A 57,671-nucleotide genomic window follows, 5' to 3' on the forward strand; every position below is an offset into this window, starting at 1 on the left:
GTCAATGACGGTGGCGGTAACTTCCGGGTTGGTCATTTTGGTGCCGACAGCCCGGCGTCCATTTTTAATGATTGTGGTCATTTCCCGGGTGTCACCGTTAAATACGGTGACTTCGAGGTCTGAGAATTTTTTTACATCATCAACAAAAACTTTGTCTGAGAGGGACGTTCCAAGGGAAATAGTACCGATTATCTCGCCATTGTCTCTGATGGGGGCTGTTGCACGTAAGGAAAAGGGGATTTCCTTGCCCTTGATGATTCCAGATGTGGCTGTCCCGCGCAATGCTTTGCTTACAGTTCCCTGTCCCTGGACATTGTCACCAAGGCTGCTGGCGTGCGCCCGTCCGAGGACCATGCCGCTTGCATCGGTCAAGGTCAGGAATTCGGATTCAGTTTCCACCATCAGGTCGCGGAGCCGCTGGTGCAATGTATCTGAATTACCCTGCCTGATGGAATTGATGAGGTCTATGTCCCGGGCCATTAATTCCGCTTTTTCGCGAAATCCTTTGGATAAGCTGTCGATATGGCGATCGACAACTTTTTTCATTGTGGAAATGTTGCGGATTGATTCTTCGGAGAATCCTTCCGCAACGTAGTGGTTAACTGTCAGGAAAATTGATGTGGCGGTCAGTAAAGCAATCACCACTGCCATCAACACGATTTTGTTTCGAATTGAAAAAGTCATGACACCCTTTTGATTATAAATTGCTCTTCCCATCAGCCGAAAGCATTCCCTCCCCAGAGATGCTTTGGGCCTTTCTCCAATTTCGAATTATGCACAATAGTGACATAATTATTTCAAATATAAATAATTGTAGTAAATTTGATAATAGATGCAATTATAAAATGTAGGCGTACTTTGGCACATGATACGGATGTAACAGGTCATCCTGAATCAGGAAGAAAAGTGTTGAGTTGAGTCTTTCGGGGCTTGTTGTCTTTTATTATGAGTATAGTCTCGTGTTATCTTTGCGACTCTTATCCTGTATGAATTAAATAATTTGTTCTTACCTGATGCTTGAGCTTCGCGATGTTCAAGCAGGTTTCTCCATTTTTCAATTGCAAGTTCATCCTCCCAGAATGAAAGGCTCAATATTTTGCCCTCATCCGTAAGGCTTTGAAATCTATCGATAGAAATAAAGCCTTCGCGGCGTTTAAGGAAAGATTTCACTTTTGCCGCAATTTCAAGATACTCGGCTTTTCCCTCATCCGTTGGGTAAACTTCAAATATTACCGCATACATATGTTCACTCCTTAACAAAGCTGTTCGTTTATGGTTCAAAATTGGGCTTTCTAGTACGGTTCCGGATTTTCAGACAAGCGTTTTTCGGAATTCGTATCAAAAATAATTATGCATTTGAAATTATAAAAGAAAAAATCAATGGGTTATCTTTCAAATACTGATAAGTCTTGAAAAAAAGACCCTATTTTAGAAAGGGTTTACATCGTTAAATTAAATGTTTTCAGCTCGTTGACTTGCTGTGTCCTAAATTTCAGACTCTTGTTTTTCAGATATTGTGCAAAAAAGCACAAAATGGTTCGAATTTGAACAGAAAAGAAATTATAATATTTTTTTCACAAGATTTTTAAGGCTTAGTTAAGTTTAAATATTCCAGAATGTTGAGCGCTTAAAATAATTATCCAGACATGGATTTATAAATTCGTGGTATAGTACTTGCTTACTCCAGTGAGCTGAACGAATACTCAATTGTCTCCGGCACTTGCCGAGCAAATGCTGATGGTTTCAGACAATTGTTTTTTGGCTCTGGTCTTTGGTTAAGAGGGTATTCCATACTTGACCGAAACGGTATTTTTTGGAAAGGGTTACTCCGAAATCAATACTGAATGATTGACCAATCACTAACCGTCTTTGCGGTTCTTCTTTCACTTCGTGCTTTTCCCAAAAGGTTACGGAAAGAAGAACCGCAGGGATGGACGAATCTTTCTTAAAGGCTGTGGGGTGAGGGTTCCATACACTTTTTAAAGATTTACCGGAGGATGAAACTGCAAATTGATGCATAGGGTTTGCTTCTAATCGGTAGTTTCCGGCCTTAGTGCCTTAATCTTGAATCTTTCTAAATTAAGGATTGATCCGTTGAAGAACAGATATATCCCAATAACTTTAATTGTTGCTGTCTTGTCCGTTGCGGCAATTGCCGGGTTTCTTTTTCCGCCGGCAGTGCAGGAAAACCCGGCCCGTGTTGTGATGGACAACAGTGGCGGCAGGGTGATTTTTACTCATTTCGTTCATGCGGATGAGTATGGCTACGAATGTTCCGACTGTCACCACGATGATATCGGTCAGGAAAGACCGATTTCTTGCGGAAGCTGTCATCCGGTTGCTTTCGATGCCAAATTCAGGGCTGAACATCAGAAGAATTTTCCCAGTGAAGAAGCGTGTCTGCGCTGTCACGATGATGTTCCCACCAGTCCCCTCGCTGAAGAGGACAAGCCCGATACCGAGAGCATCCCCCTGCGCGCTGAAGCTTTTCACGCCCAGTGTATGGACTGTCACGAGAGTGACGGAGGCCCCTACGGTGAAGACTCCTGTTACGATTGCCATGCGAGGTAGGTCTCATGCTTAGAATACATTACTCCCTTGAATCTGATGTCCAGAAGACAATTTCCGACATCACTGCGCCTGCGGAACTCAACATTTCCATGCGCAACAAGATTCTGAAGATCAAGAAAGGCAAGAAGCTCGCTGCTGGTGAACTGCTCGCCGAGCGTCCTTCCAAGTATGGTGCTGCCTGTAGTGCGGCTCTTTCCGGTAAGGCAACCAAAGTTAACTACCACCACCTGACCATCAAGGCTGACGGTGGTGAAGAAAGTGTTGAGCCTATTGATGTTAAGTCCATGGGACCGGGCAAAGAGCTGCTGCGTACCCTGCAGGAACTCGGCCTGAATATTGCCGCTCTTTCTTCCCATGCAGATAAGCTGGTCATCAACGGTCTTAATCCCGAACCGGGTATCTCTGTTGCAGAGCAGCTGCTTAAAGATGAAAGGAAGACCATTGAAGCTGGTCTGCGCCTTGCAGAAGCCCTGATCACCCCGGTGCATACCTATCTGGCTGTTGCCGCAGGTGCTTCTTATGAGCTTGCCGGAACAGAGCGTGTCTTTGTTAAGCCCAAGTACCCCAACTCTCTCGACGCCCTTGTGGTCAAGAAAGTCACTGGAAAAGAATTTCCTGATGACACCAAAGTGATCAGCGTCATGGATCTCTACAACCTCGGCCGGGTCTACGAAACCGGTATGCCCATTACCGATACCATCATGACCATCGGTGAGAAAAATTACCGGGTGCTTTTCGGAACTCCCGTAAGTCATATCTGCAATGAGCTGGGTATTGATGTGAAGTCCGGCGACAAGGTTGTTCTCGACGGTCCTTTCCGCGGCGAAGCTGTCTACAGCCTTGATGAAGGTGTGAAGAAGGGCGATTACGGCCTGTTCGTAATTCCTTCCGGGACTTTCCCTTCAATTGAAGACGCAACCTGCATCAACTGCGGCGAATGTGTGCTCAGCTGTCCGGCCAGAATCCAGCCGAACATGCTCAGTCGTTACGCTGAGTACGAGATGTTTGAAATGGCTGAAAAGCATAACCTGCACAGTTGTTTCGAGTGCGGTCTCTGCTCCTTCAACTGTACGGTCAGACGTCCTATCCTGCAGTACATCCGCTTTGCCAAGGATCAGCTTCTGGTAAGCGGTCAGGCAGAAAAGACTTCGTAGTTGTGGTTGTTGCGCTTCGCGCTAAAATGATTTGATTTCGCCTCCGGTAGTACAATGAATCACGGGATCATCAGATTCTGAATATTGATTGAATAATCATACAAGGTTCAGCCGGATTGCGGTTAAACATACAAGTTTCAAGGGTTAAAATATGACTCCTCCAGTAATTAAAGCAATGTCCGACATTGCGGTCAGACTTACGGTTTCGCCTGCTCCCCACTGGCGCAGCAAGCGTACCGTGGAGAAGATGATGCAGTATCATCTTCTGGCTCTGGTTCCCGCAATACTCATGGCTTTCAATATGTTCGGCCTGCCCGCTCTCGCGACTGTGGGTATCGCCGGAACCGCTGCCGTTCTCACTGAGGCTTTTATGCTCAAGGTGCAGGAACGGGATATAAATGTAGATAACTACACCGCACTTTATGAAGGTCTCCTTTTTGCCTTCCTGTTGCCTGCGGGCGCTCCGTGGTGGATGGTAGCCTGCGGCGGTGCACTGACTATTGTGCTGGGCCGTACCGTTTTCGGCGGATTCGGTTCCAACCCCATCTGTGCGCCCCTCGTGGCTTGGGCTTTCTGTCGTCTTTCCTGGCCTGCTGCCATGGATATTGACGCAAACCTCGCCCATTTCATGATCAACGCTCCTCTGGACCAGCTCAAGTTCTTCGGCCTCGATACTCTCGAGCAGTTCAACTACACCGATCTCTTCCTCGGCAAGCAGCTCGGCGGACTCGGTGCTTCCCAGATCATCGCAGTGCTGGCTGGAGGTATCTTCCTTATCGCTACCGGCTGGGTGCGCGTGTTCATTCCTGCGGCTTTCCTCGTGGGTGTGACTGTTACCGCTTCCATCTTCTGGATGATTGATCCTGAAGTTTACGCCAACCCGCTGTTCCACCTGCTGACCGGGTCAGTGATATTCGGAGCCTTCTTCCTCGCTCCTGATGTTGCTTCCAGCCCCGTGGGTGTCATTCCGCAGGTTCTTTTCGGACTCATTGCCGGTACCATGGTCATCATTATCCGTGTGTACGGCATCTACCCCGACGGCGTGCCCTTTGCCATTATGGTGGCAAACCTGCTTACCCCCCTGCTGGACCGCGTGCGTCCCAAACCTTTCGGAGGCAAGTAAGTCATGCGCGAAATACTTCATATGCTCGTGGTCCTCTCCATCATCTGTGCCACTTCCGGTGCGGTGCTGGTCAACCTGAAGCAGGCCACCAAATCCCAGATCGAGCAGCAGGTTCTGACTTATGTTCAGGGTCCCGCATTGCTCTCCGTACTTGAGAATCGTGACAACGATCCTATTAAGGAACGTGTGAAAATAAAAGACGTGACTGTCTTCCCGGCCATGAAGGACGGCAAGCTGGTCGGTATCGCCCTTGAAGCCTTTGCTCCCGGTTATTCCGGCGACATCGGCGTTATGGTCGGATTTGATGTTGCCAATGACGAACTGCTCGGCATCGGCATCACCACCCAGACTGAAACTCCCGGCCTCGGTGACAAGATCATGAAACCGTCCTTTACTGATAAGTTTAAAGGCCACGGCCTCGATTCCATGCAGGTTTCTGCCAAGGGCGGCGATATCGATTCAATCGCCGGTGCGACTTACTCCTCTGTGGGTACTGTAGACGCAGTCCGTAAGGCCATTGAGGTTTATCAGTCCATCAAGCCTGAGATCACCAACATCTGGAAGAACTCTTAAGGAGACACCATGAGCCGTTTAGTAAAAGAATTCGTAAAAGGACTCTGGGACGAGCTTCCTCCGTTCAGGGTTCTGTTGGGACTTTGTCCCGTACTGGCTGTTACCTCCTCTGCAGAGAACGGCCTCGGCATGGGAATGGCGGTCATCTTCGTATTGACCATGTCCAACCTGATCATTTCCAGCATCAGGAAGATCATCCCTTCTAAAGTACGTATCGCCTGCTTTATCGTTATTACCGCATCACTTGTTGTTACGGTTGAGCTGCTCATGCAGGCTTATGCATATCCGCTTTACCAGAAGCTGGGCATCTTTGTTCCGCTTATTGTTGTTAACTGCCTGATTCTCGGTCGAGCTGAAGCATTTGCTTCCAAGAACGGGATCGTGCTCTCCATCGCTGATGCTCTGGGTATGGGAATCGGTTTTGCTGCCTCCCTGACCTTCCTCGGCGCTGTCCGTGAAGTAATCGGTGCGGGAACCGTTTTCGGCGTCCCGGTCATGTGGGAAAGCTTCAAGCCTGCTGAATTTATGATCATGGCTCCCGGTGCTTTTGTCGGCCTCGGTGTAATCCTCGCCGGCATGAACGCCTTCAACAGGTACCAGAGCCGCAAGAAGGGCGAGACTGTACCTGATGTAATGAACTCCGGTTGCGCGCACTGCGGTGCCTGCGGCGGTATTCAAGATCTTAAGGATAAATAGGGGAGAGCGTTAAAATGGAATACTTTCTGCTTTTTATCTCCGCCATTTTCATCAACAACATCGTACTGGTTCAGTACCTTGGCGCATGCCCCTTTATGGGCACCTCCAAGTCCTCCGATGTTGCCCTCGGAATGGGTGGAGCGGTAATATTTGTTACTCTGATGGCAACTGCCATCACCTGGCCCCTGCACCAGTATGTACTTATTCCTAACGGACTTGAGTATCTGCAGACCATCGTCTTCATTCTGGTCATCGCATCACTGGTACAGTTTGTTGAGATGTTCCTCAAAAAGGTCATCCCGCCCCTGTACAAGTCTCTAGGCCTCTTCCTGCCCCTGATCACCACCAACTGCGCAGTGCTCGGTGTGGCGATCATGGTTCAGCGTAACGGGTACTCTTTTATCAAGTCCATGGCCTACGGTCTGGCTTCCGGTATCGGTTTCCTCATCGCGCTGGTTATCATTTCATCCATTCGTGAGCGTCTTGACGTTGCTCCGGTTCCCCATGTTTTCAGAGGCGTACCTATCGCCCTGATCACCGCCGGAATCATGTCCATGATCTTTTTCGCCTTTAAGGGCATGGTTGCCTAACAGGTTAAGTAAGGAGAATATTTAGTTATGGTTACTTCTTCTATACTGGTCCTATTCCTGCTCGGACTTACTGCAGCAGCTGTTCTAGCTGCCGCATCCAAGGTCCTGCATGTTGAGGAAGATCCCCGCATTGCCGAAGTTGAAGGATGCTTTCCCGGCGCGAACTGCGGTGGCTGCGGATACCCCGGTTGTTCAGCTGCTGCTGCGGCAATCGTTAAAGGTGAAGCCGCTCCCGAAATCTGCGTTGCCGGCGGTCCTGAGATTGCCGAGAACATCGCGGGTATCATGGGCCTCGAAGCTACTTTCAAGGAACCCAAGGTCGCCAACAACATCTGCACCGGTGGTTCCCGTGCGAACCTGCTCTTCGATTACGAAGGCGTTGAAGACTGCCGCGCTGAAGCACTGCTTTACGGTGGTGAAAAATCCTGCGGTCTGGGCTGTCTCGGTCTCGGGTCCTGCGTAAAGGTTTGTGACTTCGATGCTATCCGCCTCAACGAAGAGGGCGTGCCTGTTGTAGACATGAACGCCTGCGTTTCCTGTGGTAAATGCGCAGAAGTCTGCCCCACCGGAGCTATCCGCGTGTCTGGTATGACCATGGACCTGCTCCATCTCAACAAAATCGACGATTGTCTGGCTCCCTGCATGCAGAAATGCCCAGCCCAGATAGACGTTCGTACTTATATCAACCAGATGAAAAACGGCGACATGCGCGGCGCTCTGCTGACCATGAAGGAACGCAACCCGCTGCCGCTGGCTGTGGGCCGTCTCTGCCCCGCACCTTGCGAAACCATCTGCCGTCGTAACATTGCTGATGACGGTGTGGCCATCCACACCCTGCACCGTTTCGTGGCTGATTGGGAAATGAATTCCGGTGCCCGTGTAAACCTGAACTGCAACCCCCCGTCCGGTCACAAGATTGCGATCATCGGTGCCGGTCCCGCAGGTCTTTCCGCAGCCTACTTCCTGCGCCGCATCGGTCACGAGCCTGTGATCTTTGAAAAGCGCGAGCAGACCGGTGGTATGATGAAGGGTGTTATCCCCGAATACCGTCTGCCTTCCAAGGTTGTAGATTGGGAAGTTCAGACCATCCTTGACCTTGGCGTGGAAGTTCAGAATGGCGTTGAGTTCGGTAAGGACATCACTTTCGAAACCCTCGAGCGTGACGGTTTTGAGGCAGTGTTCATTGCAACCGGTGCCTGGAAAGTTCCTGCTCTTGAGCTTGAGAACGCAAAGACTGAAGGTGTTATGGATGCAGTCACTTTCCTCGAGGAAGTTGGCAAGTCCATCACTGACCTTAAAGGCAAGAAGGTTGTGGTTATCGGTGACACCAACACCGCTATGGACGTTGTGCGCAGTGCTGCACGCCTCGACTGCAATGTTACCTCTCTGGTCGGTTGCATCCAGCGTAAGATGTCCGCCAACAAGAACGAAGTTAAACGCGCTACTGAGCTGGGAAGCGAACTGCTGTTCCTGACCAAGCCTACCCGTTTCCTCGCTGAAAACGGTAAGATCAGCGGTGTTGAATATATTGAAGTTCAGTACAAGGACCCCAAGAAGGCCCTTGGCGAACCTCTGCCTGTTGAAGGCACTGAGCAGACCATTGATGCCGATCTGGTTATTGTCGCTACCGACCGTGTTCCTGACATGACCCCGTTCATGGATGCTGAAGGTAACATTCCCTTCAAGATCAATAAGAAGACCGGCGGTATCGATTGCGACAAGACCTCCATGCAGACCTCCATGCCCAACGTATTCGTGGGTGGTGAACTGCATACCGGTCGCTCCATCATCATTCAGGCTGTTGCTGACGGGCGTATGGCTGCCCGTGGAATCCACCACTTCGTTACCGAAGGTGTTATTCCCGAGCCTAAAAACCCGCAGCTGCGCGTTATCCCTGAATCCATCCTCAAGAATATGGACGTTACCTACACCATCCCGAGAATTAACGTTCCCGAGATTACTGTTGAAGAACGCAAGTCCACATTCAAGGAAGAAGTTAAAGGCTCCATCGTGTATGAAGCAGCCCGCAAGGAAGGCAGCCGTTGCCTGCGTTGCGGCCTGACCTGCTACGATGCCGAAGCCGGTGCTGAATACGCACAGGATTCCGACGTGCAGAAGTTCAGCGAGCTGGGCAAGGAGTAGGGGACACAAGTCATGGAAAATGCGGTAAGGCGTTCATTCGCCAAATCATTTGGTGCCATCGGTTCCAAGGCTGCCCTCATTGCCCATCCTCTTGGTGCGGCAATGAAGCTGGCGGATACCCTGCGAATCGGTGACAGACGGCACAAGTACACTGCGACCCGCTCCCTCATGGGAACGCAGGTCAGCATTGTCGCCCTGCACCTTTCCAAGGATGCGGCCGAGCATGCTGCGGAGCTGGCATTTCTTGAGATCGAACGTCTCACCGCAATCTTTGACCGCCACCAGCCCGGTACCCCGGTTTCCCAGCTTAATGAAACCGGAAAACTGAGTGATGTGGCTCCCGAGCTCTTTGAGGTAATGGGGAAAGCACAGGTTTACTATCACCGTTCCAATGGAACTTTTGATTCAACAGTGCTCCCGGTTCTGGAAATGTTGCAGAAGAATAGAGATTCCAAGGGCAGGCTGTTGCTTAGCCAGAGTGACCTTGATGATGCTTTGGGCCTTGTGGGTTCGAACTTCATTAATGTTTGCAAGAATGGAATCAGTTTCAGTAAAAGTTCCATGGCCGTGACCCTCGACGGTATCGGCAGGGGCTATATTGTAGACCGGGCCTCGGAAATTCTGGCAGCGAACGGAGTGGAGAATCATCTGATCATCGCCGGCGGGGATATCCGCGCCTGTGGTGAACGTTCTCCGGGACAGCCGTGGCTTGTCGCCATTGAGGACCCTTCCGGCAAGGGAGGCTATTCGGCGGTAGTCAGGCTCAAGGATGCTGCAGTAGCTACTTCCGGTGGTTGTGAGTTTTACTTTGATGCTGAACGTTCCCATTACCACGTACCAAATCCCCAGACTGCCATTTCACCGAGGCAGGGTGTCAGCCTTTCGGTTGTAGCCCCCACAGTGATGGAAGCGGATGCGCTATCAACCTCGGCATTCGTTATGAATCCCAAGGATGCGGCTTGCTTTATCAATGCGCAGAAACAATGTGAATGCCTGATCTCCGGTTCATCCGGAGCTAAAATGAGTTCCCGTAACTGGGAAACTCTGGTCAGGATTTAAAACGATATAAAGTCTATTCCGGATGCCGGGAACTGAAAACCTCCTAAATGAAGGTCCCCGGCACACTGTAGGGACGGTAACTCTCACACCGTTCAGGGCAACAACTCAGTAATCCGGAATACGACGTCCTCATACATGGGATCCACCTCGTCCCCATGAAAGCCAAACGGGCCGGAAGCTCACTCTTCCGGCCCGTTTATTCATAGGTCTTATAAAGCACCATCTACTGCGTTCCTGCAAAAAAGACAGAAACTAGCGTATTTAGATACGCGTCGTTCCTGCCTTTTTCTTGCGCCTTGTATCTGGCACTTTCTAAGCCCTATGTGCTAAAGCCAACGCCTTACCTTTAAACAATACTCCTCGTATTCCTCCCCGAAAACAGCCAGCATACGTCCTTCCTCGAAGGGAATGTACACAGTGGCCACGATCATGATGAACAGGATCAGGAAGGATATTCCAATGTATGTTGCGGCTACAAGAGTTGCGCCAAGCATGGCGGCAACCATGCCCACATACATGGGATTGCGGCTGATTTTGAAAGGTCCGCTGATTACCAGCTTGTCCGGATCGTCAAAGGTGCTGATGTTTGTCTTCAGTCTATTGAACAGAATTGATCCGGAATAGCAGAATGCAGTCCCAGCTACGATCAGGAACCATCCTGTCCATTTAATATAATCCGGCCTGTTGATGGGTGTCAGGTCTGCGAGGGAAGCCGCAATTATGACGAAGATGCTGAAAAAAAAGAGTATTGGGGGGAGTGGATAAAATTTCATTTTTTGCTCCTGTGGTTTGTGTTGAATTTAAAATAAGTTCGCTTTGAAGTTTTGTCAACTATGTTGTCAAAATGACATTTATATTGTCATAAAATTGTATCTGTGTAATGTGTGGAGCATGAAATACGCAGACGGTGAAATGCTTCATGAATTTTTCAAGGCAATTTATGGTGCTTGGAAATCGGTAGAGGAAGTGGAGGAATCAATCCACATGGAAAGCGGTATGAGCAGGGCTCAGAAAATCAACCTTGCGCATTTGATTTCTGCTGGTCCGATGACAGTGTCTGACCTGGCATTTAAGCGCGGGGTTTCCCGGCAGTCAGTTCAAGTGGGGGTCGGCTCCATGGTGGAGCAGGGCTATGTACAGCTCATTGAGAATCCCCGGCACAAGAAAGCAAAGCTGGTGCAGGTGACCTCTCATGGCCGGGAATTGTACGAGTTGTCGGAAAAAGCAGAGAATGAAATCATAGAAAAGGCTTTTCCAAAATTTGCTGCTGAGGATGTGTCGAATGCAACCAGTCTGTTAAACATGGTGCGGGAAAAATTGGAAAAGTTAGAACCGAAAGTTTTGAAGATGCGACAGGAGGACTAGCAGATAGTTATAGGTATTGGATAGTGTTTGTTTGCATTGGTTCTTGCATTTTATTTTAAAAAAGTTTTTAATTTAAAATAGTAATGTTGTTTTGTGCGGGGGCTGATTTATTGCCGTGAAGTAGGTTCTTTTCATTATACCAAAGGTGCTTGATGAATTATTTGTCCATATTGCTGGTGCTGCTGACGGTCACCATTCTACTTCCTTTTAACTTATGTGCTGAGGATTTTAATCCGGTACTCGTTTATCAGGGAAAGATTGCGGACAATTCATTTAGTGTCTCGATCCATAAGGGCGTTGAAAGATTCAAAGCCAAGACCGGTGAGGAGTGCACGGAAGTTGAGATCGGTATGACTCTCAAAGAGTACGTGGATACGATCACAAAATATGCTGACGAGGGCTATTCCCCGATATTTCTTATGTACGGCAACCATTTTCCGGATATGGTGCCCTTTGTGCGCAAGTATCCGGCGACCCGCTTTATTGTCCTGGATACTGTCCGTGATGAACCAAATGTTTATTCCTTTGTTCTAGCTGATCACGAAGGATCTTTTCTGGCAGGGGCTTTGGCGGCAATGGCTTCCAAAAGTGGGAAAATAGGTTTTGTCTCGGTGGTGGATACCCCGTTTCAAAGACGTTTTCAGTGTGGATATACTCAGGGAGCCAAGTATATTAATCCTGATATTGAAGTGCTCAAGGGCTATACCGGAAACTACGACGGTGCATGGTTTGATGGCAAGGCTACTTCCCGGCTGGCCAACCGGATGATGGATGAAGGGGCGGATGTAATTTATCAGGCTGCCGGCGGAGCAGGGCCTGCCGTGCTTGCAGCCTGCGCAGCACGTGGGAAGATTGGTATCGGTGTGGATATCAACCAGAACGGACTTTATCCCGGCAGTGTGCTTACTTCCATGGTCAAGCATACGGATAAGGCTGTCTTTGCCGCACTTATGCTGGCAAAGCGGGGCATCTGGCGGGATAATTATAAACGTCTAGGTTTGGCGCAGGAGGCCGTAGGAATCGTTTTTGACGAACATAATAAAGATCTAGTGACCAAGGAAATGCACATCCGGATCGAAAATATCCGCAAGAAGATTATCCTCGGGGAAATTGTGGTTGACGAGTATACAGAAGATCCAACCTGTTCGAGCCATGCCAAGTAGCTATATTACAAAGTTACACAGCATATCGCTGTTTTTGGTGAAGGTCATGCTTGTGGGATTGATTGTCCCGCTGGCAGCAGGTCTGGTCATTTCTTTTGAGTTGGAAAAGAAACAGATGATGACCCGCTTGGCTGATTTTCACCAGCGTTCTCTGGATACCCTGATTGATACTGCTGAAGATGCAATGCTTTCGTTTTCCCCGGAGAGTGCCCGCAATATTGTGGGCATTTTGCTGCAGGATGATCGTATTGTCAGGATAGAAATTTTTTCATCTATATATGATCTTTACCTTTTGCGCGTATCCAAAGAAACGCCTGAACATGAGTACAACACTATGGAGCTGGTGCAGAATGTAGTCAAAAACGGTGAAGACCTTGGCTATGTGCTGGTAGCTGTAGATAAGGATTGGGTAACTCCGCGTATAGCGGAAAGCCGTAATCAGATTATAGTCATGTTTGTGACGATGTTCGTAGGCGGGTTGCTGCTGATCATCCCGGCCATTTATTTTAAGGTTCTCAGTCCGTTGAACCGTTTGATGCGGCAGGTGGAGGTCCTCTCTAAAGGTGAGCTGGGAGTACCATACCGGTGGCAGGGCCGTGATGAATTTTCTATGCTGGGTAAAACCCTTGATGATATGCGCATCAAGCTGGATAAGACCTTCAGCCTGATGCGTGAAATGGCCATTACTGATGAGCTCACCAAGCTGCCCAATAGGCGTGGGTTCTACGGTGAAGTTGAAAAACTGCTCTGGTTGGGCGGACGCTACAGGCATCCGCTTATACTCGCTCTTTTCGATATTGATCACTTCAAATCTATAAATGATAATTTTGGTCATCCTGTGGGGGATGAAGTCTTAAAAAGTTTCGCGGGAGTCATATCAAATCGTATCCGTAAGACCGATCTTTTCGCACGTATCGGTGGAGAGGAGTTTGTCTTGGTTATGCCTGAAACCTCCCGCGATGATGCCTATAAACTCCTTGATCGGCTTAGGTTGGCTGTGTCGGAGCATGAATTTTCCCATGGAGAAAGAGTAACTGTAAGTGTCGGATATACGGATTTCTCCGGTTCAGAGAAGCTTGAAGGTCTAATGGACATTGCAGATAAGGCCCTTTATAAAGCGAAGCAGGACGGCCGCAATAGAATTGTGCTCGGGCCGGTAGAATCATCTTCTTAAACTTGGGTTATTCATTAAAATTAAGGTCGTAAATGCAGTATTGGATTATATTAGCCTGCGCCATTATGTTGGAAGTTTGCGGCACTATTGCCATGAAATTCTCTGAAGGCTTTACCAGAATGGCCCCTTCAGTCTTAATGTTTGTCTTTTATGGGGCTTCTTTTACCGCTTTGGCTTTCGCTTTAAAGAAAATTGATGTCAGTGTTGCTTACGCCATATGGTCCGGTCTCGGGACTGCCATTATCTTTACCATCGGGATTTTCTTTTTCAAGGAGTCCGTTTCAGCTCTTAAGGTAATCAGTTTATTGCTGATCATCACCGGGGTTGTGGGGCTTAAGCTTAGCGGTGCCAGTCATTAAAATTACAGTTCTGTAATGGTCGGCGAAAAATATTGCCGCAAAAATTATGCTGTATTATGAATAGGGTATGAAAAACTGTGAACTTCTTACCCGGACCGCGCTATTACCGTTCAGACCGGGGTTGCTTCCGCAAACCCTTAATTTATTCGTGACCGCGCGTTGCAATGCAACTTGCGAGTTTTGCCTTTACAAACATTCAGTAGATAACCCCACAGCCCGCAGCGCAGAACTTTCGGTCATTGAATATGAGAAGCTGGCCGAAAATTATGGCCCCCTTCATTTTCTTTCCATTTCCGGCGGCGAGCCTTTCATCCGTGAAGACCTTGCTGAAATCTGTCAGGTTTTTATTGATCGCTGTGATGTGCAGGCTGTCGATATCCCTTCCAATTTCTCTTACACTTCGCGTATGGTTTCCACTCTGGGAAAACTTGTTCCGGCTAATCCTGACGTGCGTTTTGAATTGCAGCTTTCTGTGGATCATCCTGATCAGCGACATGATGAAATCCGGGGGATTTCCGGTTTGCTGGATAAGGTTATACAGACTCTGGGAGCACTGGAGTTCCTGCGCAAATACGACAATTTTAAAATTAAGGGGAACGGATTATATTTGGACTCCAATGCTGATGAATTGGATGAGCTGTCTTCATGGTTTGAAGATGTTGCCCGTTGCGATCATTTTAACCTTAGTTTTCCACAACAACTGTTGGTTCCCAGTCGCGATAACCCTGAAGTGCGCAACCAGCTTGAAAAATATATTCCGGCAGTGGAAAAGATTCTGGAACGGGCCGAGTTCTCTTCGCGTATGGATCTGCTTACCGCAGCCATCTCCTCTTCCAAGAAATTGTCCCGTAAACGTTTGATGCAGGCGGCTTCAGGTGAGCGCGATACCGGATCATATTGCCGGGCCGGAAAATCCATTGTGGTCATTGATCAGGAAGGCAATGTTTTTCCTTGCGAGCCTCTTTGGGCATCGGTGGGAAATCTCCGCAATTCCGGTTATGACCTTGGAAGTATTTTGAAAGGCAAGCGTTACCGGGAGTTCTGTAACGATCGTCTGGGGAAGGGCAAGTGTAATTGTACATGGACCTGCGCTATTAACAGCTCCTCGGCAATCAATGTAAAGGATGCGGCTTTGATCGGCCTTAATGCTTTGCGCAGTATTCTTTTCGGGAGGAAGTAGTGAATACATCCAAGCCTTGTTTGAGCATTATCATTGCATGCTCCCGTCCGGCAGCTCTTACCCGCTGTCTTGAAGCCTTTGCCACACTTGATAGTGTGGTAGATTTTGAAGTGATCTGCGCTGGGGATGTGAGTGGTGTTGACTTTCAGACGGATAGATTTGAATTCAAGTTGATCCCCTGTGTTGAAACCCATGCCAACGTACGCCGCAATCTTGCTTTGGATGAATCACGTGGTGAAATAATCGCTTTCATGGATGATGATGCCTATCCCCGTGAAGGATGGCTTGAAGCTGCTGCTTCCATTGATCCGGATGGCGGGATTGTCTGTACCGGACCGGAAGTACCGCACTGTGATTCTGATGTGGCGTGGACAATCTACGCGGTTAATTCCAATGTAGCCGTTGCCGGGACAAAATCGCATGTGAATACCGAGCCGGAAAGTGTTGCGTGGTATCAGGTGCCGTTTTGTAATTGTGTCTTGCCGCGCAAGTTGATCGAAAGTGCAGGAAAGCCTGCTGAAGGCATCCCTTGGGATATGGATGATTTTGAGTTTTGCATGCGGCTGCGTGAATATGCCCGGTTCAAGAATAACCCTGCACTATCTATCGTTCATGACCGTTACCCGGACTCTGTGCTTCATCATTTGAAGTACCGTTTCAAGCTGCGGGTCCGTACCGGGGAAAAGATAATTTCCCACCCTGAAATATACGGTTCAATCCTGCCTGTTCTGGTGGCCTGTGCCAGTCCGTGGACGTTGGTGTTCATGATTTTTCTTGATCAGGGATTGGGGCAGGTTTTGCTATTTGGATTGTTAGCTCTTGTTTTGTTCGGAATAGCGGCTCAGGTTCCGGAAGGGGTGAAGAAAGTAGGGGAAAGTGGGATTTTTCGTTACCTGAGTATAATGATTGCCCAGCAGGTTTTGACTGTCGTGGGCGTGGGCATTGGCACGGTCAGCGGGCTTTGCAGGTATGGCTTCAAACCATGGTCTATCTTCCTGCGCCGCGAAGGGCGTGATAATCCATTGTTTGTTTACGGATTAGCCGGGTTGATCGGCTGTTTCTTATCGTGGGCTCTGGGACATTATCCGGTAGATTGGATGCCTTCTTCACTTTCATGGCTGGTTCATAAGGGATTCATACTTCTTCTTACCGGACTGGGGGCTGTCCTTTTCCTGCTTCCTTCATTGGGCTCATTTCGTCGTAATTTTAATGGTAAGCAGGTTCGTTTACTCAGTGCTGGAGTTTCCGTGCTGGGGTTGGTCACCGTATTTTCTCATCACCCGGACGGCCATTTTATTTTTTCGCATCTTTCCGATCTGTCCGAACTTACCGCTCATGCCACATTTTGGATTGAGCTTCCGGTGATATTAGGTGGAATAGGCTTGTTGATAGCTTCCTTCAAAGGAATGATTCGTTCTGTCTCAGCGGTCAGATGGGCGGGGGTATTGCTTTTCCCTTCGGCGCTTATCGCCCTTGCCAGTCATGCTTGATTTGTTGAGTGGGTGCTTAATCTTATTTGGATAAAAAACTAGACATTAATAGTAGTAGTTACTATTAGTTATTTGTCAAAATGACATACAATCGAAAAGCAGCCGTTGCAGAAAATAATTTTCCTTTTGAATGTGTTGATGCTATTTCTCACATGCTTAATTGAACCCATACCCAAATAAAAGGTTAGCATTCATGAATATTTCCTCTCGCCTGAAGCTTTCAGCTTTTGTTCTTGGTTTTATCCCGGTAATTATCGCTCTGGTCCTTTTTGCCTTCTGCCCGGATTTTGTTTTTGGGTCTGCATCTTCAACCGTCATCCTATGCGGTATTGCAGCCAGTTTAGCGATTACTTTTTTTATTATCTACAGCATCGGTCGCAATGTAATATCTCCAATTGAAAATCTGCGGGATTTTGCAGTTGATGTGCAGAAAGGTCGGGCAAACGGCGAATGCTCCGGTTTTTATATGTATGAGCTCGAAGAGCTCAAAGTCGCAGTTTGTGCCATGGTTGCAAGTTTGGAAGAAGCAAATAAAAGGGCTGAATCCTTGAGCGAGGAGGCGCGCAGTAAAACTGCAGAGATTGAAGCGGCATTGCAGACCAGCCGGGATAAGGAAGAACAGACCCAGAAGCTTATTGCTTCCATGCGTAAAGCGGCTGATAAAGCGGGGAACTCTTCCGAGAGAATTTTTTCTGATATCAGCGACCTTAGCGAACGCATTGAAAAAGTTGGTGAAGGCGTTGAAGTGCAGCGTGACCGCATGACTGAAACCGCAACCGCCATGGAAGAAATGAACTCCACTGTTGCCGAGGTTGCCCGCAACGCATCGCTTGCTGCCGGAAATGCTGACCAGTCAAAGGAAAATGCTTCAACCGGAGCACGTGGCGTTAACGACGCGGTGGAAGCTATTAAGAAAGTTGAGAACGAAGTTCTTTCCCTTAAGCAGACTATGAGTCAGCTTGGTGAGCGGGCTGAGAATATTGACCGGGTTATTAATGTAATTAATGACATTGCCGACCAGACCAACCTGTTAGCTCTTAATGCTGCGATTGAAGCTGCAAGGGCAGGTGAGGCCGGACGCGGGTTTGCCGTTGTTGCTGATGAGGTCCGCAAGCTCGCTGAGAAAACAATGGAAGCTACCAAAGAGGTCGGCGATGCCATTACTGATATTCAGGAGCATGCAAAGACCAACGTAGACTCTGTTGAGCGTGCTGCTGCTGACATTGTTTCCGGTACTGAGATAGCTGTGGAATCCGGGTCTTACATGCAGGAAATTGTGACTATCATCGAGTCCACATCCGAGCAGGTGGATTCCATCGCAACTGCCTCTGAAGAACAATCAGCTACAAGCGAAGAAATCAACAGGGCGGTTTCTGATGTTACTCAGGTTGCGCAGGAGACTGCTGCGGAAATGGATGAAGCCCGCCAGATTCTTATTGAAGTTTCAAGTCTCGTTCAGGAACTTGATGGCCTTATCCACGGTATGGCTGGAGGAAACCTTGAAGCCGTTTCCGGTGATGAACTGGTTACGTGGAGTGACTCTGCTTTTTCCGTGGGAATTAAGGCTATCGACGTGCAGCACAAGAAGCTGGTCGGTATGATCAACGGGTTGCATAAAGCCATGCGTGACCGCGCATCCGATACCGTCATGAAACGTTTGGTGGAAGAACTTAAGAACTACACCGTGGACCATTTCAGTACAGAAGAAAGACTTTTTGACCGCTATGGCTATCCCCAGACTCCGGCGCACAAGGAACTGCATGAAAAGTTCGTCAATCAGGTCCTTGAATTTGAAGCCGCACTGCTCAGCGGTAAGGCTAAGGTGACCATGGATGTAATGCAGTTCCTCAAGGATTGGTTGGTGCAGCACATTCAGGGTGAAGACCGCAAGTATACATCATTCCTGAACAGTCACGGAATCCGCTAACTACGAAAGAAGGGTTATGCCGCTTTCCTCAATAAATCTGAACCTCATAAGTGCGCTCAAGGCTCTGCTGGATGAAGCCAATGTTACCCGTGCGGCAAAACGGCTTAATGTTACCCAGTCGGCCATGAGCCGCAATCTGGCTCAGTTGCGTGAAATTTTTGCTGACCCGCTTCTGGTGCGGGTCGGCAATTCTTTGGTCCTGACTGAACGGGCCTTGGATTTGCGTAGCCGGGTGGACGCGGTACTTGCTGAAATTCACAGCATGGTCGAGGGGGAAAGTTTCACTCCGGCCACCTGTACAAGCTTATTTCGCATTGCCACCACCGATTATGTGGCTGAGCGGGTTATTCCCGATGCCCTTGCAAACATGCATGATGAAGCTCCGGATATCCGGGTGGAGGTCTCCACCATGGGTAGCGGGGACTTCGAAAGGCTTGCTGACCGTTCGTTGGATTTTGTCTCCTGTATTATGGAGGAATCCATGCGCGGGCTTGAGCATGCGACCATTGGGCGTGACCATTTCAAATGTTGTATGCGGGCCGACCATCCGCTCCGGAATGGTTTTGATCTTGATGAATACTGTGAAGCCATGCATGGGGCTGTTACCGGAACCGGTGATAAGATACGCCCGGTTGATAACTATTTGATGCAGCAGGGGAGGACCCGCAGAATAACCTTTTCAGCGCCGCTTTACGGGTCTGTGCTGGAGGTTGTTAAACGTTCTGATCTGCTGCTCACAATTCCTGCCCATATAGCTCATAACCTGAGTTATTGCTACGGTTTAAGCGTTGTGGAACTTCCTTTTGAACTTCCTGAGTTCGAATATTCTCTTCTCTGGCATTCCTGCCGCAATGCCGACTCCGCCCACGCCTGGTTCAGGGAACGTTTGATGAAAGAGATTTGTCTGCTTCCTGCTTCCGGTATGCCGGATATGATTTAATTTCATGTCCTGTATGATTAATTATGATTTCAAATTATGATTAGATGCGGGTAAGTACTATCGCCAAGGAGATAGTAATGATTGAAACGATTCTTACCCTGCTTACAATCTGCTTTTTGGCCCGCATGAGTCCGGGACCGGATATGCTGCTGCTTATCCATCACGCCGGATGTGGTGCTGCTAAACAAAAACGCGGGTTATTGCGCGGTTCCCCGGCGGCCTACGGCTGTGTGCTGGGAGTCTGCATGGGCTTGATTTTCCACGTCAGCCTCTCAGTACTGGGGCTGGCCCTTGTGCTTAAAAGCAACCCCTTTATATACAATATTCTGCGCTATGCCGGGGCAGTCTATCTGGTCTACATCGGCTATCGTTGCTTTACTGACCGCTCCGGGCTGGAGCTGGATGGTTCCGGCGAATGTCCCGTGGGAGCGACTTTCATGCAGGGCTTAAAGGACGGTTTGTTCTGCAACCTGCTCAACCCCAAGGTCACCCTGTTCATTCTCAGTGTATTCATGCAATTGGTAGGACCGGGTGCCGGATTGGGTGAAAAAGCGGTCTACGGTTCGGTTATTGTGCTGGAAGCCTTTTTCGGCTGGGGACTGTTCGTGGTCTTCTTGAACACAGCGGTTATGCAACGTATTTACGGTAATCATGTCGGCGTCATCAATAAGGTTACCGGAGTGATTCTTTTCCTGCTGGGCGCTTTAATCTTCGTTAGTTGAAGAGTTACGTTTTTTGGGTTTCAGCTCAACCATTATTGTTATGTACCCTTTAACATGCTAAAAATCAGGCATGAAAAAGGGCACTTATTTTTTTGGGGCAGCACTACTGGGTTATATCTCCACTATCCTGCTCATCTATTATTTCGAATCAGCATGTGAGAGTTCCAATATCAAGACTCTCTTTGATGCTTTCTGGTATTCACTGGTAACCCTGACCACTGTGGGTTACGGGGATCTTTACCCCACATCCATAATTGGAAAACTTGTTTCCATAGTCATGGTGCTGGGCAGTATTGGCATACTCGGTTATTTTATCGGCAGGTTAACAGAACATATTCAGGCTTTGGCGGAGAGACGCAAAATGGGTTTTGACGGAACTGGTTTTAACAACCATGTGGTAATTGTCGGCTGGAATGAATTTTCGGAAGATGTAGTCACTCAGCTTGTCCATGCCGGAAAAAAAGTTTGTATTGTCACTGACAATAAAGACCACATTGATTTCATTTACGAGACTTTTTCACGGCAACAGGTTTTTGTGATCTTCTCGGATATGAATTGCCGTGAATGCTTGAAAAAAGCTAATGCAGCTGAGGCCGTCTCGCTAATGCCCAACCTTGGTGACGATACAAAGAATCTTGTTTTTATCCTCAATGCCAAGAAATACCATCCACATCTTTCGTTTGTTGCGACTATTGATAATTCCGAACTCAAGGAAACATTCACCAGTGCCGGGGTTAATTTTACAATTTGCCGTAATGATATTTCTTCAAAGATTGTAGCGAGCTATATATTTGAACCCAGCGTGGCCTTGTTTAACGAGGATCTGCTTTCCTCAGCTACCGGTAATCAAGATTATGATGTGCAGCAATATTTCGTTAAAGAAGGCAGCAGATTTGACGGGCAGAATTACGGGGATATATTTGAAGAGTTGCGCAAATCATTCAATGTGCTGGCTATCGGGGTCAGTCAGGATAGTGGGCAGGGGCTTGAGCTGAACAAGTTGCCTCAGTTTTCCTTAGAGGTCCGGTCCGGAGATTATCTGATAGTATTGACTTCAGGGCGCAGTATAGAAGGGTTGAATGAAGTCTTCGGTTGTTCCGAGGGGCTTTATTACTCGGAGTAAAATTATATCTGTTTAACTTAGGGATGCTGTGAAGCTATCACTTCATAAACCTTGACTTCGTGGTCCGGGTTAATCCTGTATTTAACATCTTCAGGATACAGAACAGCGCGATACATGTTTTCACCCGCGTAAGATTTCATTTGTTCCTTTGTCTGCCAATATGTGTGCAGGGTTATCTCGGATTCGTCACCCAACGATCTGATGAAAATTTTGTGTCCGCAACATCCGTCCAAGGACTGGGTGTCTTTAACACCGGTTTCATTAAGATAATCAAGAAAAACCTCGGCTGTATCTTCTGGGCATGTGCATTTCCATTCTCTTATCCACATAACTTACCTACGCATTTTTATAGTGTTTAAAAGTGTGATCAAGCAGCGCTGCTTTCATCAATAAAACAGGCAGTGACTTGAGTTCCTGTGGCCTCTGCGGAGTGCATTGAGATTGTGGCTTTGTGGGTTTCGGCAATAAGCTTGGCGGAATATGTCCCCAGTCCGGTTCCGTCTTCTTTTCCAAGGGTTACGTATTTATCGAAAAATCTCTCTCTGATCTCTTCGGGAACCGCCAATGTATTCTTGACGGTCACAGATATGGGTGGGCCGCTGTTGATGGCAATGGTTACAGTATCGCCTTCGTTGGATGCTTCCACTGCATTCTTGATCAGGTTACGGAACATGGTCCGCAGGAGCATGCCTTCGCCGGTCAGAAATAGCTCTTCCACCCCTTCGATTTCCTTGCCGTCCAGCATAATGGAGAGTTTTACCCCGGATTGATTCAGCAGCAGGGCCATTTCTTCTTCCAGCGATGTCATCAGGTCCACAAGGTCTACATTCATGGTTTTCAGACGGTAGATACCCTGTTCCATCTTAAACATGTCCAGATGAAACTGGATCATATCCAGCATACGGTATCCTGCTGATGCTATGCGCTTGATATACTTTCTCTGATCTGTGCTCAGCGGTTCTTCGCTATTGAGCAGTAGTTCTGGATAACCGATGACAAGGTTGAGCGAGGATTTGAGGTCGTGCCGATTAATGCGTTCTACCTCATCACGAATCATTTCTGCGGTGCGTCGTTCGTGAATCTGCTGTACCAACAGTTTATTTTTCTTTTCCAGTTCCGCCTGCTTGGAACGTAATTGTTTGGTGCGCTGTGAAACGATGTTTTCCAGCATTTCACGGTGGCTGTTCAACCATGCATCCCGTTTGTCGATCTTGGCCAGCATGGAGTTAAATTCCGTGACCAGATAGCCGATCTCATCGTCACTGCGGTAGGAAACCCGGCGGGTGTAGTCCTTGCTTTCTGAAATATCACGTACCGTATCCGTCAATTGACCGATGGGTTGGGTCAGCTTTTTACGGATGAAATTGGTGGTCAGGAAACAGGTTGTCAGCACTGTGACCAGAATAAGTCCTGAGCTGGCCAAGTTTTGGAAAAACCAGTCCAATTGTTCGGCAAACTCACCGTCCAGAACAATGTGGCCCAAAAGCTCATCTCCTGAGCGGATTTCTTTTATTATGCGGTAATGATTGAAACCTTCAATTGTTTTTGAAGTATCTGCGGGAAGTTCTTTGATTTGGGTTCCGAACCCTGCGAATACTTTTCCATCAGGGGTAAAAATAGTAGCTCCAACGGAATTGCCCACAAGGGTCAGCGATTCCAGAACTTCGGTGGCAGAGTCCCGGTCATCGAAATCAAGGGCCGGGGCTACGGAAGTGCTCAGGACCTGCGTAAGCGAAGTCGCCTTTTTCAGGGTTGCCTGTCTGAAGGAGTGGAAAAATGAGGCTATATTCAGGGTCAGGGAGATCACAACCGCGGCAATGGTTGTACCCAGAATCGCTAGGCCTACTTTGCGCCCGATGCTGTTCCGGTATTTTTTCATTGTGGTGTGTCTCCGCAATAGATTTCAGACAGTTTCAGCAGCTTGGAACTGATCGTGAGTCCTGCTTTGCGTGCCGCACAGATGTTGACCTGCAGCTTGAAGCGAGAACCGGATTCCACAAGGTTGATCATGCCGCCCATGCGTAGGAAATCCGGACTCTGTCCGATGGTCAGGATTGGTTTGCCTTTGATTTTATTGAGTACAGCGGCAATTACGCGCGGATTATCCACATCTATAAATAGAACTTTAAAATTTCCGTCCGGCCAGCCCACGAGTTTGAATTTGTCCGGGTTTCTGAAAAAGCGGGACAGTTTTTTCGGGGCGATTGCAGCCACGGGTACAGGACGTTCGGCGGCGATTCTGCGTTTGTCGGGGCCAAGTACATATTTTGTGATTTTTTTGATGAACAGGGCTTGTAACTGCGGCTGAGTGACCTTGATCCTGTGCTGCTGTCCGCTTTTTGCGCGGGCATGCGCCGACAGGTCGGGTATGGAACATACCATAAAAAGGGTGGCAATTGTAATTGCCAGTATTTTATGGATTTTTAGAAGTCCCATGTCAGCCTCAGCGTGCAGGAAGGTTCGGTGGGGGCAAAGTTACCCTGATCAACATTGGTCAGCAGGTTATTACCGATGAGTTCGAGGGAAAGGTCTTCCCGGGCCTGCCAGGCCAGACGGACATCAAATCCAAATCCGGTGGACAGGTCCTTGTCATCCATGGAGTTCAGGTATGATGTGAACAGGTCCAGTTCCCAGTCTTCGGCAAGATCGATCAGGGCTTGAAGTTTTATGTTGTAAAGCGGGGAATTCACGGGCGGTGAAAAACCGGGAATCCCATGTGGAAGCTTCGCGAAATCCTGATTGGAAATGTCGATTGAGGGGCGCAGGGTCAGGAATGAATAAGGCTGCCAGTCAAGGGCAATTTCAGTCCCATATGAAACACCGCACAGTCCGCTGATCGGCGTGGCTGTGTTCGTGCTGTCATCAAAGCTGAAGGTGACCATCTGGTCGTAATTGTTCAGGTACAGTGAAAGATCCAGCTTCAGGGTTTCGCTGAAGAGTTTACGGTATCCGGCCTCAACGGTAGTCAGTTTTTCGTTGTCCAGATCATCGCTGAAATCGACATTGTATTCCTTGTCTTTGATCCTGACCCGGTAGTTTCCTTCACGAAGCCAGTAGCTCGGTTTGCGGTTGGCGTAGGAAAATGCCAGCCAGTATTCCTCATCATCTTCCATATAGAGGAGACGTGCTGTGGGCTGAGGGGCAAGTTCACTGTCCCCGGAATAGTCGAGTTTAAGGCCGAGGGTCAGGAAAAGCTTTTCGTCTATCAGGGTAATACGGTCTTTAGCGAATCCGCTGAAGTCGAGGCGGTAGATACTGTCGTTGGTTACCTGTACATTTTCTCCCTGCTTGAAAGAATTCCAAAAATATTTACCGCCCAGTCCGAAGGTCAGGAAATGGTCTTCAATCTGTTCATTGGAATAGATGAATTCAGCATCAACGGCATTTGACATGTTCTCCATGTCCGCAACAGTGATTGAGGTTCGGGTATAGGATGAACGAAACTGCATGCCGGATTTGGCTCCAGTTTTTCTGTCCCAGAGAATTTGGGCGTAGCCGCTGTAATCGCTTTTATCTTTATTGGCAGAAAACGGGTTACCCGGAGGAGAGTCTTCCGTAATTGTCGATCCTGCCAACTGGCCCTGTAGTGAGAACTGGTCGGTGTAGGCGTTCAACCAGTCAGCACGGAAACCGCCGCTTCCGGTAATCCAGTCGGTTGAACCTTTTTCAGTCCGGCCGCGGATATGGTAATTTTTACCAAATTCATATTCACCCTTGGCGTAAACCGCCATGGTTGCGTTCTCAGATATGTGCCCGCCCTTGCGGATGAACTGGCTTACGCCTTCTGTCCCGCCGGCGGTTACGCTCTGGGTCCCCTGCATTTCCGCAGCGGATTTGGTGATGATGTTGATTACGCCGTTAAATGATTCAGAACCCCAGAGACTGGTCCATGGGCCGCGGATGACTTCGATCCGCTTCACTGTCTGGATGGGCAGGTTCTGGCTGGACCAGATTACCCCGTGGAAATAGGGGGAGGTAATCGGCCTGTTGTCCACCAGAATGAGCTGTTTGCTGTTGAATGTGCCGGAAAATCCCCTGATTCCGATGGCCCATTTGTCCGTATCTGTACGGGTTACAACCACGCCGGGAACTGTACGCAGGGCTTCGGGAACCGATCTGGCTCCGCTGCGCTTGATGTCCTCTTCAGTGAGGATGGTGTATGAGCCGGCTATGTTTTCAAGGGATTGTTTACGCTCGGAAGGGGAGACCATTTCGACCTGTAGGAGGTCTTCGAGGTCGAGGTTTTCCAATTCTGCAGAGACATCCTTGTCTTCTGCAAAACATGGTGCGGTTCCGGCCACCATGGCCAGAAGAATGAGAGAGAGGGCAATAACTGCCAACCGCAACCGGATCATGCTTCGGCCTGAGTCCTCGAGGTCATCATATATCCGCGGCCACGGATGGTTTTGATTGAGACGGAGTCACCGATTTTGCGGCGCAGGTTGCTCATGTGGACGTTCAGTACATAGTCATCAAAGTCGGCGCTCCTGCCGAGGGCGATTTCCATGAGTTCGTCACGTTCAATGAGTTTGCCGCAACTGGCGGCCAGATGTTCAATTATGCTGAATTCGGCAGCAGTGAAGTGGGTTTCGATTCCTTTGACCATAATGGCGTGGGAATCGAGGTTGATGTCCAGTTCCCCTACTTTGAGCTTGCCCCGTGAACTGGGTGTGATGCTCGGGGATTGCGGGGTCATGGAGCAGCGGCGCAAGGATGCGCGCATACGTGCCAGCAGTTCCCGCAAAGGAAAGGGTTTACAGATATAGTCGTCAGCACCCATCTCAAGGCCGACAACCCTGTCTACTTCGTCTCCCTTACCTGTAAGCATGATTACCGGGACAGTTGAGTCCAGCCGGATTTTTTCCAGTACATTAAGCCCGCTGATATCAGGCAGGACAATATCCAGCAGAATGAGGTCGTATTCATCGCTGCCGAATGCTTTGAGTCCTTCCTTGGCAGTGCATTTGTGATGCAGGCTGTACCCCTCGCCGTCCAGATAGGTGGATAAAAGCTCCCCCATCTCCGGGTCGTCGTCGATAAGAAGTATCTTGTTCATAATGTTCTCCTGCATTGCATACTATGTGTTTAGAAGGGATAAGCAAATAAGTTTAGTGTAAATAAGTGTTAACAAGCTTAAGAAATGTTAAGAAACGGTTTGTTTGTCTATAGTGTCCGGAATTTGGACGGGGTGTGAAAATATTTCCTTCATAAACGTTCTTTACCTCCGCTGCGTATAAGCAAGTAAAGGCAGGTGAATCGGTCACCTGTTGATAGTGCAAGGATGTACGATAAAACACGGAGGTTTTTATGTCGTTAGTAATCAATAACAATACCGTTGCAAATGCCACCGCACGCCATCTTAATGATGCATACAGTGCGTTGAGTTCTTCCACTGAAAAGATGTCTTCCGGTCTGCGCATTAACTCCGCAGCAGATGATGCCGCAGGTCTTGCTGTTCGCGAACTCATGCGTTCGGATATCTCAACCCTGCAGCAGGGTGTTCGAAATGCCAACGACGGTATTTCCATGATCCAGACTGCAGACGGCGCGCTTGGCGTTGTGGATGAAAAGCTTATCCGCATGAAGGAGCTGGCGGAGCAGGCCGCAACCGGTACTTACACCTCGGACCAGCGAGCATTAATTGACCAGGAATATCAGGCTATGGCTTCGGAAATTACCCGAATCGCCAATGCTACTGACTTTAACGGCATCCACCTGCTCAATGGTAATGTCTCCGGCGATAATGCTGTTACCATCCACTTCGGAACCGGTAACGACAGTGCGGAAGACAAGTATGATATTGAGATCGGCACCTGCACCGCATCTGCTCTCGGTATCGGTAACCAGAGTGCTGAAAACGCCGGTTACACTGTATCTACTCAGGAAGCTGCACAGGCATCTCTTGAGGCCCTTGATAACGCGATTATCTCCAAGGATAAGATCAGGGCAAACCTCGGTGCTCTCGAAAACAGGCTTGATGCAACCATCTCTAACCTCGAGATTCAGGGTGAAAACCTGCAGGCCGCAGAATCCCAGATCTCAGATGTGGATGTTGCAACCGAGATGACCAATTACTCCAAGCAGCAGATCATCACTCAGTCAGCAGTTTCAATGCTTGCACAGGCAAACTCCCTGCCTCAGATGGCTCTGTCACTCATCGGTTAGTTCGTCAACTTTTTAAATTTAACCAAGGCCCGGTTCGCCGGGTCTTTTTTTTGCGCTTATGCCTGAGGCTGTTGTCCTGACTTGTTGGGATAACAGCCTTTTTTGCGTTCCTAGGCCGGATAAATGTTCCGGCAAAAAGTTCCTCTTAGTTTATTTGCTCCTTTCATAGTCCAAAAGAACCCCTCTTCGGCTTAAGAATCATTAATTTCAGCCATTTTTTATTAGTTCTCCTGAAGCTATTTAATAAATCCTAAATTCAATCTGTTTTATTCTGAACGTAATTACACTGTAAGTTAATATTATGAGGAATGTAAGTTGCTTCTTTCTAGGCAGTAGGAGGAATTATGAATACTTACATTGAAAAAAAATACGAATATATTTCTGAAAGAGAAGTAAGTTGTTTTTTTAATGAAAATATTAATTTTATTAAAAATGTAGTTAATAAGTTTATATTTTCTAAATATGTAGGCGCTTCCAAAAATGATGTCGATGAAGTTTGTCAGGAAGTAGCATTAAAAATTTTAAAAAATGACTACATATCAAAATACTCCTCTGAAAAAAGTTCCATAAATACTTGGCTGTATATCATAAGTCGTTCTGTTGCTGTCGACTATATGAGAAAAAACAATCGTATATATATTAATGTTGATGATCTTGAAGATATTCCTGAGCTGGAAAAAGATAAAGTTGAATTAAATCTTCCCGTAGGCCTTTTGTCAAAGCGTCAAGATGAAGTTGTAAGAATGATTTTCTGGGGAGATTTAAAGGCTGTTGAGGTAGCAGAACAGTTAGGGATTACTTCCCGTACAGTGCGCTGCATTAAGCATCAGGCAATTCAAAAACTTCGCCGCCACTTTTCAGCGGCCAGTGAGAGGAGGGTCGTATCATGACCGTTGAAGGCGTCAGCTACTACAGCAGTTTAACCGGGGCGGATTCGAGCAATTCCACAATCACTGCCAGCGACAACACCGCACTGGATCAGGTCGATTTCCTGACTTTGCTGACCACCCAGCTGGAATATCAGGACCCCACAAATCCAGTGGATAACACTGAAATGGTCAACCAGATGACCAACTATTCCATGCTCGATGAAGATGTGCAGCAGAATGAAAATCTGGAGACCATCATCAATCAACTGGACGCTCTCTCCGCCCTGAGTACCTCCGGTTATATCGGCGAAGATGTCATGGCTGACGGTGGAATCATCAATGTGGAAGACGGTACTGCCACCAACGTGACCATAGACCTGCAGGAAGATGCCTCTGTCCTCGGCCTGAATATCTACGACTCTGAGGGGACCCTTGTGGATACCGTTTATTACACCGACCTCGAAGCGGGCGAATTTGAAATTTCCGGTGAGGACATCCTGAGCAATTCCAATATTGAATCAGACGGGACCTACGTAGCCATGGCCTTCGCCAATGATACCGACGAGGCTTCTGTCCCGGTCTACATCAAGTCCGCGGGAACCATCACCGCTGTGGATCAGGACGATTCTGGAAACACGACCCTGACCCTCGCTGACGGCAGGGAAGTTTCAATAACCGACGTTACTTTCATTTAAATAAATTTAATAAACGCAGGAGCAAAAAGATGAGTGTCACCAGTTCTCTGTATACCGGAATTTCAGGCCTTAACGTTAACTCTCAGGCAACATCCGTGGTTTCCAACAACCTCGCTAACTCCTCCACAGTTGGTTTCAAGGGCTCAGATGCTGTTTTTGAGGACGTCTTCTATTCTACCATCACCACCGGAAGCGGACTTTCACAGGTCGGTAACGGGGCAGGGGTGTCCACCATTAACGTCGACTACACTCAGGGGTCTTATGAAGACTCCAGTGTCTCCACCAACGTGGCCCTTAACGGTGACGGTTACTTTATAGTGGTAGACCCGGACACCAGTACCACTTATTACACCCGCGCCGGTAATTTTGATTTTGATAAAGACGGCTATCTGGTCGACCCGTACGGCAATCAGGTTCAGGGCTGGGAAATTGAAGACGGTACTGCTTCCGGTTCCCTGACAACTATCCAATTGGACCAGTCCCAGTCACCGCCGAAAGCTACTTCCGAAATCAGCCTGACCATGAACCTCGATTCCCAGAGTGTTGATGAGGCGATTACCGCCAATCCGTACACATCTCTGTTCGAACTGTACGACGGTACTGAAAATCCTCCGTTGGATGACTCGCAGTACAGTTATTCCACCACCATGACTGTCTACGATGAAAACGGTTCCGCTCATGACATGACTTTTTACATGGACCCGGTGGATGTGGATGCCGATGGTAATATTGTTTGGGAATATGTTGCCGCGTATGATGCTGAAGACGATATGCGTACCGGTGCGGGGGGGAATGAACTTAACACCACCAGCGGTGCCGGGTTGGCTATGACCGGAACCATGACCTTCAACTCAGAAGGCCAAATGACCTCCATGACTGCCTTTACCCTTTCCAATGCTGCCACATCTGCCGATGTTAAAGATCCTGACCAGTGGGGGCTCGCCGATCTCAGCCCCGAAGGGTCTCCCGAGGTAAATCTCAACTTCACCGGCAGTGCCACCGGACAGGATGTGGCGATTAACTTCGGTATGTCCAGTGACGATGCCACTTGGGATACTTCCGGCGGTATTAACACCCTCGGCGATATAACCGCCGCCACCGACTATTCGGACCTGCCCTCATTTTCTGACTACACTCTCGCGTTGGGAGCAACCACCAGTTACAGCGACAGCTCTTCCGCTACCTACAGTATCTCGCAGGATGGTTATCCCACCGGATCACTTGTTTCCGTAGAAGTGGATGAGAACGGCATTCTTATCGGTAACTATTCCAACAGTCAGTCAATTGAACTTTACCAGCTCGGCCTTGCTGACTTCACCAACGAAGGCGGACTCACTGCAGAAGGTGGAACCCTGTTCCGGGCCACCACCGAGTCCGGTGAAGCCATCATCGGTACTGCCGGGTCCGCTGGGTTCGGTTCCGTGGTCTCCAATTCCCTTGAAGCTTCCAACGTGGACCTCGCGTCCCAGATGACCGAACTGATTATCATTCAGTCCGCATATCAGGCCAACAGTAAGGTTGTAACAACCGCCGACACCCTGTTGCAGACTGCTATTTCACTCAAAAGTTAATTAACGCACTGTCTTACAGACGTCAGCGGCGAAGCCCTATTAAACGTTTTTGGGATTCTTAAACCCTTTTTACAAAAAGGGTTTAAGCCCTCGGAGAGCCGCCGGAGGCACCATGAGTTTAACTAATGCAATGTCCATAGGTGAGAAGGCTGTTGCCAATGCGCAGGTTTCGATCAACACGACCAGCAACAACATCGCCAATGCTGAGACTGAAGGGTATCAGCGTGCTGATGCTGTTTACGACAGTTCCGGAAATATCACTGTTTACGGCACCAGTCTCGGAACCGGAGCGGACATTGTTGCGGTGCAGGCCAATTGGGACAGCTTTATTGAGAAGCAATACCTTGCGGCCTCAGCTGATCTGGCCTCCAGCGAAGCTCAGTACAAATACCTTTCCCAGATGGATTCCATCTTCAACCAGAGTGAAGGTGAAGGGCTGGCTGCAGCACAGGACGAATTCCTGAGTGCGTGGAACGGTCTTTCCACCTATCCGGATTCTCTGGCTGAACGTGAAGACCTGCTCGGCGAAGCTGATTCACTTATCTATGCGCTCAATTCAACTTCTTCGGAACTTAAGGATATGTCTGCCAGTGTGGAATCTGAGATTCTTGATCAGGTCAACACCGCCAATGAATTGATTGATTCTATTGCCTTACTCAACGAGCAGATTGCAGCCAACCCGGATAATTATGAACTGACCGCCAGCCGCGATCAGGCCATCCGTGAGCTGGATGAATTTATCGGTGTGGAAGTGCTCAGTTATGAGGACGGGTCTACCAAGATTTATACGGAGACAGGACAGCCGCTGGTTGAAGGTGAAGAAACCCATCACCTTGTAGTTGCATACGATGATGATACTTCGAAGACCGGATTGTTCTGGGAAAGCGGTTCCGGCGGTCTGGTGGATATAACCCCCATGACCGATGACAACGGCGACCCGGTCTCAGGGCGCACAGACAGCGGCTCCATTGCCGGGTTGTTCATCACCCGTGATGAATACATCCAACCAACTTTGGACAGCCTTGATGATTACACTTCCGCCCTGATCTGGGAAACAAACGTGGCCCATTCACAGGGTGCGGGGCTGGAACCGCATACTGCAGTTGAAGGCATTTACGGTGTGGATGACCAGACCGCAGTGCTCTCCAACAGCGGGTTAGATTTCGCAGATAAGATCACTTCCGGCGAGTTTTCCATCTATACCTATGATGCAGACGGCAATATGACCGCAAGTTCGGCCATCAGTGTCGATCCTACAACCGATTCAATGGATGATGTGGTTTCTGACATTAACGCAGCCTTCGCGGGAACCCTTACCGCTTCTGTGAATTCAGACGGGGAGCTGGAAATTCAGGCTGTAGGCGATGCCGCGTTTGAATTTGGGGAAGATAGCTCCGGTTTTCTGGCTGCAGCAGGGATTAATACATTTTTCGAGGGCAGTTCTGCCGGGGATATTGCAGTTAATGATTACGTTGCCTCCGATCCCTCGCACCTTAATGCCGGAGAGGTGGGAGATGACGGAACAGTCTCTTCCGGAAGTAATGATACCGCCAAGTCCATAAACGATTTGCTGAGTGAGACCGTATCAATAGGTGAGGGGGCGTCGGCAACGAATGCTTCTTTGAGTGAATATCTGTCCGCAATTGTTTCCGATGTGGGGGCGGCTGCTTCTGCTGCGGAAACTCAGGTTACCTGCGATACGGCTGCGGCTCAGATTTATGCCGACCAGCAGGAGTCGGTGAGCGGGGTCAATGTGGACGAGGAATTGGTCAACCTGACCAAGGCCCAGCAACAGTACGAGGCGGCCTGTCAGATTATTTCCGTTACCCGCGATATGATCGATACCATTCTGGGTATTGTTTAGTTTTATTTTAAGGTCCTAGTCTTAGGAGGCAGCAATGAGAGTCAGCACAGCACAGATTTATGACCAGAGCATGACCAATGTCAGCAGATCCTTGGCTGATTATATGAATGTTTCCAATCAGGTTGCCAGTCAGAAGAAGATAAACGTTCCGTCCGATGATCCGGCGGGTATGGGTAATGTGGTTAACCTGCGCAGTTATGACCAGACTCTCGAAGATTACTACAACAATACCCAGTACGCCAAGAGCCTGCTGGGAAGCGCTGACGGTCTGCTCAGTGAAGCCAGCGAGATAATGATATCCGCCAAGGAACAGGCTGAGCAGGGGGCCACCGGGACTTACACCGACGATCAGCAGCAAGCCATGGCAGTGAATATGATGGGTTATCAGGATTCTTTGCTGGCTATAGCCAATTCCGAAATGGGTGATGATTACCTGTTTTCCGGTGAAGCCACGAATACGGCTCCATACGAATATGTACCCGGAGTAACCATTACCGGAGACGGACCGGATGAGAGTGATTTTGCGCAGTTTACAGGTGAGCTTGATGATCCGGTTATCGTGGAATTCATTTCTGACGGAACAATCGGCACAGACGCGGTGGATTATCGCTATTCCCTTGATGGAGGCAGCACATGGCTGGCCGGAACTATGGATGGAACGGCCACTCCTCCTGACACGACCATGGAGCTGGGTGATGTTTCCGTGGAAATGAATGCCGGAACTGCGGTTACAGCTTATGATTCTGATTCCAAGACAGGCGGTCAGTTCGTGGTCCGCAATTCCCTGCAATATAACGGGGCTGACGAGGCCATGGCGGTGGGTATTTCAGAAAGTACGGAGCTGGAAGTGAATTCCGTGGGCAGTGAGATGTTCGGCGGTGTTGATCCGGATACCGGAGAGCCGTTTTCCAGTCCCAACATGTTTGAAGCCATAAGTGATTCTATTGCCTACATGTGGATCGGGGATGAGGAAGGCACTGCCAAGACACTTGAAACCATTGACGCTGGCTATAACCAGATGCTCATCGAAACTTCCAATGTAGGTGCGCGGGAAGAGAAGGCTGATTTTACCGGACAAAGCTTAAGTCTTACCCGTGAGCGGGTTTCATCCGCCATCAGCGATGAAGAGGATGCGGACACCACTCAATTGACCATTGAACTCAGCCGGACGGAATATATTTACAATGCCGTGCTCAGTTCAACTTCAAACGTAATCAGCATGTCGATCATGAATTATTTGTAGGAGGCTGTCATGGCAGTAGCATCCGTTTCTACAGGCACTTACCAGCCAACCTCAACTTCGGGAAGTTTCACCATCAACGGATTGGGGGATGGAACGGACTGGACCGATCTCATTGATGCTTCCGTTGAGGCGGAAAGCTATGAGCTTGATCAATATAAAGAAGATCTGGAAGAGGCGGAAGCAATCTCAGAGCTTCTTGAGGCCTTGAATGAAGAAGTATTGACCCTCTCCGGAACTTTGCAGGGCATAGATGAGATGGATGAGTTTCTTGCTTACTCTGTGTCCACTACTGGAGACGGTGAAGTTCAGGCTTCCATTGAAGACGGGGCTACCGAAGATTCCTATAATTTGGTTGTGAACCAGTTGGCTCAGAAGGATGTCTGGATTTCCGAGGGCATGTCCATTACTTCTTCTGACCAATCAATAATCTCGTCCAACTCATCGATCACCCTGTCCTATGCCGGGGAAGATATAACTATGGGTGTGACAGCCGGAACCACGGCTCAGGAATTGGTGGACCAGATCAACAGTGACCCGGATTTTGATGACAAGATAACGGCTTCTTTGATCAGTGACGGCAGTAATTATTATATCAAGTTCAGCGGTGAAGATACCGGGGCGGACAATGCGGTAGGTCTTACAGACTTTAGTGCCATTGACGGCTATAATGCGGGTTCTTTCACCAATACCCAGACCGCCCAGAATTCGCAGATGAAAGTGGACGGTTTTCCATCAGGTGCCGATGAATGGATTGAGCGTCCTTCCAACACTGTCGATGATGTCATCGACAACATGACCCTGAACCTTAATGCAACCACTGATTCAGCAGGCATCAACGTGGGTGTTTCTTATGATACAGATGCCATGGTTGAAACCATCGAGACTTTTGTTTCAGAGGTAAACCAGCTTCTCTATGATCTGCTGGATGTCACCGGAGAGTTGGTGGATGAGGACGATGAAGACGACAGCACAGTTTATATCAAGGACGCTACCCTTGGTTTGGTTTATGACTCGGTAAAGGATGCCCTAACTTCTGCGGGGTTGGGATTTCTTTACTACGACAGCGAGACCGGGGAAGGTGATAAATTCGCTTCACTCTCGGCTATCGGTATTACCACTGACAGTACTGAAGGTTCCTCCACTTTCGGACAGTTGGAAATAGATTATGATGAGCTTGAAGACGCTCTGGCTGAGGACCCTGAAGCTGTGGCTATGCTTTTCGCGGCCAACGGTGAAGCAGAAACAGACAGTTCCGATATGCGGGTTCTCTCAACTATTCCCGGCCTGACCTCAGCCGGGGATTACGATGTTGAATACACAGTTTCCGGTGGGGTAATCTCTGCCGCTACAATTAACGGTGTGGATATGACCATCAGCGGCAATACCCTGCTGGCAACAAGGGATAGCGATGCCAACGGGCTTTATCTGGAGGTTTCGGATTTGACGGACGGCTCTTATTCCAGCACAGTTACTGTGAAGCAGGGCAAATGCGGGCAGCTGGCAGACCTATGTTCAGAATTGACCGACGTTTCTACCGGGAGTATCCCCCTGCTTGCTGCAAGTTATGACGATCTGACCGCCAAGCTTGAGGGTGATATTTACGATGAAGAGGCCCGCCTTGATTCATACAGGACTGACCTTGAACGGAAATATTCAGCCCTTGATACAATGCTTTCTTACTATTCAGGTGTCGAAAGTCAGCTGGAAACCACTCTGGCTTCCCTTGATTCCAGTTAATAGGCCTAACCTGATTTAATGAAATGAAAAATGACGATAAGTTGATTTACTCTTCTCCCGTAGAGGGGGTGGAAGTGCTTTCATGTAGTAGTGGCCGGGAATTTAAGAGTCACCTGCATGATGGTTACGTACTTTGGCTTAATTCCGAGTCCGGGGAAAAGTACAGCCTGCGGGGTAGCTCTGATATCCTGCAGCCCGGTTCAATCAGCATTATCGAACCGGAAACAGTCCATTCCAACAAGCCCTGCTGTACCGAGCGCAGGCATCTGCGCAGTTTTTATTTTTCTGAAAAGTTTGTCCGTTCTCTTAATTTGAAATTTTTGGGCAATGAAAGCGGCTTTTCTCCATTTCGCAATAATCTTCTGGAAAATAAGCAACTCTGGCGAAATTTATCCGGACTGCATCACAAATTGCTTAGTCCTGTAGAAAAGCTGGAAACCGACGAAGCAATTCTCTCGGTACTTTCCGGGCTGTATCGCCATGCCGGAGACAGGACCATCCTGCCCGGAAGTGAAGATAAACGGGTGGCAATAGTTATTGATTACCTGCATGCCCACATCGATCAAAACTTGAGCCTTGCCAAACTAGCCGATCTAGCCGGGTGTACTGAGTTCCACCTGATCCGTATCTTTCGTAGCCACAAGGGCATGACACCGCACTCTTTCCTGATCCAATTGCGGCTGGAAAAGGCCCGTGCCTTGATTGCCGCCAATTCCTCCATTGCCGATACTGCCGCTCTGTGCGGTTTCGCTGACCAGAGCCACCTGACCCGTCTATTCAAGAACAGGTATGGCCTCACTCCCCGCCAGTACCAGAAGGCATGCGCCCGTTTTTAGGTGCATGTCAATTTTATTCAATATTCATTAAGACCGTTTCGCTATTCTCTCCTCTCGATAACAATTCCTCAAGGAGAAGAATAGTGGATACAATTAGTTGGAATGATTTTGAGAAGGTTGAGATCAGGGTCGGAAAGATTGTTGAGGCCCGTGTTTTTGAAGAAGCGCGTATTCCGGCTTATAAGCTGCACATTGATTTCGGTCCGGAAATCGGCATGCGCAAATCCAGCGCCCAGATAACCAAACTTTATTCAGTGGAAGAATTGCCCGGCAAGCTTATCGTGGGGGTAGTGAATTTTCCCAAAAAGCAGATCGGACCGTTTATGTCCGAGTGCCTAGTGACCGGATTTCATAATGAAAATGGGGATGTGGCACTGTGTGTGCCGGATAAGGAAGTGCCGTTAGGGGCGAAGCTGTGCTAGCAGAGTCAATGACGATTTATACGCGTTAGCGGCGAAGCCCTATTAAAAAGTTTTGGGAATCTTAAACCCTTTTTCCAAAAGGGTTTAAGGCCCCCGGCAGGGTCGCCGAAGGCCTCTTTTATCAAAAAGCGCGATAGCGCATCAAATCAATTCGCAACAGCTAATTCTTGCTGCTTGGCAGGTTCCCACCATGCCGTGTGGGTAGTCTGACCGGGCATGCAGAATTCGCCCATCTGCGGGGTCAGCAGCTTAATCCCTTGTGCTGCAGCCAGAGCAGAGACTCTGCGGATGGGCTCATCCCATTTGTGAAAAGCAAGATCGTATGCCCCCCAGTGTACGGGCAGCATGTATTTCCCACCCAGTTCAATGTGTGCCTGCACGGACTCTTCGGGCAGCATGTGTACGTCATGCCATGATTTATCGTAGGCACCGGATTCGATCATAGTCAGGTCGAAGGGACCGTACTGTTTGCCGATTTCCTTGAAGCGTGCATCGTAACCACCGTCTCCGGTGTAGTAGGCACTATGGCGCTCGCCTTTGAAGACGTATGAGGCCCAGAGGGTTTTGTTCTTGTCTGTCAGTCCGCGCCCGGAGAAGTGCTGGGTAGGGGCGGCGATGATTTCTACATCATGGATAATGATGGATTCATGCCAGTTAAGTTCCACGATCTGTTCAGGGTCGCAGCCCCATTTACGCAGGTGGGAACCGACTCCCAGCGGGACGATGAACAGTTTAACTTTATCCGCTAAATGCTTGATAGTATTCATTTCCAAGTGGTCGTAATGGTCGTGGGAAATGACTACTGCGTCCACGTCTGGAAGCTCTTCGCGTTTGATGGGCGAGGGCTGAAAACGGTTGACTGTAAACGGAACAGGGGAGGCATTGTCGAATACCGGGTCAATAAGTAAGCGGACTCCGTCGATATCGAGGATCATGGAAGAATGACCCAGCCACGCCACCTGCAATTCTGCGGGAGTGGTGGAAAAGGAATCTCTGGTCAGATGATAGTAGGGCAGTTCCTTGTCCGGTGTACGGCTGAAATCAAAGAAGAAGTTCATCATTTTGCTAAAGGTGAAACTCTCAAGAGTCATGTTGACCGGATGTTCATTGATGAAAGTGCCATTCTGGAAATTGGTTGATTTTTCGTACATTGTGCTTTCCTCAATAGAAGGGGCGTGCCCCATCTTGGAGCAGGCCGGGATCCCGATGGAGATCCCGGCTGCTGCCAGCAATGTGAATATATAAAGTATTGCTTTTTTCATTTCAGTCTTTTGCCTGCTGGAACCATGGTTATTAACTTAATGGATAATCAACATCGATTCTTCAGACTTTTGTCTAGTTCATGACCTCTGCTGCCATTTTTGCAGCTTTGCGCCGTGCAGAACGTTCCTTCCAGCTTTCCTGCAAGGAGCAAAGTGTGGGTACGACCACGAGTGTGAGCACAGTGGCGATGGCTAGACCGAAGATAACCGCTACTGCCATGGGCCCCCACCATTGTGAGGTTTCACTTCCCATATCGAGATGCATGTTGATGAAGTCGAAACTTACGCCTGTTGCCATGGGGATAAGTCCCAGCACAGTGGTGATGGCAGTGAGCAGGACCGGACGGAAACGGGTCAGTCCGGCTTCAATGAGTGCTTCGCGGGCACTGCGGCCTTGTCCCTTGAGCTGTTCAAAGTAGTCGATGAGCACGATGGCATTGTTTACAACGACCCCGGCAAGCGAGAGCACGCCGACACCGGTCATGATGACCCCGAAGGCCGTCCCGGTTACCAGCAGTCCGACCATAACACCCCCAAGGGACAGGATGACCGCGGTCAGGATGATAAACGGGGTGGTCACAGAGTTGAATTGGGTGACCAGTACGATGAAGATCAGGAAAAGTGCTCCGGCAAAAGCCTTTTCAAGGAATGTGGAGGCCTTGGCCTGCTCTTCCTGCTCTCCTGTGAACTTATATGAATAGCCGCGCGGCAGTTCGATGCCTGATACGGCCTTGTTGATGTCTGCGATTACTTCTTCAGCAAGGCGGCCTGAGACATCGGCGGAAAGAGTAACCACCCGTTTCTGGTCAATGCGGTTGATACCGCCCAGTCCGCCGCCCATGGTTACGTCAGCAAGGCTGGTAATGGGGATCGGTTCGCCTTTGGGGCCGGAGACAGTGATGCGGCGGATGTCCTCAAGGGAATCTCGTTCCTCTTTAGGCAGGCGGGCTACGATGTCGTATTCATCCTTGCCTTCGCGGTAGACCCCGACCTTGAAGCCGTTAATGGCGGTCTTCACTGCTTGGGCAATGGTAAAGGCGTCGAGGCCCATTATGGCCGCTTTTTCTTTGTCCACATCCACCCGGATTTCCGGCTTGGCTGAGATGTAGTTGTCTTTCAAGTCAACAAGGCCGGGAATATTTTTGATAGCCCGCTTGAAGGAGGCGGTAATTTCTCCCAAGTGACGCAGATCCTTACCGTATATCTCCATGTTGATGGCACTGCCTGTGGGCGGCCCCATCTTTTCAGGTTCGGCACGCACTTCCGCACCGCGGATGGCATGCTGCAGGCGGTCACGGATTTCATCAGTGATTTCAGATGAAGGGCGGCTGCGGTCCTGAATGTCCACGTAATCAAGTTTCACGAGGCTGTAGTGGGTGCCTATCTCATCAGATTGCCCGGATTCCCCGGTGTTAGCGATTATGTATTCTATATCCGGGTATTCGGCGGCGATCTGTTCAACCACTTTTACGAACTGATCCGATGCTTCAAGGTTGGTACCCACCGGAGCCTTGATTTTGACGTCGGAACGCTTGGGTTCGGTCTTGGGCAGGAATTCCACACCGCGTCCGAACATGCCGAAGCTGACAGTTGATGCGATGAGGAAAGCAAAGGAGAAGAGTACTACCAGCAGCCTGTGATCCAGCGACCATTCAAGGATGGGACGGTAGATGTTCTTAAGTGTTTCCATCATGCGGTCAATGAAACCGGGTTTGGCGGTTTCATCCTGTTTAGGCACATCCTGAAACTTTGCTGAGAGCACCGGGTTGATGACCAAAGCCACGAACAATGATGCCGAAAGGGCGATAATTACGGTGATGGGCAGGTAGCTCATGAATTCGCCCATGATTCCGGGCCAGAAGATCATGGGAAAGAATGCCCCCACAGTGGTCAAGGTTGAGGCTATTACCGGCCATGCAACTTCGTCGGTGGCATCCATGGCCGCCTGCAGGCGGGATTTACCCATTCCCATGTGGCGGTAAATGTTCTCGACCACAACGATACCGTTATCCACGAGCATCCCGAGACTCAGGATCAGCGAAAAGAGGATAACCATGTTCAAGGTGTAGGAGAAAATTTCCAGCACAGTGAAGGTTATCAGCATGGACAGCGGGATTGCCAGCGAGACAAATAGAGCCGAGCGGCCGCCGATAAAGGCGAAAACGACGATGAGTACCAGCAGCAGTCCGGTAATGATGTTGTTCTGCAGGTCGGCAACCATCTGGCGGATTTCATCGGATTGGTCGGCGGTAAGGTTGATCTTCAGGGTAGGCGGCAGAATCTGCTGCTCTTCCTTGAGGATTTCCTTAACCGTATCAATTATGCGGATGATATTTTCCCCGGCTCTTTTTTTTACTTCAATGGTCACGCTCTGGATTCCGTTGAAGCGGCTTTTGGAGGTCGGGTCTTTGTAGTGGTCGCGTATGGAGGCGATGTCGCGTAGGTAGATGGGACGTCCATCCTGCTCGTAGACCACGATTTTATCGATCTCGTCCGGGTGTTTGAAATCTTCTGGCACGCGCACAAGGTATTTGGATTTGCCGATTTCCACAGAGCCGCCGGGGGTGTTCACGTTGGCGTTTTGAACTGCGCTGAGTAGGCTGGCAAGGGGGATGTTGTAGAAGGCCACGCGGTCCATATCGAATTCCACGTGGATTTCACGCTCAAGGCCACCGATGATTTTGGCATCAAGCACGCCCTGAACAGATTCAATGCGGTCTTCCAGCTGTTCGGCAAACACCTTCAGTCGTTTGAGTGAGAACGGACCGGAAAGGACTACGTTCAGGATCGGTTGTTCCGAGAGGTTGACCTCGTTGATGACCGGCTCATCGGGCAGGTCCGAGGGCAGGTCCGGTTTGGCCTGATCGACCTTGTCGCGCACTTTCTGTAATGCGTCGTCAATGTCCACATCAGGGTTGAATTCAACCTTGATGATGGAAACTCCGTCATCGGAAATGGATGAAATTTCCTTGGTCCCGGAAAGCCCTTTCAGCTTGCGCTCAATGGGCATAGTTATCAGGGTTTCCATGTCTTCCGGGGCCACCCCTTCAAAGTTTGTCTGCACAAAGATATAGGGGATGGTGATATCCGGATCACTTTCGCGGGGCAGGGATGCGTAGCTCGATATTCCGGCTATGATGATGAAAACAAGCAGGACCATTACGGTGGACTGCCTGTTCAATGCTGCCTTGTTGATAATCACTTGGTCACCACCTTGGTACCGTCTTCAACCATGGTATGTCCGGCAGTGATCAGTTTTTCACCGGCCTTGAGCCCCTTGGTAATCTGGGCGCGGTCACCGTCGATTACACCAAGCTCAATTGTGCGGACCTGAGCTACGCCGTCTTTTTCCACGTAAATGATCCGCTCTCCGCCCTGATTGATGATAGCGGAAAGGGGAGTTGTTACCGCATCGGTCACAGTGCGGCGCAAGAGGGATACACGGGCCAGCATCCCGGCACGGATCTCCCCGGCGGAGTTGTCGGTGATGACCTTGGTTTCAAATGTCTTGGAAAATTTGTCAGCCTTGAAGGATACGAAGTCGATTACGCCTTCCCATGTCTTACCGGGCAGGGCATCAACTGAAACAGTCACCTTCTGGCCCTTTTTGATGAAAGAAATGTCCATTTCCGGGACGTTGATGATAGTCTTGATGGTGGAGGAGTCCACAATATCAACTACATTGGAACCAACCTCCAGACGTTCACCTCGGTCTATGTAGCGTTTGTTGACCACTCCGGCGATGGGGGCGCGTACAATCCCGTATTCCACATTAACCAGCATCTCCTTGAGTGAAGCTTCACTCTGCTCAAGCTCGGCCTTGATCTGATCGTATTCCTCCTGCGCAAGCACTCCTTTTTTGAGCAATTCCTTGCGTCGGCGCAGCTGTTCTGCTGCAAGCTTTTTGGCTGCTTTTGCGCGGTCGAATTTTGCTCCGCTGGAGGCTCCGTCAAGACGGGCAATGAGCTGGCCTTTTTTTACGTGATCGCCTTCTTTTACTCCCAGCCAAATCACAGTTCCGGCGGATTCGGAAGAAACGCATACATCCTTGTCCGGCTCGGTCTCGCCGGGCAGGGTCAGTATATCCTCGATGGTTACGGGGACGACTTCAACAGTTCCGACCCGGACAGCTTTTGCCGGGGCTGCGGTGTTTGCCTCGGTCTTTGCGTCAGATTCGCAGCCGCAGAGGGCTATGAGTAATGCAATCAGTATGAGAGGGCTGAACCTTTTAGTCTGCATGGTATTTTTCCTTAATGGCTTTCAGGGAGCCGAGGATGAATGTGGTATAGTAGTCGGCCATGAATTCCAGCTTTTCTTCGGATTCAATTTCTCCTTCCGGGTAATGGATAATTGCCAGAAAATGATGAACAAGCACGCCACTGACAGCAATGTGAGCCTGTTGGATTATTTCATCGTCTTCTATGGGGGCCAACATCTCCCGGATTATGGGGGTTAAGAGTTCTCCGTCTATTTCTTCGTGGCATTTGAAAAGTTCAGGATTGCAATCTTCAGAAACATACTCTTCAAAGAGCAGCCGTATTTTTCTCTTCTTGATTTTTTCCGGATCGTCATAAGTGCATAAGGTTCTGAGTTCCCCATAAACATATGCACGGAGCCTTTCTTCGATTGTAGAGACTTCAGTGATGCCTTCCTGTCTGTCCGCGCCAGTCATCATTTCATCCATCCACATTTTCAGTACCTGATAGTAAAGCTTGCGCTTGTCTCCGAAGTGGTAGTTGATGGCCGCTACGTTGGCGTCTGCTGCCGCGCAGATGTCGCGTACTGTGGTGGCTTTGAATCCTGTTTCACAGAAAACCCGGCTGGCGGATTCCAAAATTCTCTCTTTAGTAGTCTGATCGCTCATATATATTTCTCCAACAAAGATTTAAACGCTGTTTGAAGCCTTGTATGATTTGATTTACAGTCAGTCAAGCAGTATTTCAAACGATGTTTTAATGATGGCTGTTAATATCTATTTTGCTTAATTATTTCAGAGTAATGGTTGGATGTTAAGAAATGTTAAGATGTTTCGTATAGCGATATTAATAGTTGACCTGCAGTCCATTGGAGCCTAGTATCTGCAAATCTTATTTTCCGCTCTATTGCGTAACCGCATATTCCCACACAATATTTCCGCTTTTAATCTGAGTTGATTCTTTTTTATTTATTTTAAAATTGTACTGTTATGCCTAATTTTCTTTTTATTACTATGCTGGCGGCTTTCCCCGCCCTGTCCACGGATATGTATCTTCCTGCACTGCCGACCATTCAGGAGCAGTGGGGTATTTCTTTGGCTGAAGTGAACCTTTCGCTGGTTCTCTTCTTTATTCTGTTTAGCTTCTTCATGCTCATTTACGGCCCTCTGTCTGATAAGTACGGGCGTAAACCCGTGCTGATCGGTGGAGTCGGAATTTATGTGCTGGGCAGTGTTCTTTGTGCTTTATCCACCAATATCTGGTTTTTGGTGGCGGCCCGCATTGTACAGGCTGCCGGGGCGGCCTCGGCGTCGGCACTTTCCATGGCGCTGGCAAAAGACCTCTATACAGGTACTGAGCGTCAGAAGGTGTTGGCCTATATCGGGGTGATCATCCCCTTATGCCCTATGGTTGCACCCATGATGGGCAGTATGATGCTTGAGTTCTTATCCTGGAAGTGGATTTTCGGATGTCAGGCAGTGCTGGCTTCCATGGCTTTTTACGGCACTCTGGTATTCAAGGAGCCTGAATTTGAAAAGACCGAGGGCGGGATTTTGAGCATGCTTTCCCGCTATCTGGTGGTGCTCAAAAATGTTGAGTTTACCACTTACTGCTTTGCCTTCTCGGTAATTGGGATTGGCTTTTTCGGATTTCTGGCCGGGTCAGCGGATATTTATATTCGCGGATTCGGAATGAATGAGCAGCAGTACGCCATGTTCTTCGGTTTTAACGCCATCGGCTTCATGACCGGATCGTTCACCTGCTCAAGACTCTGTGTGGGCTATTCATCCATGTCCATTCTTAAGGTCTCATTGATAGGGGTGATATTGGCCAGTATCGGCGTGCTGGCGTTGGGCGGCACAGAATATACTTTTGCTGCGCCCATGTTCCTGATGACATTTTCCATCGGGGTCAGCAGGCCTATCAGCAACCATATGATCCTCGAAACTGTGGACCGTGACATTGGTGCAGCGTCCGCGCTTCTGACCTTTACTTATTTCATCTTCGGCGCTGTTGCCATGGAAATTATCTCTTTTGATTGGCCGGCAAAGATTCGTGTTATCGGCGAGATGGGAGTTCTCGGCGGAGTCGTTCCGTTGCTTTCCCTGTTCTGGGTGGCTCGGCGGGCGAGAGTGACGCAGTAGCAAGGAATATCTGCTAAAAAATGTACAAAAAAAACTCGCGTATGAACACATACGCGAGTTTTTTTGTCTGTAGGGTCGAATCTTATTATTCGGGGATGGAATCAATCAATTCCAGCATTTCCAGTTCACCTTCACCAGTTGTAAGAGTGCCGATTTTTTCAACGGCTGCCTTGAAGTGATCAGAATTGGAATGGAAATCGAAGGCAGCCTGATCTTTAAATTTTTCTACAAAACGGAATGCACCGGGAGTATCCACAACCTTGTGCAGCCTGTATTCTACTGAGCCTTCTTCTGTTGCGGTTGCTTTGACCAGTTCGCGTAGAACCGCTTCAAGTTCCTGTTCCTTGCCTTCTGCGGCCTGAACTTTTGCCGTAAGAGTTATCATTTTTTTCTCCAAGTTGAATGTTTCTGGTTATGGTTGGATATTTGTAGATAATTTTACCAGCCCATAAATCAGCAATTAGGATGAAATGGGCAGTTCAATGTTGTTTTCTTCCTGAGAAATCTTCTTTAATGTCAGTTCCGAAAACCGCTTGCTAAAAACCGGGCTGCAGATACTTATAACTGAAAACTGCAGCAAAAACAGGTTAAAAAGTCGGGGGAGAAATGACAAAGCATGAGTACAGCAGGGCGCGCATCTACCGGGACAGGAATTTTGACGGAAAGTTCTTCTTTGCAGTCAAAACCACCGGGATATTCTGCCGCCCATCCTGTCCGTCTCCGCGAGCTAAAGAAGAGAATGTTGTCTATTTCGAAACCATTTTTCAGGCCCTTGAAGCCGGATTCAGGCCTTGTTTACGTTGCCGACCAGACATAACCATTGAATATGGTTCCGGTTATCCCTCTTCCTACGAACTGGTCAACGAAGGCCTGCGTATGATTTACGATGGTTATCTCAATTACCATTCCCTGAGTGACCTTGCCTGTGAGCTGGGAGTTTCAGATCGTCATTTGCGCCAGCTTTTTGTAGAGCGGTTGGGCGTGCCTCCGGTGAAGATTGCAAGATACCACAAGGCAATGTTTGCCCGTAAAATGCTGCTTATGTCTGATAATTCCATTACCGACATTGCAGCTGCCGCCGGATTCAGCTCTTTGCGCCAGTTCAATGAGGTTTTCAAGTCTATTTTCAACATGACCCCCACAGCTATGCGCAAGGAGTTGGGCAGTAGGCCAACTGCACAGGACGGAACTACACTTTTACTGAAATATGAACTGCCCTTTGATTTTAACTCCATGCTTTTATTCATGCGCGAGCGGGCTATAAAGGGAGTGGAAGTCATAACTGAAGATAGTTACAGCAGGACCTTCAGAACCGCAGAGGCCCATGGTTACTTCAGTGTTACCGATGACCCTGCCCATTCCTCCCTGCGTTTGAGCATCTTTTCGGAAGATATCAAGTGCTATATGGAGGTATATAACCGAGTACGGCGTATGTTTGACCTTGATACTGACCTGCGCATAATCCGGGATCATTTTCAGGGGGACGAGCTTTTGGAAAAGGGCATGAAAGATGGTCAGGTCCCGCGCCTACCAAAAGTTTTTGATCCTTTTGAGTTTATGGTCCGGGCTATTTTAGGACAGCAGGTCACAGTAAAGGCGGCTACGACCATGGCCGGACGCATTGCGAATAAAACCGGGTTTCGGTGTGCTGCTGATTACCCTGATGGCCTTGATTTCTTTTTTCCAAACTCGGCGGAACTGTCCAGTCTGGATCTGGATGGTATCGGTTTGACCAATACCCGTCGGGAAACAATCAAAACTGCGATTCGTGCTATTAATGAGGGGGCGGTAAAACTCTCCGCAAATCAGTCGCTGGAGGATTTTCACCGCGACTTTTCCGCCTTGAAAGGGATCGGTGACTGGACGGTGAATTATGTTGCCATGCGCGGATTGGGATTGCCGGACAGTTTCCCGGCCGGAGATCTTGGAGTTATCAAAGCCCTCAGCGTGGACGGTGTTAAGCCGACGGCAAAACAGGTGCTGGAAATTGCCGAAAAATGGAGACCTTACAGAGGTTACGCCACTCTTTGTTTATGGAATTCTTTAGGAGAAGAATAGCGATGAAACTTTTTTATACAAGCTTCAGGACCCCGCTTTGCGAAATTATTCTGGCTGGTAACGAGGAAGGTCTGTCTCATTTGCATATGCAGACTGGAGAAGGGCATCGGGTCTTTGAAATCAATCCTGAGTGGGGGTGGAATGACGATTTTTTCGTCGATATAAGGGGACAGATTGAGGATTTCCTGGCTGGAAAACGTACTCAGTTTGATGTGAAGTTAAATCCTCAGGGAACTGACTTTCAAAAGCGGGTATGGTCGGAACTGTGCAAGATTCCTTGCGGAGAGACAAGGTCATACAAAGAGATTGCGATTGCTTTAGGAAATGAAAATGCGAGCAGGGCCGTGGGGACGGCAAATGGGAAAAATCCGGTGCCGCTGATCATCCCCTGTCATCGAGTGATTGCTGCCAACGGGAGTTTGGCTGGATTTGCTCACGGTACAAAAATCAAACAAAAATTATTGGAACTGGAGAAACGCGTTTAAGCTGCCAAAACTATTCTTCAAGTTCATCGTCAATGCTGACTTTGGGCGACTCGTCATCTGTGGCGGTCTTTTCTTTTTGCTGCTTTTCAATCAGCTTGACAATCTGTGAATGTAATGACTTTGAAGGCTCAAGGCTTGAATCAAGGCGCAGGCTGAGTTCGGTGTAGTTCAGGGCGCTCTCATAGTCCTTCGCATAGGTGTATGCTCGGGCCATGTTGTAGTAAAGGTTGGCATCGTTGGGAGTGAAAGTGCAGGCCTGATGATAGGCCTTGATTGCGCCTTGATAATCTCCGTCTTTACGCAGTTTTACTCCGAGGCGGTTGAAGGGATTTACCGCATCCGGTTCGTTCTGCAGGATCTCAACGAATAATTCCTTTACATTATCCAGCTTATCCTGAACAGCATATATGTCAGCTGCCTTGTTCAGGTAATCCTTATAGTTATCTGTATCGCCCTTGCCTTTGTACGCGTCGGCCATGCCTTTGTAAGCTTCAGCATACATTTCATTGAGAGCGATTGCCTTGTTGAAGGCGATGATGGCTTTGCCGAATTTCTCCTGAGACAGGAAATTCAAGCCCTTATCGAAATATTCTTCTGCGGGGTTTTTGTCTGCTTCGGTTACTTCTTCAATGATTTCGGAAAAGCTGTCGATTGCTTCGTCAAAGCTGCCGTTGGCTACAAGATCCCAAGAAGAATTGAGCAGTTCTTTTTCAATTTCATCAGGACTGGCGCTCATATATGCGGCAAAAACATGACGCTTAAGGGTTTCCATGCTGTACGGGCGCAGCACATAGCCACCGACTCCGGCAGCAATTGAATTGAGTACGGATTCCTTACGCTGGTCCGGGGTGACCATGATTACCGGGAGTGAGCGCATTGCGTGCCTGCGCATTTTTCTCACACAGTCCGCGCCGGAAGTGTCATGCAGCGATTCATCGACAAGAGCTACATCAATTTCGCCGTTTTCCAAAGCAGCAATAGCGTTATCCCAAGTGGAATAAACATATATATCAGACGCGCCCAGCCCGACCAAAGTCAGCCTGTCGTTTGAAATGTGTTTGGAATTATTGGAAAAAATACCGTAACGAAGCTCTTCAAGCATTCCCCGCTCCTGAAGTGGTTAATTTCTATATATATTACCTTGTCGTCAGGTTTGATTCAACCGAATTTACATTATAAATACGTGATTTTATCTTTAAGCTGTTATGGGCCCGTGTCCATTATGGCGGGCACGGGCCTGATTTGAGTTTTAAAATATATTGTACGCTTAGCTCAGGCTTATGGAAAGAGGAATTACATGAAGCTCTCTGCTTTTTTCCTGAGTAGCGCCGAGCTTCCAGGATACGTTTTCCGGTTTGCCTACAGCTTCGCCTACTTTTTCTGCGACACCCTGAATATTAATGATCGGGTGACGGGAGAAAACCTGCGGCAGTCCGTATGTCAGGTTACAGGCCAGACAGCATCCGGGGCGCTGGCGGAGCTGCAGTTCGAAATGAACTGTGTCGCCGTTGTCTCCTGCATAAGCGAGAGAAATATCATAGCTGCCTTCCTCTGCATCACCGAAAAGGGCTTCAAAGAAATCATTGGTCCTTTCTTCAGGGAAGAGGTTGGACATCATTTTCTGATCGAAAATATCCGCATATTGAGTCATAAAAACTCCATTCATTTGTTTCCGTTTTATTTGAGTAATCCGCCAAGTTCACATCAATGCCTTTGAAAAGACCTTTGTGTCAACTGTTTCAGGCGTCAGGGGCGGGCGGATGGGTTAAGCTTTGTGGACTGTTCCAGCGATAATTTTTTCAAGATCTTTCATCTCAAACGGTTTGCAGAGATAACCGTTTACCCCGGCTTCGAGGGCGGAATACCTGCTTTCCTTATTTGCGTGCGCGGAAAGAGCGATGATAGGGATGTCTCTTATTTGGATAAAATTGTTTGAAGTACGGATTGTTCGGGTCGCTTCCAGCCCGTCCATGATGGGCATCTGGATATCCATGAGGATGGTGTCAAAGACATCCTTGTTTAAGATTTCAAGACATTCAGCCCCATTTACAGCACAGCTTACTTTGTGGCCCATTCTTTCGAGTAATTTGCGAGCCATCATTCTGTTGACCGGCTCATCTTCGACCAGCAGAACGTGGAGTTTGGGTGTTTTGCCCGTAGTATCGGGCTGAGTGTTCTGGTTATCGGTCGGTGGTTTGGCAATCTTAAGGGATATCGTGAAATGAATTGAAGTACCGATGTTTGGTGTACTCTCAATTTGAATTGTTCCACCCATGAGTTCGATAAGTCTTTTTACAATGGCAAGTCCCAGTCCTGCACCCTTGTAGCGCCGCGAAAGTGATCCATCCACCTGTGTGAATGAATCAAAGATACGTTCTTGAAAATCTTCAGGAATACCTATTCCGGTGTCGCTTACAGTAAAGGATATACTGCATTTGCCCTGATAAGTAGCCTGATTTGTTCTCACATCAACTTTTATTGCTCCCTGGTCAGTGAATTTAATGCTGTTGCCGATCAGGTTAAAGAGTATCTGTCTGATACGCCCTTCGTCCCCTAAATAGTATGATTCCACTTTGGGAAGGATGGAATATGACAATTCAACCTCTTTCTCACTGGCTTGCAGTTTGAATAAGTTTACGCTTTCCATCAAAAGTTTGTTGAGCGAAAATCTGTCTTCAAAAAGATCAAGGGTTCCCATTTCCACTTTTGAAAGGTCCAGAATATCGTCAAGAACCCGGAGCAGGTTGCGGGAAGACTGCAGGGCGACATTGATACAATGTCGGTGTTCCTGATTCAGTTTTGTCGCCCCCATCACTTGTAGCATGCCCATTACGCCGTTTAACGGAGTTCTGATCTCGTGACTGATGTTAGCGAGGAATTCATCTTTGGTTTTGTTGGCGAGGATGGCTGATTCTTTTGCTGCTGAAAGTTCTTTCTCATTTTTTAAACGCTTGGTGATGTCATGAATGATGGATATGAGGAGAGTCTTTCCATTATGATTGAATGGCCCGGAAAAGACTTCAACATCCACTACTTCTCCACCTTTACAACGATGTTGAAATATAAAGCTCGTCAGATTGGCCTGATGTGCTTTAGCCATATTTGCTATTACTTCTGCTCGGGGAAGTGCATTGAGTTGAAAAATGGTTTTGGCTTTTAATTCATTACAGGAGTATCCGTAAAAGTCTGAAGCAGCTTTATTGGTATCCAGTATTTTGCCTGTTTCCGGATCGATGATGAGCATGACCGAGTGGTTGTTTTCAAACAAAGCCCGGTATTGCTCCTCGCTTTCCCGGATAGCGGCATCATATCTTTTCCGTTCAATTGCCAAGGCTATCTGGTGGGAGCATGCTGAAAACAGTTGGATATCCTCTTCCGTGAAGAGGTTGGGATTTTCATAATTCTGAATTGCCAGTACCCCGATAGGTTCATTTCGTACCTGCATGGGAACGCCGATCCATATCTCCGGAATTCGGCCCATGACATCCAGTGAGCCGTTCTCAACGGATCTAATTATCTCTTGCCCAGTCATTTGGATGATTTTGTTTTTTTGGATAGGCAGCAGGCTGATCCTTTTACTTGCCGGATCATATATGTTTTGTATCGGCGGGTACTTGTTAATCCCCTCATCCACACAATAGGTGAAGACCAGTTCTTCAAGTTCCTGATCAATGAGGGCAATATAGAAATTTTTAGCTTTAAGCTCCTTGAGCATTATTTCGTGAATCGAACGCATCAATTCGTTCAGGTTTTTTGCTGAATTGAATTGGCAGATGATTTCATAGAGTACTGACTGGAGATGCTTGCTGTGGGCCAGTTCCCGTTCTTTATTGACAACATCAGTGATGTCTTCTGCATAAATAGCCACCCGAACAACCTTACCGTCTTCAATAATCGGGTAGTGTGAATGGAGTATAACCCTTCCTTCTCTTACATCCTGAAATTTTATCGGCTCGCCGCTCTTCACTACACTGTCGAACATCTGCCGCCGGGATATGGCCAGTTCCGGGGGCAGGCAATTGAATATATCTTTGCCCGTAAGCTTGTCAGGAGTAGTCTGCAGGATGTCGGCAACAATTCGGTTGACGTATATAACTGTACCGTCAGTTTCAAGAAGAAGTATGGATTGCGTGTTCGCATCAAGGAGGGCCTCAATGTTTTTTTCTGCATCCATAGCCATCTTTCGGGCTTCTTTTAATGCTGCCTGTGGTGACTTCATATTTGCTGGACCGTCCATAAAGACTGAATCGTTGCACTACAGTTATCGTGAATTTTTATAATATGAAAAAAAAGGTTATTTTTCCATTAAAGAATTAAAAAAGTACTCTTCTGGTCGGCTGATAATTCAGTTTATTGGTCGATTAAATTAAGGGGACGTTTTTTATTGGATAGTTTTATTTTTGTATATGAGTTAGTTTATATAAAAGTAAGCTTGTGTATAGAGGAGGCTGGAATGACAGAGATTGAAACGGGAAAAATCAGGATTGGAATAGCCAGATGTTTGCTGGGTGAAAATGTTCGTTATGACGGCTCACAAAAGCTTGATCGTTATTTAAGGGATGTGCTTGGGCAATTTGTGGATTGGGTTCCGGTTTGCCCTGAAGTGGAAACCGGTATGGGGATTCCCCGCGAAGCTGTACGGCTGGTAGGGGAGGTGGAGAATCCCCGCTTGGTGGGGCGAAAATCCGGCGAAGACTGGACCGGGCGCATGCAGGAGTGGGGCCGCAAAAAACTGGCCCTGCTGGACAAGGAAAATCTCAGCGGATATATATTTAAACATGGCTCCCCCTCAAATGCCTTGGGCCGGATGAAGGTTTTCGGCGATAACGGGCAGATATTTTATTCCGGCACTGGAATCTGGGCCCGCATGGTCATGGACCACTTTCCATCCCTTCCTTGCGAGGATGACGGCAGGTTGCACGATGCCGGAATTCGCGAAAATTTCATTAACCGCATTTTTACCTTCAAGCGTTGGCGTGACGTTGTGCGGGGCGGATACTCACCAGCCAAGCTGGTCGATTTTCATACCCGGCATAAGATGTTGATTATGGTCCACAATGAAGCCATTTACCGCAAGATGGGCAAGCTTGTGGCCACAGCTGGTAGTGCCGATCCTGCAGCCTTGAGCGATGAGTACGAAGCTAATCTTTTCAAGGCCTTGACCTATAGGCCTACTGTTAAGAAGCATGTAAATGTGCTCACTCATGCGTTGGGCCATTTTAAGAAAGATATATCTGCGGACGAGAAGCAGGAAATGCTGGAGCTGATTGACCGCTTCCATAAGAAGTTAATTCCCTTGATTGTTCCGGTAACCATGCTTAATCATTATGTTCGCAAGTATGACAAGAGCTATTTGGAGCAACAGATTTATCTCACCCCTTACCCTGCAGAGCTTATGCTGAGGAATCATGTCTGATCGCCAAAACAAAATGATTTGTGTGCTGGGGGCTACAGGATATGTTGGAGGCCGCCTTGTTCCGCAGCTTCTGGATCAGGGCTGGAAAGTCCGGGCTGTGGGGCGTTCGCAAGCAAAGTTGCGTACTCGTCCTTACAGTTTTCATGAAAATTGTGAACTGGCCGAGGCTGATCTTTTTGACCGTGATTCCTTACAGGAAGCGTTGCGGGGTTGTTTTGCCGTTTATTATCTGGTGCATTCCATGCAACCGGGTAGCTCTGATTTTGCGGAGAGGGACCGTGTCGCTGCGCAGAATACTGTTCATGCTGCGGAACAGGCCGGGGTAGAGCGAATAATTTATCTCGGCGGTATGGTGCCGGATGATCCGAACATCAGCCACCACCTGAAATCCCGGGCTGAGGTCGGCGATATCCTGTCAGCCGGAGGCGTGCCTTGTACTACGCTTAAGGCGGCGGTCATACTTGGTTCGGGCAGTGCTTCATTCGAGATTCTTCGTTATCTGGTGGATCGCCTCCCGGTGATGATTACTCCGCGCTGGGTACGTACCGAAAGTCAGCCCATCAGTATCCGCGATGTATTGTTTTATCTTTCCGGTTGTCTTGAACACCCTGAAACCGCCGGGGAGAGTTATGACATAGGAGGACCGTTTTTTGAGACCTATGAAAAGCTTTTCCGTATATACCAGCAGGAGGCCGGGTTGCGTAAGCGGTTGATTATCCCTGTCCCATTTGTTTCACCGAAATTGTCTTCATATTGGCTGGGGCTTGTCTCCCCGGTTCCTGTATCTCTGGCTGTCCCGCTGGTGTTGGGCTTGCGTAACCGGGTGGTCTGTAAGGATTACCGCATCCGTGAAGTCATGCCCCGCGAACTGACCGATTGCCGGACTGCAATCCGTCGCGCGCTCAACAAAATTCAGCAGGAAGTTGTAGATACCTGCTGGTCCGATGCCGGAACTCTTGAAACTCCGGAATGGGCCATTTGTGGTGATGCCGGATATTCCGGTGGTACTGTTTATCATTCAGCATACCGTATTAAACTTGAGGGATGTGCGGACGGCCTCTGGGATAAAATTATATCTATCGGTGGTGATGAAGGCTGGTATTGCTGCAATACGCTCTGGTCGCTGCGCGGTTGGTTGGATAAGTTTGTGGGCGGGGTAGGCTTACGCCGCGGACGCAGGCATCCTTCCGAGGTCAGTGTCGGTGATGCTCTTGATTTTTGGCGGGTACTGGATGTGCAGCCCTGTGAAAGGTTGCTCCTGCTGGCGGAAATGAAGTTGCCCGGAGAGGCGCTTCTTGAATTCAGCCTTGAAAATACCTTGGCCGGGGATACTGAACTGACCATGACCGCACGGTTTTTGCCGCGCGGACTGGGAGGAATCCTTTACTGGTGGTCAGTGTATCCGTTTCACGCCCTTGTTTTTAAAGGTATGGCCCGTTCATTGGCAGAAAAGAGTGGTTGCCGGATAATGGAAGGCCCGGAACTGGTGGAAGGTCCGGCCCCGCGTTGTCGTATTCCCGGTGTTAAGGACGATGGTAATGATTAAAGTTGACCGCAGGAGAATTAATAAACTTAATTTACCTGAAATCTCCGAAGGAGCCGTAGTTTACTGGATGAGTCGTGAGCAGCGTGTTCGCGATAACTGGGGCTTGCTCCATGCCCGGGAACTGGCCGGGAGCACGAGACCGTTGATTGTTGTATTTTGCCTCGTACCTTCATTTCTTGGCGCAAACCTGCGTCAGTATGATTTTATGCTCAAGGGATTGCAGCAGGTTGAAAGGGATTTGCGAGGGCTGGGCTACGATTTTGCCCTGCTCAGCGGGCAGCCCGATCAAACACTGCCCGATTTTGTGCGTAAGGTCCGGGCCGGGATTGTTGTTACAGATTTTGATCCCTTGCGTATCAAGCAGCAATGGCAAGTCAATATAGGGCAGAAGCTCAATGTTCCGCTGCTGGAGGTGGATGGACATAATGTTGTCCCGGCACGGTTTGTAACTGATAAGCGTGAATACGGGGCGCGGACCATCAGGCCGAAGATTCAAAAGTTGCTCCCGGAATTTCTGGAGGAATTCCCGGAACTACTCCCGGCTTCGCAAAAGGGCGAAGGATTCCCCATGGTAGATTGGGATCAGGTGCGTAATTCCCTTGAAGTTGATGAAAGTATCGGTCCTGTTGATTTAGCCTCGGGAGAAGCTGCTGCCCATGCGGCTCTTAATGAATTTGTTGAGCACGGTCTTGGAGATTATGCTGAAAAACGTAATGACCCCAATGCTGAAGCAACCTCTCGTCTTTCAGCATACTACCATTTCGGGCAATTGGCCCCGCAGCGGGCAGCTCTGACTGTGGCTAGCAGACCTGCTGGCGATAGCGTGGACTCATATCTTGAGGAACTCATAATCCGCCGGGAGCTGTCTGATAATTTTTGTTTGCATACTCCGAATTATGATTCACTGGATTCGGCTCCGGAGTGGGCGTTAAAGACTTTGGCCGAGCATTCGGCGGACCGTCGTGACTATATTTATTCGTATGATGAATTTGAGCAGGCGCGTACTCATTCAGCTTTATGGAATGCTGCGCAGAGCCAGATGGTGCGCTCAGGATTTATGCATGGTTATATGCGTATGTATTGGGCCAAGAAGATTTTGGAATGGTCAGCATCAGCAGAAGAGGCCCTGCGGATCACCATAGCACTCAATGACCGTTTTGAGTTGGATGGACGTGATCCCAACGGTTATGTTGGTGCGCTTTGGTCTATTGGCGGGGTGCATGATCGGGGTTGGAAAAAACGTCCTGTGTTTGGTTCCATTCGCTACATGAATGAGCGGGGTTGCCGTCGTAAATTTGATGTCGATGCCTATGTGCGGAAATGGGGCTGAGTTGTATGAAAGTCTCACCGAAGAGTGTTTTGATAGTGTATGCTCACTTACTTTGGAGCGATAAGGTTCGAAATTATGGCGATTTATAAGGAAATGTTTTTTTTGAAAAAATAATGTCAGTGTCGATATAGTGTGGTAATATTAAAGGGTCCTTAAAATCTATTATTTGGAGGTTTGTTATGGCTAATATGGATTATCCCGGACCTTGTCCCAGTTGTGTAGGCATTGATGGTTGCAGTACTGAAGAAGCAAAACAGCAAGCAGTAAATCATTATTGCAAGGGCTTGGAAATGGAACTCAATGCCTGGAAAGCCCGCCTGTATGACGTACTGGCTGACGACAAGTCCGATAATCTCAAGGATCAGATCATAATGCTCAAGTCAACAATGAAAGAATTGGAAGCTGTAGTTGAGCAGATGAAAGATGTCTGCCCCACCAGTCTCGGTGAGCAGGAAAAGGTTATTTCCGGCAAGCTGGAAGATCTGCGCGTCCATTACACCAAGGCAATGGAAGTGCTGGCTCCCGGCTGGTTCGGTGGCTGATTTAAAGAAAATAGGTTTGTTTGTAAGGCCGGTTTCTTAGGGGATCGGCCTTTATTAATTAAAGCAGATGGGACACTTGGCCTTTTCTGCCGTTGGAACTTTGCGCAGGCAGCGGAGGGTTTCCGCTTCATCTATGTTTTCGTTACTGATGACAGTGACCGGGCTTTCCATCTGTTTTGAAACTTTCTTGCCTTCCAGCAACTCAATAGCAGCACGTACTCCAAAGAAACCCATAGCATAGGGCCTTTGGGTGATCAGTGCTTCTATCTTTTTATCACGAACACCTTTTAATAGTTTATGATTGTAGTCAAAGGCTACAAATGGAATGCTCCCGTTGTGGGTGTTCATTGTATGCAAGACCCCGTCTGATGTGGCTTCGTTAGTAGTGAATATACCTGCGATGCAGGGAGTCTTTTTTAAAATTTCTTCTGTTGATAACCTTGTTTCGCGCTCGCTGCCGTCACGCATGTGGATGCTGATGATTGTTCTTCCTGGCGACAGGGTCTGCATTCTATCGATGAACCCTTGTTCTCTTAAAGCACATGATCCGTTGTCTGGAGAGTGTCCGACCACTAGAACCGGACCAGGTGTGCTTAACTTTGCAGCCAGCAGGTCTGCTCCCAGTGAACCGGCTTTGTAATTGTCGGTAGCAATATAGCTGTCAATAACGTCTGTGGTTACCGGGGCGTCGATAATGATAACTTTGATGCCTGCTTTTACTGCTTTTTCAATGGCGGAATTTAGTTTTTTACGATCCATGGGAGCCAGCACAATCGCATCGACTTTCTGGTCAATATAATATTCGAGTAAATGCTGCTGCGCGTTGGGCTTATTTTCAACTCGTGATCCTCTCCAGATCAGGTTTATGTCCGAATCTTCAATTGCCGCATGTGCTCCCATGCAGACTACCCGCCAGAAATTGAGGATGGTTGCCTTGGGAATGGTAACTATTGTTTTTTGGGCATAACTTGCACAAGGACAGCACAGAATGTAAGCTGCCAGCAATAGACTTGCGAAAATCTTAAAAATAATTGTGTTCTGTCCCGATTGAGAAATGGATGAAGAGTCTGTCATTATAGTTTTATTTGTTTTCAGTGGAAAATCTTAATAGTTAAAGACTATATATATTTTTGTTTTCATGCAATTAGTTTGACAATGCCCGCAGTGTGGCGCTTCTAGGACTTGGAGGTCAGATGCGTAATTTAAAGTGTTGTGTTCTGTTTGTTGTTCTGAGTGTGTTGTTTTCATTTTCTGTTGCATTCGGCGAAAAGGATGGCTTGCCGGATGAATTTTGCTATCTGGATAATATTATTCCTGACGCTGTCTATGATGTCCGCTATTACGGAACCAATAATTTTGTAGGTGAGCGCATCGACGGCTATCAGGTTGAACGCGTTATCCTGACTCGTGATGCGGCTGCGGCCCTTGCCGGAGTGCAGAAGGAGCTTGCTCCCTTCGGGTTGGGGCTTAAGATTTTTGATGGTTACCGTCCGCAGGATGCAGTGCTGCATTTTGTGCGCTGGGCTGAGGATTTGAAAGATACGCGCATGAAACAGCAATACTATCCAGACGTACAGAAGAAGAATCTTTTTCGTGACGGATACATTGCAGAGAAGTCCGGCCATTCACGTGGCTCCACTGTGGACCTGACCATCATTGACCTCAAGACCGGGCAGGAACTGGATATGGGGACAGGGTTCGACTTCTTCGGGCCTAAGTCATGGCCGGAGAACATGGAAATGAGCGTACAGGTGCGCTCAAACAGGGCACTGTTACGCGAAGTCATGGTTCGTAATGGATTCAAACCCCTGAAGGAAGAGTGGTGGCATTTCACCCTTGAATTTGAACCTTTTCCGGAAACTTATTTCAATTTTCACATCAAGTAGTCAATTTACCTATACCGATTCATCAAGAATAAAGCGTAGCCAATCCGGTTGCG

At 48.4% G+C, this 57,671-nt stretch carries 53 protein-coding genes (1 of these 53 running past the window's edge); 35 read left to right on the forward strand and 18 right to left on the reverse strand.

Going from position 1 to position 57,671, the window contains the following annotated elements; all coding sequences use genetic code 11:
* The 3 genes from ACO05Z_RS04055 to ACO05Z_RS04065 all read right to left on the reverse strand — a co-directional run.
* A protein-coding gene (locus ACO05Z_RS04055; RefSeq protein ID WP_421900758.1) for a methyl-accepting chemotaxis protein crosses the window boundary here: on the reverse strand, positions 1–684 show its 5' portion. 1,344 nt of this gene lie to the left of the window's left edge; the window shows 684 of its 2,028 coding nt (coding positions 1–684); the start codon lies at positions 682–684; its stop codon lies beyond the left edge, outside the window.
* A 210-nt stretch (positions 685–894) separates the two neighbouring features.
* Positions 895–1,242: an antibiotic biosynthesis monooxygenase family protein gene (locus ACO05Z_RS04060; RefSeq protein WP_421900760.1), complete on the reverse strand. Its 348-nt coding sequence runs from the start codon at positions 1,240–1,242 to the stop codon at positions 895–897.
* A gap of 501 nt (positions 1,243–1,743) precedes the next feature.
* Complete coding sequence (locus ACO05Z_RS04065) at positions 1,744–2,019, reverse strand: hypothetical protein (protein WP_421900766.1); 276 nt, start codon at positions 2,017–2,019, stop codon at positions 1,744–1,746.
* 75 nt (positions 2,020–2,094) lie between these two features.
* Between ACO05Z_RS04065 and ACO05Z_RS04070 the strand changes: the two genes are divergently transcribed.
* From ACO05Z_RS04070 to ACO05Z_RS04105, 8 genes are all read left to right on the forward strand, one after another.
* Complete coding sequence (locus ACO05Z_RS04070) at positions 2,095–2,571, forward strand: cytochrome c3 family protein (RefSeq protein WP_421900772.1); 477 nt, start codon at positions 2,095–2,097, stop codon at positions 2,569–2,571.
* Positions 2,572–2,576: 5 nt separating this feature from the next.
* On the forward strand, positions 2,577–3,725 hold the full coding sequence (locus ACO05Z_RS04075; protein ID WP_421900774.1) for a 4Fe-4S dicluster domain-containing protein: 1,149 nt from the start codon (positions 2,577–2,579) through the stop codon (positions 3,723–3,725).
* Between the two features lie 151 nt (positions 3,726–3,876).
* The gene (locus ACO05Z_RS04080; RefSeq protein WP_421900776.1) at positions 3,877–4,848 is read left to right on the forward strand and encodes an RnfABCDGE type electron transport complex subunit D; all 972 of its coding nucleotides are present in this window, start codon (positions 3,877–3,879) and stop codon (positions 4,846–4,848) included.
* A 3-nt stretch (positions 4,849–4,851) separates the two neighbouring features.
* A complete protein-coding gene (gene rnfG / locus ACO05Z_RS04085; protein WP_421900778.1) occupies positions 4,852–5,421 on the forward strand; it encodes an RnfABCDGE type electron transport complex subunit G in 570 nt (189 codons plus the stop codon).
* Positions 5,422–5,430: 9 nt separating this feature from the next.
* Positions 5,431–6,117 carry an electron transport complex subunit RsxE gene (gene rsxE, locus ACO05Z_RS04090; protein WP_421900780.1) on the forward strand — a complete coding sequence of 229 codons (687 nt, stop codon included), beginning with the start codon at positions 5,431–5,433 and terminating at the stop codon, positions 6,115–6,117.
* Positions 6,118–6,131: 14 nt separating this feature from the next.
* Complete coding sequence (locus tag ACO05Z_RS04095; RefSeq protein WP_421900782.1) at positions 6,132–6,707, forward strand: electron transport complex protein RnfA; 576 nt, start codon at positions 6,132–6,134, stop codon at positions 6,705–6,707.
* A gap of 27 nt (positions 6,708–6,734) precedes the next feature.
* The gene (locus ACO05Z_RS04100; RefSeq protein ID WP_421900784.1) at positions 6,735–8,849 is read left to right on the forward strand and encodes an FAD-dependent oxidoreductase; all 2,115 of its coding nucleotides are present in this window, start codon (positions 6,735–6,737) and stop codon (positions 8,847–8,849) included.
* Positions 8,850–8,861: 12 nt separating this feature from the next.
* Positions 8,862–9,908: an FAD:protein FMN transferase gene (locus ACO05Z_RS04105; RefSeq protein WP_421900786.1), complete on the forward strand. Its 1,047-nt coding sequence runs from the start codon at positions 8,862–8,864 to the stop codon at positions 9,906–9,908.
* A gap of 326 nt (positions 9,909–10,234) precedes the next feature.
* Here the strand turns inward: ACO05Z_RS04105 and ACO05Z_RS04110 are convergent, their stop codons facing one another.
* On the reverse strand, positions 10,235–10,681 hold the full coding sequence (locus ACO05Z_RS04110) for a methyltransferase family protein (RefSeq protein ID WP_421900788.1): 447 nt from the start codon (positions 10,679–10,681) through the stop codon (positions 10,235–10,237).
* Positions 10,682–10,799: 118 nt separating this feature from the next.
* On the opposite strand from ACO05Z_RS04110, the gene ACO05Z_RS04115 reads away from it, so the two are divergent.
* The 10 genes from ACO05Z_RS04115 (at position 10,800) to ACO05Z_RS04160 (ending at position 21,351) form a co-directional block, all read left to right on the forward strand.
* Positions 10,800–11,273, forward strand: a complete 474-nt coding sequence (locus ACO05Z_RS04115) for a MarR family winged helix-turn-helix transcriptional regulator (protein WP_421900790.1) — start codon at positions 10,800–10,802, stop codon at positions 11,271–11,273.
* Between the two features lie 152 nt (positions 11,274–11,425).
* Entirely contained in the window at positions 11,426–12,436 is a 1,011-nt protein-coding gene (locus ACO05Z_RS04120; RefSeq protein WP_421900792.1) for a BMP family ABC transporter substrate-binding protein, read from the forward strand.
* Positions 12,437–12,482: 46 nt separating this feature from the next.
* Complete coding sequence (locus ACO05Z_RS04125; protein WP_421900794.1) at positions 12,483–13,610, forward strand: diguanylate cyclase; 1,128 nt, start codon at positions 12,483–12,485, stop codon at positions 13,608–13,610.
* Positions 13,611–13,642: 32 nt separating this feature from the next.
* Entirely contained in the window at positions 13,643–13,969 is a 327-nt protein-coding gene (locus ACO05Z_RS04130; RefSeq protein ID WP_421900796.1) for a DMT family transporter, read from the forward strand.
* A 67-nt stretch (positions 13,970–14,036) separates the two neighbouring features.
* Positions 14,037–15,149 carry a radical SAM protein gene (locus ACO05Z_RS04135; protein WP_421900798.1) on the forward strand — a complete coding sequence of 371 codons (1,113 nt, stop codon included), beginning with the start codon at positions 14,037–14,039 and terminating at the stop codon, positions 15,147–15,149.
* Positions 15,149–16,639, forward strand: a complete 1,491-nt coding sequence (locus ACO05Z_RS04140) for a glycosyltransferase family 2 protein (RefSeq protein WP_421900800.1) — start codon at positions 15,149–15,151, stop codon at positions 16,637–16,639. Before ACO05Z_RS04135 ends, ACO05Z_RS04140 begins: the two co-directional genes overlap by 1 nt.
* A gap of 193 nt (positions 16,640–16,832) precedes the next feature.
* Positions 16,833–18,566 carry a bacteriohemerythrin gene (locus ACO05Z_RS04145; RefSeq protein ID WP_421900802.1) on the forward strand — a complete coding sequence of 578 codons (1,734 nt, stop codon included), beginning with the start codon at positions 16,833–16,835 and terminating at the stop codon, positions 18,564–18,566.
* Between the two features lie 16 nt (positions 18,567–18,582).
* A complete protein-coding gene (locus ACO05Z_RS04150) occupies positions 18,583–19,506 on the forward strand; it encodes a LysR family transcriptional regulator (RefSeq protein ID WP_421900804.1) in 924 nt (307 codons plus the stop codon).
* Positions 19,507–19,583: 77 nt separating this feature from the next.
* Positions 19,584–20,228 carry a LysE family translocator gene (locus ACO05Z_RS04155; RefSeq protein WP_421900806.1) on the forward strand — a complete coding sequence of 215 codons (645 nt, stop codon included), beginning with the start codon at positions 19,584–19,586 and terminating at the stop codon, positions 20,226–20,228.
* Between the two features lie 70 nt (positions 20,229–20,298).
* Entirely contained in the window at positions 20,299–21,351 is a 1,053-nt protein-coding gene (locus ACO05Z_RS04160) for a potassium channel family protein (protein ID WP_421900808.1), read from the forward strand.
* A 17-nt stretch (positions 21,352–21,368) separates the two neighbouring features.
* Here ACO05Z_RS04160 and ACO05Z_RS04165 read toward each other — a convergent pair whose 3' ends face one another.
* The 5 genes from ACO05Z_RS04165 to ACO05Z_RS04185 are packed head-to-tail and all read right to left on the reverse strand — an operon-like array spanning position 21,369 to position 26,407.
* Positions 21,369–21,680 (reverse strand): antibiotic biosynthesis monooxygenase, encoded by a 312-nt coding sequence (locus tag ACO05Z_RS04165; RefSeq protein ID WP_421900810.1) that lies wholly within the window; start codon positions 21,678–21,680, stop codon positions 21,369–21,371.
* 38 nt (positions 21,681–21,718) lie between these two features.
* Positions 21,719–23,230, reverse strand: a complete 1,512-nt coding sequence (locus tag ACO05Z_RS04170; protein ID WP_421900812.1) for an ATP-binding protein — start codon at positions 23,228–23,230, stop codon at positions 21,719–21,721.
* Positions 23,227–23,787, reverse strand: a complete 561-nt coding sequence (locus ACO05Z_RS04175) for a YfiR family protein (RefSeq protein WP_421900814.1) — start codon at positions 23,785–23,787, stop codon at positions 23,227–23,229. The genes ACO05Z_RS04170 and ACO05Z_RS04175 overlap by 4 nt, the downstream gene beginning before the upstream one ends.
* The gene (locus tag ACO05Z_RS04180; RefSeq protein WP_421900816.1) at positions 23,775–25,706 is read right to left on the reverse strand and encodes a TonB-dependent receptor plug domain-containing protein; all 1,932 of its coding nucleotides are present in this window, start codon (positions 25,704–25,706) and stop codon (positions 23,775–23,777) included. Before ACO05Z_RS04180 ends, ACO05Z_RS04175 begins: the two co-directional genes overlap by 13 nt.
* Positions 25,703–26,407, reverse strand: coding sequence for a response regulator transcription factor (locus ACO05Z_RS04185; RefSeq protein WP_421900818.1), 705 nt, complete (start codon positions 26,405–26,407; stop codon positions 25,703–25,705). Before ACO05Z_RS04185 ends, ACO05Z_RS04180 begins: the two co-directional genes overlap by 4 nt.
* Before the next feature lie 251 nt (positions 26,408–26,658).
* On the opposite strand from ACO05Z_RS04185, the gene ACO05Z_RS04190 reads away from it, so the two are divergent.
* From ACO05Z_RS04190 to ACO05Z_RS04230, 9 genes are all read left to right on the forward strand, one after another.
* The gene (locus ACO05Z_RS04190) at positions 26,659–27,516 is read left to right on the forward strand and encodes a flagellin (RefSeq protein WP_421900820.1); all 858 of its coding nucleotides are present in this window, start codon (positions 26,659–26,661) and stop codon (positions 27,514–27,516) included.
* Between the two features lie 344 nt (positions 27,517–27,860).
* Entirely contained in the window at positions 27,861–28,406 is a 546-nt protein-coding gene (locus tag ACO05Z_RS04195; protein ID WP_421900822.1) for an RNA polymerase sigma factor, read from the forward strand.
* Positions 28,403–29,080 carry a flagellar hook assembly protein FlgD gene (locus ACO05Z_RS04200; protein WP_421900824.1) on the forward strand — a complete coding sequence of 226 codons (678 nt, stop codon included), beginning with the start codon at positions 28,403–28,405 and terminating at the stop codon, positions 29,078–29,080. The genes ACO05Z_RS04195 and ACO05Z_RS04200 overlap by 4 nt, the downstream gene beginning before the upstream one ends.
* Positions 29,081–29,109: 29 nt before the next feature.
* Positions 29,110–30,651: a flagellar hook protein FlgE gene (locus ACO05Z_RS04205; RefSeq protein WP_421900826.1), complete on the forward strand. Its 1,542-nt coding sequence runs from the start codon at positions 29,110–29,112 to the stop codon at positions 30,649–30,651.
* A 112-nt stretch (positions 30,652–30,763) separates the two neighbouring features.
* Positions 30,764–32,515 carry a flagellar hook-associated protein FlgK gene (gene flgK / locus ACO05Z_RS04210; RefSeq protein ID WP_421900828.1) on the forward strand — a complete coding sequence of 584 codons (1,752 nt, stop codon included), beginning with the start codon at positions 30,764–30,766 and terminating at the stop codon, positions 32,513–32,515.
* A gap of 34 nt (positions 32,516–32,549) precedes the next feature.
* Positions 32,550–33,758: a flagellar hook-associated protein FlgL gene (flgL, locus tag ACO05Z_RS04215; RefSeq protein ID WP_421900830.1), complete on the forward strand. Its 1,209-nt coding sequence runs from the start codon at positions 32,550–32,552 to the stop codon at positions 33,756–33,758.
* 9 nt (positions 33,759–33,767) lie between these two features.
* A complete protein-coding gene (gene fliD, locus ACO05Z_RS04220; protein ID WP_421900832.1) occupies positions 33,768–35,495 on the forward strand; it encodes a flagellar filament capping protein FliD in 1,728 nt (575 codons plus the stop codon).
* 23 nt (positions 35,496–35,518) lie between these two features.
* Entirely contained in the window at positions 35,519–36,331 is an 813-nt protein-coding gene (locus ACO05Z_RS04225) for a helix-turn-helix domain-containing protein (RefSeq protein WP_421900834.1), read from the forward strand.
* Between the two features lie 83 nt (positions 36,332–36,414).
* Positions 36,415–36,753, forward strand: a complete 339-nt coding sequence (locus tag ACO05Z_RS04230) for a tRNA-binding protein (protein ID WP_421900836.1) — start codon at positions 36,415–36,417, stop codon at positions 36,751–36,753.
* Between the two features lie 146 nt (positions 36,754–36,899).
* Here the strand turns inward: ACO05Z_RS04230 and ACO05Z_RS04235 are convergent, their stop codons facing one another.
* The 4 genes from ACO05Z_RS04235 to ACO05Z_RS04250 form a co-directional block, all read right to left on the reverse strand.
* The gene (locus ACO05Z_RS04235) at positions 36,900–38,015 is read right to left on the reverse strand and encodes an MBL fold metallo-hydrolase (protein WP_421900838.1); all 1,116 of its coding nucleotides are present in this window, start codon (positions 38,013–38,015) and stop codon (positions 36,900–36,902) included.
* A 73-nt stretch (positions 38,016–38,088) separates the two neighbouring features.
* Positions 38,089–41,217, reverse strand: a complete 3,129-nt coding sequence (locus ACO05Z_RS04240) for an efflux RND transporter permease subunit (protein WP_421900840.1) — start codon at positions 41,215–41,217, stop codon at positions 38,089–38,091.
* Positions 41,214–42,254 carry an efflux RND transporter periplasmic adaptor subunit gene (locus tag ACO05Z_RS04245; RefSeq protein WP_421900842.1) on the reverse strand — a complete coding sequence of 347 codons (1,041 nt, stop codon included), beginning with the start codon at positions 42,252–42,254 and terminating at the stop codon, positions 41,214–41,216. Before ACO05Z_RS04245 ends, ACO05Z_RS04240 begins: the two co-directional genes overlap by 4 nt.
* On the reverse strand, positions 42,244–42,879 hold the full coding sequence (locus tag ACO05Z_RS04250; RefSeq protein ID WP_421900844.1) for a TetR/AcrR family transcriptional regulator: 636 nt from the start codon (positions 42,877–42,879) through the stop codon (positions 42,244–42,246). The genes ACO05Z_RS04245 and ACO05Z_RS04250 overlap by 11 nt, the downstream gene beginning before the upstream one ends.
* Before the next feature lie 321 nt (positions 42,880–43,200).
* On the opposite strand from ACO05Z_RS04250, the gene ACO05Z_RS04255 reads away from it, so the two are divergent.
* A complete protein-coding gene (locus ACO05Z_RS04255) occupies positions 43,201–44,355 on the forward strand; it encodes a multidrug effflux MFS transporter (RefSeq protein WP_421900846.1) in 1,155 nt (384 codons plus the stop codon).
* 85 nt (positions 44,356–44,440) lie between these two features.
* On the opposite strand, the gene ACO05Z_RS04260 is transcribed toward ACO05Z_RS04255, so the two are convergent.
* The gene (locus ACO05Z_RS04260; protein WP_421900848.1) at positions 44,441–44,740 is read right to left on the reverse strand and encodes a putative quinol monooxygenase; all 300 of its coding nucleotides are present in this window, start codon (positions 44,738–44,740) and stop codon (positions 44,441–44,443) included.
* 221 nt (positions 44,741–44,961) lie between these two features.
* Here ACO05Z_RS04260 and ACO05Z_RS04265 point away from each other — a divergent pair, with 221 nt between their 5' ends.
* Together ACO05Z_RS04265 and ACO05Z_RS04270 are read left to right on the forward strand one after the other, a co-directional pair.
* Positions 44,962–46,413 (forward strand): AlkA N-terminal domain-containing protein, encoded by a 1,452-nt coding sequence (locus ACO05Z_RS04265; protein WP_421900850.1) that lies wholly within the window; start codon positions 44,962–44,964, stop codon positions 46,411–46,413.
* A gap of 2 nt (positions 46,414–46,415) precedes the next feature.
* Positions 46,416–46,898 (forward strand): methylated-DNA--[protein]-cysteine S-methyltransferase, encoded by a 483-nt coding sequence (locus ACO05Z_RS04270; protein ID WP_421900852.1) that lies wholly within the window; start codon positions 46,416–46,418, stop codon positions 46,896–46,898.
* A gap of 10 nt (positions 46,899–46,908) precedes the next feature.
* On the opposite strand, the gene ACO05Z_RS04275 is transcribed toward ACO05Z_RS04270, so the two are convergent.
* From ACO05Z_RS04275 to ACO05Z_RS04285, 3 genes are all read right to left on the reverse strand, one after another.
* Positions 46,909–48,000: a tetratricopeptide repeat protein gene (locus ACO05Z_RS04275; RefSeq protein ID WP_421900854.1), complete on the reverse strand. Its 1,092-nt coding sequence runs from the start codon at positions 47,998–48,000 to the stop codon at positions 46,909–46,911.
* Between the two features lie 165 nt (positions 48,001–48,165).
* Positions 48,166–48,549: a pancreas/duodenum homeobox protein 1 gene (locus ACO05Z_RS04280; RefSeq protein ID WP_421900856.1), complete on the reverse strand. Its 384-nt coding sequence runs from the start codon at positions 48,547–48,549 to the stop codon at positions 48,166–48,168.
* A gap of 114 nt (positions 48,550–48,663) precedes the next feature.
* A complete protein-coding gene (locus tag ACO05Z_RS04285) occupies positions 48,664–51,117 on the reverse strand; it encodes a PAS domain S-box protein (protein ID WP_421900858.1) in 2,454 nt (817 codons plus the stop codon).
* Positions 51,118–51,351: 234 nt separating this feature from the next.
* Between ACO05Z_RS04285 and ACO05Z_RS04290 the strand changes: the two genes are divergently transcribed.
* The 4 genes from ACO05Z_RS04290 to ACO05Z_RS04305 all read left to right on the forward strand — a co-directional run bounded on the left by ACO05Z_RS04290 (position 51,352) and on the right by ACO05Z_RS04305 (position 55,732).
* Positions 51,352–52,314, forward strand: a complete 963-nt coding sequence (locus ACO05Z_RS04290; RefSeq protein WP_421900860.1) for a YbgA family protein — start codon at positions 51,352–51,354, stop codon at positions 52,312–52,314.
* Complete coding sequence (locus ACO05Z_RS04295) at positions 52,307–53,860, forward strand: SDR family oxidoreductase (RefSeq protein ID WP_421900862.1); 1,554 nt, start codon at positions 52,307–52,309, stop codon at positions 53,858–53,860. The genes ACO05Z_RS04290 and ACO05Z_RS04295 overlap by 8 nt, the downstream gene beginning before the upstream one ends.
* Positions 53,853–55,190 (forward strand): deoxyribodipyrimidine photo-lyase, encoded by a 1,338-nt coding sequence (locus ACO05Z_RS04300; RefSeq protein WP_421900864.1) that lies wholly within the window; start codon positions 53,853–53,855, stop codon positions 55,188–55,190. Before ACO05Z_RS04295 ends, ACO05Z_RS04300 begins: the two co-directional genes overlap by 8 nt.
* A gap of 179 nt (positions 55,191–55,369) precedes the next feature.
* Positions 55,370–55,732 (forward strand): hypothetical protein, encoded by a 363-nt coding sequence (locus ACO05Z_RS04305; protein WP_421900866.1) that lies wholly within the window; start codon positions 55,370–55,372, stop codon positions 55,730–55,732.
* A gap of 54 nt (positions 55,733–55,786) precedes the next feature.
* Here the strand turns inward: ACO05Z_RS04305 and ACO05Z_RS04310 are convergent, their stop codons facing one another.
* Positions 55,787–56,737 (reverse strand): substrate-binding domain-containing protein, encoded by a 951-nt coding sequence (locus tag ACO05Z_RS04310; protein WP_421900868.1) that lies wholly within the window; start codon positions 56,735–56,737, stop codon positions 55,787–55,789.
* Between the two features lie 188 nt (positions 56,738–56,925).
* Between ACO05Z_RS04310 and ACO05Z_RS04315 the strand changes: the two genes are divergently transcribed.
* A complete protein-coding gene (locus ACO05Z_RS04315; protein ID WP_421900870.1) occupies positions 56,926–57,618 on the forward strand; it encodes a M15 family metallopeptidase in 693 nt (230 codons plus the stop codon).
* The last annotated feature ends 53 nt before the right edge of the window (positions 57,619–57,671 follow it).

The sequence above is a fragment of the Maridesulfovibrio sp. genome (assembly GCF_965230075.1).
Lineage (GTDB): Bacteria > Desulfobacterota > Desulfovibrionia > Desulfovibrionales > Desulfovibrionaceae > Maridesulfovibrio.

Excerpts from the sequence above, each read along its gene's own strand:
- ACO05Z_RS04145 (WP_421900802.1), top strand. The coding sequence starts at position 16,833 with ATGAATATTTCCTCTCGCCTGAAGCTTTCAGCTTTTGTTCTTGGTTTT.
- ACO05Z_RS04275 (WP_421900854.1), bottom strand. The coding sequence starts at position 48,000 with ATGCTTGAAGAGCTTCGTTACGGTATTTTTTCCAATAATTCCAAACAC.
- flgL (WP_421900830.1), top strand. The coding sequence starts at position 32,550 with ATGAGAGTCAGCACAGCACAGATTTATGACCAGAGCATGACCAATGTC.
- ACO05Z_RS04060 (WP_421900760.1), bottom strand. The coding sequence starts at position 1,242 with ATGTATGCGGTAATATTTGAAGTTTACCCAACGGATGAGGGAAAAGCC.
- ACO05Z_RS04290 (WP_421900860.1), top strand. The coding sequence starts at position 51,352 with ATGACAGAGATTGAAACGGGAAAAATCAGGATTGGAATAGCCAGATGT.
- ACO05Z_RS04295 (WP_421900862.1), top strand. The coding sequence starts at position 52,307 with ATGTCTGATCGCCAAAACAAAATGATTTGTGTGCTGGGGGCTACAGGA.
- ACO05Z_RS04075 (WP_421900774.1), top strand. The coding sequence starts at position 2,577 with ATGCTTAGAATACATTACTCCCTTGAATCTGATGTCCAGAAGACAATT.
- ACO05Z_RS04160 (WP_421900808.1), top strand. The coding sequence starts at position 20,299 with ATGAAAAAGGGCACTTATTTTTTTGGGGCAGCACTACTGGGTTATATC.
- ACO05Z_RS04065 (WP_421900766.1), bottom strand. The coding sequence starts at position 2,019 with ATGCATCAATTTGCAGTTTCATCCTCCGGTAAATCTTTAAAAAGTGTA.
- ACO05Z_RS04315 (WP_421900870.1), top strand. The coding sequence starts at position 56,926 with ATGCGTAATTTAAAGTGTTGTGTTCTGTTTGTTGTTCTGAGTGTGTTG.
- ACO05Z_RS04285 (WP_421900858.1), bottom strand. The coding sequence starts at position 51,117 with ATGAAGTCACCACAGGCAGCATTAAAAGAAGCCCGAAAGATGGCTATG.
- ACO05Z_RS04110 (WP_421900788.1), bottom strand. The coding sequence starts at position 10,681 with ATGAAATTTTATCCACTCCCCCCAATACTCTTTTTTTTCAGCATCTTC.
- ACO05Z_RS04165 (WP_421900810.1), bottom strand. The coding sequence starts at position 21,680 with ATGTGGATAAGAGAATGGAAATGCACATGCCCAGAAGATACAGCCGAG.
- ACO05Z_RS04175 (WP_421900814.1), bottom strand. The coding sequence starts at position 23,787 with ATGGGACTTCTAAAAATCCATAAAATACTGGCAATTACAATTGCCACC.
- ACO05Z_RS04135 (WP_421900798.1), top strand. The coding sequence starts at position 14,037 with ATGAAAAACTGTGAACTTCTTACCCGGACCGCGCTATTACCGTTCAGA.
- ACO05Z_RS04105 (WP_421900786.1), top strand. The coding sequence starts at position 8,862 with ATGGAAAATGCGGTAAGGCGTTCATTCGCCAAATCATTTGGTGCCATC.
- ACO05Z_RS04180 (WP_421900816.1), bottom strand. The coding sequence starts at position 25,706 with ATGATCCGGTTGCGGTTGGCAGTTATTGCCCTCTCTCTCATTCTTCTG.
- ACO05Z_RS04300 (WP_421900864.1), top strand. The coding sequence starts at position 53,853 with ATGATTAAAGTTGACCGCAGGAGAATTAATAAACTTAATTTACCTGAA.
- ACO05Z_RS04115 (WP_421900790.1), top strand. The coding sequence starts at position 10,800 with ATGAAATACGCAGACGGTGAAATGCTTCATGAATTTTTCAAGGCAATT.
- ACO05Z_RS04080 (WP_421900776.1), top strand. The coding sequence starts at position 3,877 with ATGACTCCTCCAGTAATTAAAGCAATGTCCGACATTGCGGTCAGACTT.
- ACO05Z_RS04305 (WP_421900866.1), top strand. The coding sequence starts at position 55,370 with ATGGCTAATATGGATTATCCCGGACCTTGTCCCAGTTGTGTAGGCATT.
- rsxE (WP_421900780.1), top strand. The coding sequence starts at position 5,431 with ATGAGCCGTTTAGTAAAAGAATTCGTAAAAGGACTCTGGGACGAGCTT.
- ACO05Z_RS04245 (WP_421900842.1), bottom strand. The coding sequence starts at position 42,254 with ATGCAGACTAAAAGGTTCAGCCCTCTCATACTGATTGCATTACTCATA.
- ACO05Z_RS04270 (WP_421900852.1), top strand. The coding sequence starts at position 46,416 with ATGAAACTTTTTTATACAAGCTTCAGGACCCCGCTTTGCGAAATTATT.
- ACO05Z_RS04185 (WP_421900818.1), bottom strand. The coding sequence starts at position 26,407 with ATGAACAAGATACTTCTTATCGACGACGACCCGGAGATGGGGGAGCTT.
- ACO05Z_RS04225 (WP_421900834.1), top strand. The coding sequence starts at position 35,519 with ATGAAAAATGACGATAAGTTGATTTACTCTTCTCCCGTAGAGGGGGTG.
- ACO05Z_RS04260 (WP_421900848.1), bottom strand. The coding sequence starts at position 44,740 with ATGATAACTCTTACGGCAAAAGTTCAGGCCGCAGAAGGCAAGGAACAG.
- ACO05Z_RS04265 (WP_421900850.1), top strand. The coding sequence starts at position 44,962 with ATGACAAAGCATGAGTACAGCAGGGCGCGCATCTACCGGGACAGGAAT.
- ACO05Z_RS04150 (WP_421900804.1), top strand. The coding sequence starts at position 18,583 with ATGCCGCTTTCCTCAATAAATCTGAACCTCATAAGTGCGCTCAAGGCT.
- rnfG (WP_421900778.1), top strand. The coding sequence starts at position 4,852 with ATGCGCGAAATACTTCATATGCTCGTGGTCCTCTCCATCATCTGTGCC.
- ACO05Z_RS04255 (WP_421900846.1), top strand. The coding sequence starts at position 43,201 with ATGCCTAATTTTCTTTTTATTACTATGCTGGCGGCTTTCCCCGCCCTG.
- ACO05Z_RS04100 (WP_421900784.1), top strand. The coding sequence starts at position 6,735 with ATGGTTACTTCTTCTATACTGGTCCTATTCCTGCTCGGACTTACTGCA.
- ACO05Z_RS04195 (WP_421900822.1), top strand. The coding sequence starts at position 27,861 with ATGAATACTTACATTGAAAAAAAATACGAATATATTTCTGAAAGAGAA.
- flgK (WP_421900828.1), top strand. The coding sequence starts at position 30,764 with ATGAGTTTAACTAATGCAATGTCCATAGGTGAGAAGGCTGTTGCCAAT.
- ACO05Z_RS04200 (WP_421900824.1), top strand. The coding sequence starts at position 28,403 with ATGACCGTTGAAGGCGTCAGCTACTACAGCAGTTTAACCGGGGCGGAT.
- ACO05Z_RS04205 (WP_421900826.1), top strand. The coding sequence starts at position 29,110 with ATGAGTGTCACCAGTTCTCTGTATACCGGAATTTCAGGCCTTAACGTT.
- ACO05Z_RS04155 (WP_421900806.1), top strand. The coding sequence starts at position 19,584 with ATGATTGAAACGATTCTTACCCTGCTTACAATCTGCTTTTTGGCCCGC.
- ACO05Z_RS04170 (WP_421900812.1), bottom strand. The coding sequence starts at position 23,230 with ATGAAAAAATACCGGAACAGCATCGGGCGCAAAGTAGGCCTAGCGATT.
- ACO05Z_RS04130 (WP_421900796.1), top strand. The coding sequence starts at position 13,643 with ATGCAGTATTGGATTATATTAGCCTGCGCCATTATGTTGGAAGTTTGC.
- ACO05Z_RS04280 (WP_421900856.1), bottom strand. The coding sequence starts at position 48,549 with ATGACTCAATATGCGGATATTTTCGATCAGAAAATGATGTCCAACCTC.
- ACO05Z_RS04125 (WP_421900794.1), top strand. The coding sequence starts at position 12,483 with ATGCTTGTGGGATTGATTGTCCCGCTGGCAGCAGGTCTGGTCATTTCT.
- ACO05Z_RS04190 (WP_421900820.1), top strand. The coding sequence starts at position 26,659 with ATGTCGTTAGTAATCAATAACAATACCGTTGCAAATGCCACCGCACGC.
- ACO05Z_RS04095 (WP_421900782.1), top strand. The coding sequence starts at position 6,132 with ATGGAATACTTTCTGCTTTTTATCTCCGCCATTTTCATCAACAACATC.
- fliD (WP_421900832.1), top strand. The coding sequence starts at position 33,768 with ATGGCAGTAGCATCCGTTTCTACAGGCACTTACCAGCCAACCTCAACT.
- ACO05Z_RS04120 (WP_421900792.1), top strand. The coding sequence starts at position 11,426 with ATGAATTATTTGTCCATATTGCTGGTGCTGCTGACGGTCACCATTCTA.
- ACO05Z_RS04250 (WP_421900844.1), bottom strand. The coding sequence starts at position 42,879 with ATGAGCGATCAGACTACTAAAGAGAGAATTTTGGAATCCGCCAGCCGG.
- ACO05Z_RS04235 (WP_421900838.1), bottom strand. The coding sequence starts at position 38,015 with ATGAAAAAAGCAATACTTTATATATTCACATTGCTGGCAGCAGCCGGG.